Source organism: Hymenobacter citatus (genome assembly GCF_014333615.1).
In the GTDB taxonomy this organism is placed as follows: domain Bacteria; phylum Bacteroidota; class Bacteroidia; order Cytophagales; family Hymenobacteraceae; genus Hymenobacter; species Hymenobacter citatus.
The window spans coordinates 1-57,671 of sequence record NZ_JACSCY010000018.1 but is presented as its reverse complement, the minus strand read 5'-3'; the positions used below and the strand labels follow the sequence as shown (position 1 = coordinate 57,671).

44 protein-coding genes (1 of these 44 running past the window's edge) are annotated in these 57,671 nt (G+C 60.2%); 20 read left to right on the top strand and 24 right to left on the bottom strand.

Annotation, left to right across the window (positions count from 1 at the left end; all coding sequences use genetic code 11):
* The 4 genes from H8B15_RS18035 to rhaT form a co-directional block, all read right to left on the bottom strand.
* On the bottom strand, positions 1–1,039 hold the beginning of the coding sequence (locus tag H8B15_RS18035; protein ID WP_216859195.1) for a DUF4450 domain-containing protein. Its footprint begins 2,438 nt before the window's first position; the window shows 1,039 of its 3,477 coding nt (coding positions 1–1,039); it begins with the start codon at positions 1,037–1,039; the stop codon falls past the left edge of the window.
* A 186-nt stretch (positions 1,040–1,225) separates the two neighbouring features.
* Positions 1,226–2,737: a RagB/SusD family nutrient uptake outer membrane protein gene (locus H8B15_RS18030; RefSeq protein ID WP_187321049.1), complete on the bottom strand. Its 1,512-nt coding sequence runs from the start codon at positions 2,735–2,737 to the stop codon at positions 1,226–1,228.
* A gap of 13 nt (positions 2,738–2,750) precedes the next feature.
* Positions 2,751–5,954, bottom strand: coding sequence for a SusC/RagA family TonB-linked outer membrane protein (locus H8B15_RS18025; protein WP_187321048.1), 3,204 nt, complete (start codon positions 5,952–5,954; stop codon positions 2,751–2,753).
* Positions 5,955–6,245: 291 nt separating this feature from the next.
* Positions 6,246–7,283 (bottom strand): L-rhamnose/proton symporter RhaT, encoded by a 1,038-nt coding sequence (gene rhaT / locus H8B15_RS18020; RefSeq protein ID WP_187321047.1) that lies wholly within the window; start codon positions 7,281–7,283, stop codon positions 6,246–6,248.
* 234 nt (positions 7,284–7,517) lie between these two features.
* Between rhaT and H8B15_RS18015 the strand changes: the two genes are divergently transcribed.
* The 7 genes from H8B15_RS18015 (at position 7,518) to H8B15_RS17985 (ending at position 17,125) form a co-directional block, all read left to right on the top strand.
* Positions 7,518–9,617, top strand: coding sequence for a bifunctional aldolase/short-chain dehydrogenase (locus H8B15_RS18015; RefSeq protein WP_187321046.1), 2,100 nt, complete (start codon positions 7,518–7,520; stop codon positions 9,615–9,617).
* Positions 9,618–9,906: 289 nt separating this feature from the next.
* On the top strand, positions 9,907–10,950 hold the full coding sequence (locus H8B15_RS18010; RefSeq protein WP_246455672.1) for a GntR family transcriptional regulator: 1,044 nt from the start codon (positions 9,907–9,909) through the stop codon (positions 10,948–10,950).
* Positions 10,951–11,430: 480 nt separating this feature from the next.
* A complete protein-coding gene (locus tag H8B15_RS18005; protein ID WP_187321045.1) occupies positions 11,431–12,711 on the top strand; it encodes a sugar isomerase in 1,281 nt (426 codons plus the stop codon).
* Between the two features lie 2 nt (positions 12,712–12,713).
* Positions 12,714–14,042, top strand: coding sequence for an FGGY-family carbohydrate kinase (locus tag H8B15_RS18000; RefSeq protein ID WP_187321044.1), 1,329 nt, complete (start codon positions 12,714–12,716; stop codon positions 14,040–14,042).
* Between the two features lie 121 nt (positions 14,043–14,163).
* Positions 14,164–14,904 carry a (Fe-S)-binding protein gene (locus H8B15_RS17995; RefSeq protein WP_187321043.1) on the top strand — a complete coding sequence of 247 codons (741 nt, stop codon included), beginning with the start codon at positions 14,164–14,166 and terminating at the stop codon, positions 14,902–14,904.
* 160 nt (positions 14,905–15,064) lie between these two features.
* Complete coding sequence (locus H8B15_RS17990; RefSeq protein WP_187321042.1) at positions 15,065–16,435, top strand: LUD domain-containing protein; 1,371 nt, start codon at positions 15,065–15,067, stop codon at positions 16,433–16,435.
* A gap of 120 nt (positions 16,436–16,555) precedes the next feature.
* Positions 16,556–17,125: a LutC/YkgG family protein gene (locus H8B15_RS17985; RefSeq protein ID WP_187321041.1), complete on the top strand. Its 570-nt coding sequence runs from the start codon at positions 16,556–16,558 to the stop codon at positions 17,123–17,125.
* A 219-nt stretch (positions 17,126–17,344) separates the two neighbouring features.
* Here H8B15_RS17985 and H8B15_RS17980 read toward each other — a convergent pair whose 3' ends face one another.
* The 9 genes from H8B15_RS17980 to H8B15_RS17940 all read right to left on the bottom strand — a co-directional run bounded on the left by H8B15_RS17980 (position 17,345) and on the right by H8B15_RS17940 (position 29,612).
* Positions 17,345–18,109 carry an SDR family NAD(P)-dependent oxidoreductase gene (locus H8B15_RS17980; protein WP_187321040.1) on the bottom strand — a complete coding sequence of 255 codons (765 nt, stop codon included), beginning with the start codon at positions 18,107–18,109 and terminating at the stop codon, positions 17,345–17,347.
* Positions 18,110–18,118: 9 nt separating this feature from the next.
* Positions 18,119–19,531 carry a glycoside hydrolase family 28 protein gene (locus H8B15_RS17975; protein ID WP_187321039.1) on the bottom strand — a complete coding sequence of 471 codons (1,413 nt, stop codon included), beginning with the start codon at positions 19,529–19,531 and terminating at the stop codon, positions 18,119–18,121.
* A 351-nt stretch (positions 19,532–19,882) separates the two neighbouring features.
* Complete coding sequence (locus tag H8B15_RS17970; RefSeq protein WP_187321038.1) at positions 19,883–20,200, bottom strand: L-rhamnose mutarotase; 318 nt, start codon at positions 20,198–20,200, stop codon at positions 19,883–19,885.
* 72 nt (positions 20,201–20,272) lie between these two features.
* Positions 20,273–21,349 (bottom strand): glycoside hydrolase family protein, encoded by a 1,077-nt coding sequence (locus H8B15_RS17965; protein WP_187321037.1) that lies wholly within the window; start codon positions 21,347–21,349, stop codon positions 20,273–20,275.
* A gap of 23 nt (positions 21,350–21,372) precedes the next feature.
* Positions 21,373–24,216: a glycosyl hydrolase gene (locus H8B15_RS17960; protein WP_187321036.1), complete on the bottom strand. Its 2,844-nt coding sequence runs from the start codon at positions 24,214–24,216 to the stop codon at positions 21,373–21,375.
* 128 nt (positions 24,217–24,344) lie between these two features.
* Positions 24,345–25,469 (bottom strand): glycoside hydrolase family 88/105 protein, encoded by a 1,125-nt coding sequence (locus H8B15_RS17955; RefSeq protein WP_187321035.1) that lies wholly within the window; start codon positions 25,467–25,469, stop codon positions 24,345–24,347.
* 47 nt (positions 25,470–25,516) lie between these two features.
* Positions 25,517–26,746 carry an oligogalacturonate lyase family protein gene (locus tag H8B15_RS17950; protein WP_187321034.1) on the bottom strand — a complete coding sequence of 410 codons (1,230 nt, stop codon included), beginning with the start codon at positions 26,744–26,746 and terminating at the stop codon, positions 25,517–25,519.
* Positions 26,747–27,106: 360 nt separating this feature from the next.
* The gene (gene cypC, locus H8B15_RS17945) at positions 27,107–28,438 is read right to left on the bottom strand and encodes a CYP152 family fatty-acid peroxygenase CypC (RefSeq protein ID WP_187321033.1); all 1,332 of its coding nucleotides are present in this window, start codon (positions 28,436–28,438) and stop codon (positions 27,107–27,109) included.
* Positions 28,439–28,631: 193 nt separating this feature from the next.
* Complete coding sequence (locus tag H8B15_RS17940) at positions 28,632–29,612, bottom strand: aldo/keto reductase (protein WP_187321032.1); 981 nt, start codon at positions 29,610–29,612, stop codon at positions 28,632–28,634.
* A gap of 102 nt (positions 29,613–29,714) precedes the next feature.
* Between H8B15_RS17940 and H8B15_RS17935 the strand changes: the two genes are divergently transcribed.
* Together H8B15_RS17935 and H8B15_RS17930 are read left to right on the top strand one after the other, a co-directional pair.
* Positions 29,715–30,164 carry a GNAT family N-acetyltransferase gene (locus tag H8B15_RS17935; protein ID WP_187321031.1) on the top strand — a complete coding sequence of 150 codons (450 nt, stop codon included), beginning with the start codon at positions 29,715–29,717 and terminating at the stop codon, positions 30,162–30,164.
* Between the two features lie 16 nt (positions 30,165–30,180).
* Entirely contained in the window at positions 30,181–30,534 is a 354-nt protein-coding gene (locus tag H8B15_RS17930) for a hypothetical protein (RefSeq protein ID WP_187321030.1), read from the top strand.
* 197 nt (positions 30,535–30,731) lie between these two features.
* On the opposite strand, the gene H8B15_RS17925 is transcribed toward H8B15_RS17930, so the two are convergent.
* The 5 genes from H8B15_RS17925 to H8B15_RS17905 form a co-directional block, all read right to left on the bottom strand.
* Positions 30,732–31,160: an EamA family transporter gene (locus H8B15_RS17925; protein WP_187321029.1), complete on the bottom strand. Its 429-nt coding sequence runs from the start codon at positions 31,158–31,160 to the stop codon at positions 30,732–30,734.
* A gap of 260 nt (positions 31,161–31,420) precedes the next feature.
* Positions 31,421–32,545, bottom strand: a complete 1,125-nt coding sequence (gene leuB, locus H8B15_RS17920) for a 3-isopropylmalate dehydrogenase (RefSeq protein WP_187321028.1) — start codon at positions 32,543–32,545, stop codon at positions 31,421–31,423.
* Positions 32,533–33,129 (bottom strand): 3-isopropylmalate dehydratase small subunit, encoded by a 597-nt coding sequence (leuD, locus tag H8B15_RS17915; RefSeq protein WP_187321027.1) that lies wholly within the window; start codon positions 33,127–33,129, stop codon positions 32,533–32,535. The genes leuB and leuD overlap by 13 nt, the downstream gene beginning before the upstream one ends.
* A gap of 266 nt (positions 33,130–33,395) precedes the next feature.
* Complete coding sequence (gene leuC, locus H8B15_RS17910; protein ID WP_187321026.1) at positions 33,396–34,802, bottom strand: 3-isopropylmalate dehydratase large subunit; 1,407 nt, start codon at positions 34,800–34,802, stop codon at positions 33,396–33,398.
* Between the two features lie 164 nt (positions 34,803–34,966).
* A complete protein-coding gene (locus H8B15_RS17905) occupies positions 34,967–36,133 on the bottom strand; it encodes a 2-isopropylmalate synthase (protein ID WP_187321025.1) in 1,167 nt (388 codons plus the stop codon).
* 155 nt (positions 36,134–36,288) lie between these two features.
* On the opposite strand from H8B15_RS17905, the gene H8B15_RS17900 reads away from it, so the two are divergent.
* Positions 36,289–37,833 carry a hypothetical protein gene (locus H8B15_RS17900; protein WP_187321024.1) on the top strand — a complete coding sequence of 515 codons (1,545 nt, stop codon included), beginning with the start codon at positions 36,289–36,291 and terminating at the stop codon, positions 37,831–37,833.
* A gap of 53 nt (positions 37,834–37,886) precedes the next feature.
* Here the strand turns inward: H8B15_RS17900 and H8B15_RS17895 are convergent, their stop codons facing one another.
* Together H8B15_RS17895 and H8B15_RS17890 are read right to left on the bottom strand one after the other, a co-directional pair.
* Complete coding sequence (locus tag H8B15_RS17895; RefSeq protein WP_187321023.1) at positions 37,887–38,273, bottom strand: hypothetical protein; 387 nt, start codon at positions 38,271–38,273, stop codon at positions 37,887–37,889.
* 382 nt (positions 38,274–38,655) lie between these two features.
* Positions 38,656–40,326, bottom strand: a complete 1,671-nt coding sequence (locus tag H8B15_RS17890) for a M28 family metallopeptidase (RefSeq protein WP_187321022.1) — start codon at positions 40,324–40,326, stop codon at positions 38,656–38,658.
* Positions 40,327–40,726: 400 nt separating this feature from the next.
* Between H8B15_RS17890 and H8B15_RS17885 the strand changes: the two genes are divergently transcribed.
* From H8B15_RS17885 to H8B15_RS17855, 7 genes are all read left to right on the top strand, one after another.
* Positions 40,727–41,869 carry a Gfo/Idh/MocA family protein gene (locus H8B15_RS17885; RefSeq protein ID WP_187321021.1) on the top strand — a complete coding sequence of 381 codons (1,143 nt, stop codon included), beginning with the start codon at positions 40,727–40,729 and terminating at the stop codon, positions 41,867–41,869.
* Positions 41,870–42,010: 141 nt separating this feature from the next.
* Positions 42,011–43,288, top strand: coding sequence for a PAS domain-containing protein (locus tag H8B15_RS17880; protein ID WP_187321020.1), 1,278 nt, complete (start codon positions 42,011–42,013; stop codon positions 43,286–43,288).
* A 74-nt stretch (positions 43,289–43,362) separates the two neighbouring features.
* The gene (locus tag H8B15_RS17875) at positions 43,363–43,725 is read left to right on the top strand and encodes a hypothetical protein (protein WP_187321019.1); all 363 of its coding nucleotides are present in this window, start codon (positions 43,363–43,365) and stop codon (positions 43,723–43,725) included.
* Between the two features lie 110 nt (positions 43,726–43,835).
* Entirely contained in the window at positions 43,836–45,434 is a 1,599-nt protein-coding gene (locus H8B15_RS17870; protein WP_246455653.1) for a M28 family peptidase, read from the top strand.
* 254 nt (positions 45,435–45,688) lie between these two features.
* Positions 45,689–46,564 carry a DNA/RNA non-specific endonuclease gene (locus H8B15_RS17865; protein WP_246455651.1) on the top strand — a complete coding sequence of 292 codons (876 nt, stop codon included), beginning with the start codon at positions 45,689–45,691 and terminating at the stop codon, positions 46,562–46,564.
* Positions 46,565–46,800: 236 nt separating this feature from the next.
* Positions 46,801–47,475 (top strand): response regulator transcription factor, encoded by a 675-nt coding sequence (locus tag H8B15_RS17860; RefSeq protein WP_187321017.1) that lies wholly within the window; start codon positions 46,801–46,803, stop codon positions 47,473–47,475.
* A complete protein-coding gene (locus H8B15_RS17855; protein ID WP_187321016.1) occupies positions 47,475–48,860 on the top strand; it encodes a sensor histidine kinase in 1,386 nt (461 codons plus the stop codon). Before H8B15_RS17860 ends, H8B15_RS17855 begins: the two co-directional genes overlap by 1 nt.
* Before the next feature lie 70 nt (positions 48,861–48,930).
* Here the strand turns inward: H8B15_RS17855 and H8B15_RS17850 are convergent, their stop codons facing one another.
* The 4 genes from H8B15_RS17850 to H8B15_RS17835 form a co-directional block, all read right to left on the bottom strand.
* Positions 48,931–49,434, bottom strand: coding sequence for a GNAT family N-acetyltransferase (locus H8B15_RS17850; RefSeq protein WP_187321015.1), 504 nt, complete (start codon positions 49,432–49,434; stop codon positions 48,931–48,933).
* Between the two features lie 156 nt (positions 49,435–49,590).
* Positions 49,591–50,364, bottom strand: a complete 774-nt coding sequence (locus tag H8B15_RS17845; RefSeq protein WP_187321014.1) for a metallophosphoesterase family protein — start codon at positions 50,362–50,364, stop codon at positions 49,591–49,593.
* A gap of 70 nt (positions 50,365–50,434) precedes the next feature.
* Positions 50,435–50,902 carry a DUF6428 family protein gene (locus tag H8B15_RS17840; RefSeq protein ID WP_187321013.1) on the bottom strand — a complete coding sequence of 156 codons (468 nt, stop codon included), beginning with the start codon at positions 50,900–50,902 and terminating at the stop codon, positions 50,435–50,437.
* Between the two features lie 110 nt (positions 50,903–51,012).
* Positions 51,013–51,369 (bottom strand): ArsR/SmtB family transcription factor, encoded by a 357-nt coding sequence (locus H8B15_RS17835; protein ID WP_187321012.1) that lies wholly within the window; start codon positions 51,367–51,369, stop codon positions 51,013–51,015.
* 205 nt (positions 51,370–51,574) lie between these two features.
* Here H8B15_RS17835 and H8B15_RS17830 point away from each other — a divergent pair, with 205 nt between their 5' ends.
* The 3 genes from H8B15_RS17830 to H8B15_RS17820 all read left to right on the top strand — a co-directional run bounded on the left by H8B15_RS17830 (position 51,575) and on the right by H8B15_RS17820 (position 57,579).
* The gene (locus tag H8B15_RS17830) at positions 51,575–53,017 is read left to right on the top strand and encodes a TolC family protein (protein ID WP_187321011.1); all 1,443 of its coding nucleotides are present in this window, start codon (positions 51,575–51,577) and stop codon (positions 53,015–53,017) included.
* Positions 53,018–53,160: 143 nt separating this feature from the next.
* On the top strand, positions 53,161–56,424 hold the full coding sequence (locus tag H8B15_RS17825) for an efflux RND transporter permease subunit (RefSeq protein WP_187321010.1): 3,264 nt from the start codon (positions 53,161–53,163) through the stop codon (positions 56,422–56,424).
* A gap of 48 nt (positions 56,425–56,472) precedes the next feature.
* Positions 56,473–57,579, top strand: coding sequence for an efflux RND transporter periplasmic adaptor subunit (locus H8B15_RS17820; protein ID WP_187321009.1), 1,107 nt, complete (start codon positions 56,473–56,475; stop codon positions 57,577–57,579).
* The last annotated feature ends 92 nt before the right edge of the window (positions 57,580–57,671 follow it).

Here is a 57,671-nt window from a genome sequence, read left to right as displayed (position 1 = left end):
GGCGCATGCGCCACGCCACCGAGCCGTGCAGGTAGGTAGGCGACTCCCAAATGGCATCGGCGGCAATACCAAGTGCCCCGCCCAGCGTGTTGATGTATGGGTCGGGCGTGCTGACGTGCACGCGACCAGCCAGCGCGGCGCGGGCAGTTTCAGCTTTGGCCCAGGCCTGCGGCAGCTCGGCGTAGCGTAGCGGCACGGCCGTTTCGGCCTTTTGCACCGCGAAGTACAGCGCTTTGGCAGTAGCTGGTATGGCTCCAACTAATACAGGAGCGCTAGGTGGTAGAAGACCACCTAATGTTGGAATATTGGATTCATAAGAATTCCATAGCTGCTGGGGCGTGGCCTGCTGGGTGGCATCGGCAATGTGGGTACGGGAGGTAGGCGGCACGATGCCCAGCAGGCTCTTGCGCCGCTCGGGGGTAGGGCGCTGGCCGTTGGGTGGGGTATGGGACAGCTCGTAGCGGGTGGTTTCGTCGGGCTTGGGCTCGGCACCGTAGTAGAGCGCGAAAGTGTTGGCTTTCAGCTGAAACGTGTTGCCCTGGCAGTATTCAGGCTTGAGGTAGAAGCTGGATTCGGGGTCGGCGCCGATGTCGCCGTCGCGGCTGAATTTCTTGCCGGTAGCGCCCCCGAAGGCCCATAGCAGCTGCACGCTGGTTGGCGCGGCGCCTTCCAGTTGGGCTTCTATTAATACGCCTTCGGCATCACTCATGGCCAGTACATGCAGGTGCAGCGTGCTGGTGCCCAGCAGCGGGTCCCGGATGTCGTAGAGCATGGTGCCGGGGCGGTAGCGCGCCGTAACATCACTCTCGATCAGCCACTTGCTCTGCCCATCGGCCCCGAGCAGGCCAAACTTCAGGTTGCCGCCCATGCCGGGCAGGTAGAGCGCAAACTCGGGCAGGTCGCCGGCCTCTACCCGAAACGCCGTATTGGTGCCGTACAAAGCACGCGTGAAGCGGTGCGTGCCGTTGCGAATCACGAAATCCTGCCCCTCGGGGTGGTAGCGCAGGGTGCGGGGCTGGTTGTGCCACAGCGCGGGCACAGTAGCAGGGGTAGGGCTTTGACCAACTGCTAGATGCGCGAGCAACAGCAACCCTACTCCCTGACAGCGGAATAGTCTTCTTATAAACCAGCGTTTTGCTTGCCTCATGCGATACTCCATACAACGGCTCGGCCTGCGCGTTTTCAGTCACCCGAAAACGTGCAGGCTGAGTTTGGCGTGTTACGACTAGTAGCCAGGATTCTGCTCATACAGATACCCGGAAGCGGCCAGCTCACTCTGCGGCACCGGATAGATTAAGTCGTTAGCCACAATGGGTTTGCGAATACGGTTGCGCGTGTCTTCCGAGTTGATCCAGGCGTTCATCACCGTAAGCGCCAAGCCTGAGCGCACTAAGTCGTGCCAGCGAAGGCCTTCGCCTACAAACTCGCGACGGCGCTCCTCCATCAATTGGGCCAGCGTTACGTTGGCGATGGGCGTTGTCAGCCCAGCGCGGGTACGCACCTGATTCACAATGTCATCCACTTCTTTCTGCGTGCCGCCCCCACCACGCAGGATGGCTTCGGCCTTCAACAGCAGAATATCTGTGTAGCGCATCACAATGAAATTGATGGGCCAATCGGCGCGAGTGGTGCCGCGCAGGGCACCGTTGATGTACTTTTTGAACGCAGCCCGCTGCTCCGTAACGCCACCGCCGGTGTAGCCTACCTGCAACGAGACGGCCTTGCGTACGTCGCCGGTAGCGTAAGTTTTCAGCAGGTTATCCGAGGCGGCCCGCAACTCGTCGCCGGTGCCAAAGGTGGTGCCTACCCCAATGGAAGCGAAGTAGTTGTTGTTTACCAGAATAGAGGGGTAGGTGGCGCCCAGCCCTACCCCACCGCTGATGTACTGCACATCAAACACAACCTCTTTGTTGTTCTCGTTGGTGTAGGAGAAGATATTGGCGTAGGCGTTGGCACCAGTCAGGAACTGGTATTGGCCGCTTGCAATTACTTCATTCAATAGCGTAAGCGCGGCGGCGTAGTCGTTGGTGCCCAGGCCAGGACCGGCAATGCCATAGGTAGGGCCCGAGCGGGTGAGGTAGACCAGGGCCAGCATACCCTTGGCGGCACCGCTGGTGGCGCGGCCTACATCAACGCCCGTGTAGGAAACGGGCAGAGCGGCAGCAGCGGCCTGCAAATCGGCAATAATCAGGTCGTATACCTGCGCTACCGGCGCGCGCGGAATCTGCACTACCTCATTGGGCTCCAGCGGCTTATCAATCAACGGAACCGGCCCAAAATAGCGCACCAGATCAAAGTAGTACAGTGCCCGCAGAAACCGGGCTTGCGCCTCCATACGGGTTCGTGCGTCGGCAGCCAGTACACTACCGTTTTGCTCCAGCTGGCTTAAGAGCACGTTGGCCCGGAAGATGCCGTTGTAGTCCGAGCCCCAGGTAGCGTCGGGGTACTCGTTGGAAGCAATGGCAATGGAAAAGTTATTGACGGGCTCCCAGGTACGCAGGCCTTGCGCGCTCACGCCGTAGATATTGTCGGAGCGGGTTTCGGAGAGCGTCAGCTGGCGGTCGGGGTAGTTGCGCAGGCCGCTGTACACGGCGTTTAGGGCCTGGGTGAAATCATCGGCCGAGCGGTAGAAGGTAGGCACCGAACCGCTGGAAATAGGGGCCTGCTCCAGCTCATCCTCACAGCTGCTCAGCGCCAGCGCACCGGCCAAGGCCAGTAGAATACGAATATTTTTCATGGGTAGGAATGATCTAGAAAGTAACATTCAGGCCTAGCGTAGCCGATTTGGTGAGGGGTAGTCCGCCGTAGTCGGTGCCCACCGCGAAGTCGCTGCCGGAGTTGGAGTTCACGGCATCCACGTTGTAGCCGCCGCGGTAGGTATCGTGCCCAAAGTAGTTTTCCAAAGACACAAACACGCGGGCGCCCTGCATCACGTTCTTGCTGATAATGTTACCCAGGTTATAGCCCAGCGTGATGTTGCGAATGCGATAATAGTTGGAAGAATACAGCCAGGAGGTGCTTTTCAGGGGCGAGAAGTTGGTAACGGCTTTGCCCCGCTCGCCCGCGCCGGGGTCGTCTACCGAGCGCCACCGGTCGCGCTGCAAACCCAGTGTATTTTGTATCACGCCCATACCGCTGTTGTCGATGGCCCGGCCGATGAGCGAGTAGAGGCTGCCGCCGTTCTGCCCCTGCACCAGCACGCTCAAATCAAACCCTTTGTAGTTGAAGGTGTTGGTAATACCCCAGGTGTATTTGGGGCTGGGCTGCCCCGCAATGATGCGGTCTTTCTCGTTGATGACCCCGTCGCCGTTGGCATCCAGGTATTTGGGGTCGCCTACCGTCTGTCCCTGAATAATGGGCACGCCGCTATCCACGTCGCCTTGGGTAAGAATACCCGTTTGCTTGATCACATAGATAGAATAGATAGGCTGCCCCACTTGCAGCAGTACGCTGGAGGCACCGTAGGGCGAGGCCACTTCAATGGTAGCATCGCCGGGCCCCAGGTGCTTCACCTCATTCCGGTTATGGCTGAAATTGATGGAGGTATTCCACTGGAACGCGTGGATCAGGTTGCGCGTGTTCAGCTCCACTTCCCAGCCGCGGTTCTGTACCTCGCCTATGTTCACAAGCTGAGAAGAATAGCCGGATGCGCTGGGGCGCGGCACGTTCAGCAACAGGTCGCTGCTGGTTTTGGTGTAGTAATCAAACGAGCCAAAAATGCGGTTTTTCAGGAAGCCAAAGTCTACCCCCACGTCCACGGTGCGCGACTTCTCCCACTTCAGGGTGTTGTTGGCGGCTACGTTGGGTGCTTGCCCGGTGGCAACTGCGCTGCCAAAGGTGTAGTTGTAGATGCCCAGGGTAGCAATGCTGCTGTAGTCGCCAATGCCGTTGTTGCCCGACAGGCCGTAGCTGCCGCGCAGCTTCAGCTCACTCACGGGCGTAATATTGCGCATAAACTCCTCCTGCGAAATGCGCCAGCCCACCGAGCCAGCCGGGAAAATGCCCCACTGGTTAGCGCTGCCGAAGCGCGAGGAACCATCGCGGCGCACGCTGGCCGTGGCCAGATACTTGCCCTGGTAGGAGTACTGCACCCGCCCGAAGTAAGACAGCAGCACGTTCTGGGTTTCGGTGGTGCCGTTGTCGCTGGTGCCGCTGATGTTGGTGGCGCCGTTAAGCGTGGTCACGGCGCTGTTCACGAAGCCGCCCGAGGAGCGCAGGCGGTCGGCTTCGGTTTTGAAGAAGTTATAGGAATAGCCCACTAGCGCCGACAAGTCGTGCTTCTCGGCAATTACCTTGCTGTAGCCCAGCGTGTTTTCGTTTACGAAGGCCTGCTTGCGGTAGCCGCTGAACGTGCCCGTGGCCCCACTGCCCACCAAGCGCGAGTTAGGAATGTATGACTTGGCCCGCGAATCGGTATTGTCGAGGTTTAGGGTAGAACGCAGGCGCAACCCCGGAATGATTTCGTACTCTCCGTAAATCGTGCTTAGCGTGCGAAACTGGGTGGTGCTTTGCTGGCGGTTGCGCAGTTCCCCTACCGGACTAATGCCAGAGCCCGCCCAGGCATACCGGTCGTTGTCGCCGTAGTTGGTGAGCAGCCCGGCCGAGCTTTCGGCCACGGGCACCATGGTGATAAACTTTTGCGTCAGGTTGTCTTTGCCCTCCACCCCAGGGTCGCGCGACACAGAGTAGGTAGGCGTGATGTTGAGGCCAAATCGCACTTTGTCAGTGGCTTTAATATCGACGTTGGCGCGCGCCGAATAGCGCTTGTAGTCTACGCCCAGCACAATGCCCTGCTGGTTGGTGTAGTTGCCCGACACGTAGTAATTCACATTGTTGGTGGCACCGCTGGCCGACACTTGGTAGTTCTGCACCTTGCCCGTCCGGAACACCTCGTCCTGCCAATCGATGTAGTCGAGGCCGGGGTGGCCAGGCTGAAACCACCGGTCGTCGGTTATGTAGCGGTTGTCTATGGCACCAGGGGCCAGGCCCAGAATCTGGCGGCGCTGGTCGTTGGTTTGGTCGGCGGTGCGGCCCGCGCCCGAGCGCACCCAGGTGGTATTGATGATTTCGGTGGCTCGCTCCACCCACTCCTCAGCCGAGAGCAAATCCAGCTTTTTGGCCTGCTGCGAAATACCCGCGTAGGTATTGAAGCTGATCTGTGGCTTACCAGTTTTGCCGCGTTTGGTGGTCACAATTACTACCCCGTTAGCCGCCCGCGAGCCATAAATGGCCGCCGCTGCCGCATCCTTCAGCACCTCAATCGACTGAATATCATTGGGGTTGATATTATCAAGCGGGCTACCCGTAGCATAGTTGCCGTTGCTGTTAGGCGAGGCTGCCTCCAGTGGAAAACCATCAATGACATACAGCGGCTGGTTGTTGGCCGTGATGGAGCCATTGCCGCGTACCTGAATGCTGAAGCCGCGGCCCGGCAGGCCGGTATTTTGTTGTACCTGCACACCCGCCAGCTGCCCCACCAGCGCCTGATCGACGCGGGTGATGGGGCGTTCCTCCAGCTTGCTGGCGTCGAGGGTAGCAATAGCGCCCGTCACGTCGGCTTTTTTCTGGGTGCCGTAGCCTACCACCACAACTTCCTCCAGGCTCTTGGTATCCTCAGTCATTTTGATAGTCAGCGCCCGCGGCCCTTCAAACCTATGCTCCTGCGTCTGGTAGCCGATAAAGCTGAACACCAGCGTACCCGCCGCTTCGGGCACCGCCAAGCTGAAGTTGCCACTGGCATCGGTGGTGGCGCCGTTGGTAGTGCCCTTTAGCACCACCGTTACACCCGGTATGCCCTCCCCATTCTGCGACACTACTCTGCCGGTGAGCTGCCATTCGGCCACCAGCACGTTGCCGGGCCGGGCCTGTAGCGTTGGTATCATGGGCCCCGCCATCAGGCACAGAGGCAGACACAGAAGCAGCCGCGAGTGCCGCCAGTTGTAAAATCGTTTCATACAGGGTAGGTGATAGAGCGTTAGATGCTGTGCAGCCAAAGCCTATTGCTTTGGTGAGACGAACTTAGCCCGGCCGTTTGCCCAAACCCTCCTGTTGCGTACTGTACCGCAAACGTTTTTTGTGGAAATAGCCTACCCACATCCACACCCCTTCCCAACCGCAAGCCTTATCAACACCGCACAAGGGATAATACTCTTGTTATCATATAGGTATAGAAAAACCATGCGGGCAGCAGAGCCATTAGAAGCTCTGCTGCCCGCATGGTACCGCACTACAGGAAACGTTTTCGATTAGGCCGCCAGATAATTCCCAATCCCTACCACTACCGTCGAAAATACGACCAGCAGAATCCCCACCGAAATAGTCCGCAACGTAGCCGAGGAAGCCCCTTTCCACTCGTGCAGCACTAGGCCCCACATGCTGCTGAAGGCAATAATAAAGGCCATGTGCAGCGTCCAGCCCGAAAAGCGGTACTCGCCCATCTGGCTGTCGCCCATGCCGTAGAAGAAGAACTGGAAATACCACGTAAAGCCCGCCAGCGCGCAGAAAATGATGTTGCGCACAATGGGCGCCGACACGCGGGTGTAGTCGGTATAGGTCTTGTTCTTGATGTTGAGGTAGATGGTCCAGATGGCGTTGGTGGTAAGGCCACCCAGCAGGATAATCACCAGAATGGCATTGTTGACGTAGAGCGGGTTGGCGCCGTTTTGCGCCGCCAGCTCGGCAATGGGTTGCCCGGCGGTGAGGCCAAACGACATGCAGGCGCTCATCACCCCCGAAAACACGGCCACGCCCAGCCCTTTGCGCAGGTCGAATTCGGCCACGCCGGCTTGCTTTTCGGCAGTGGTCTGGCTGCGCTCTTTCATGATGCCGGCCCGGCCGCACAGCAGGATGCCCGCCACGCAAATACCCAACCCCAGCAGCACGTAGCGCCCCGAGGTGGTGGCGAACAACGTGCCCAGCGTGCCCTCCCAGATGGGCGGCACCAGCGTACCAAACACCGCGCACAGCCCCAGCGTAACGGCCATACCCAACGACAACCCCAAATAGCGCATGGCCAGCCCAAACGTGAGGCCGCCCAGCCCCCACAATAACCCCCAGATGTAGGTCCAGACCACGGTGCTGGTCTCGGCCTGGCCCAGCACGCCCCACAGGTTGGGCACCGTGAGGTAGCCCAGCAAGATGGGCGCCAGCAGCCACGAAAACAGCCCGCCCACCAGCCAGTAGCTTTCCCAGGCCCAGCCGTTCACCTTCTTATAGGGTAGGTAGAAGCTGCCGGAGGCGAAGCCGCCCAGCGCGTGCAGAATAACTCCGAGAAAGACACTCATATACTAGATCGAAGGTTGGTGGGTATCGTCAAAGCTGCTGTTATCCTACCGCCAAACCCTCCTGTGCTCTCCTGACCCACCCCTACCCTGCCGGGCAGCCGTGGTTGTTGCGTTACGGGCCGGTTAATTTTCGGGAAGGCAGGAGAGTGCAGGAGGTTGGCGCCGGGTAAGTAGCTTTCTTTTGTTGGTGTATTACCCCAACCAGACTCCGGTATCCGCCGGCCGTTTCAACTTATGGAAAAAACGTTAACCTTTCAGCACGTCAGCTACTTGTGGGACGAAGCGAAGGCGCTGGAGCTTGCCGGCGACGAAGTAGCGCTTTTCATCTACCGCAGCAACCTGCTCGGCGCCGACCTGCGCCTGACCAACTACGCCGGCGGCAATACCAGCTGCAAAATCACCGAAACCGACCCCGTGACCGGCCAGCCCGTGGAGGTGATGTGGGTGAAGGGCTCGGGCGGCGACATTGGCACGCTCACCAAAGCCGGCTGCGCCAACCTCTACGTAGAGAAGCTGCACCAGCTCAAGCACCGCTACCGCGGCCTGGCGTTTGAAGACGAGATGGTGGCCCTGTTCAACCACTGCCTGTTCGACCCCAAGTGCGCCGCGCCCAGCATCGACACGCCCCTGCACGGCCTCCTACCCTTCAAGCACATCGACCACCTCCACCCCGATGCCCTCATTGCCATTGCCGCCAGCAAAGACGGCGAGCAGATTATGAAGGAAATCTGGGGCGACACGATGGCCTGGCTGCCCTGGCAGCGGCCGGGCTTCGATCTGGGCTTGCAGTTGGAAAAAGTGGTGCAGGACAATCCCGGCGTGCGCGGCGTGATTCTGGGCGGCCACGGCCTGTTTACGTGGGGCGATACGTCGTATGCTTCCTACCTCAACACGCTGGAAGTGATTGAGCAGGCCGCTACCTACCTCGAAGCCAACTACGGTAAGAAGCGCCCCGTGTTTGGCGGTGCTCAGCGCGAAAGCCTCTCGCCCGAGGAGCGCCGCGCCCAGGCCGCCAAGCTCATGCCTACCCTGCGCGGCCTGGCCTCGCAGCAGCGCCGCATGCTGGGCCACTTCACCGACGACGCCCGCGTGCTGGAATTCGTGAACTCCCACGACCTGCCGCGCCTGGCTCGCCTGGGCACCTCCTGCCCCGACCACTTCCTGCGCACCAAAATCCGCCCCCTGGTACTCGACCCCGAGCAGGTAGGCCAGGACGATGTGCAGGCCTACCTAGAAAAGGAGTTCGACGCCTACCGCCAGGACTACACCGCCTACTACGAGCGCAGCAAGCACGACAACTCCCCCGCCCTGCGCGACCCCAACCCGGTAGTGATTTTGCTGCCCGGTGTGGGCATGTTTAGCTTTGCCAAAGACAAGCAGACCGCCCGCGTGGCCGCCGAGTTCTACACCAACGCCATCAACGTGATGAAGGGCGCTGAGGCCGTGAGCGAATACCAGGGCCTACCTGAGCAAGAGGCGTTTGATATTGAGTACTGGCTCTTGGAAGAAGCCAAGCTCCAACGCATGCCCAAGCCCAAGTCGCTCTCTGGGCAGGTGGCCTACGTAACGGGCGGTACCGGCGGCATTGGCAAGGCCATCTGCGAAGTGCTGCTGCAAAACGGCGCCTGCGTGGTAGCCGTAGACCGCGACCGACTGGAAGAAACCCAAACCGAGCTGCGCAAGCGCTACGGCAAAGACAACGCCCTCACCGCCGCCATCAACGTGACCGATGCCGAGACCATAGCCGAGTCGCTGCGGCAGAGCGTGTTGCAGTTTGGTGGGGTAGACATTGTGGTGAACTGCGCCGGCCTGAGCATCAGCAAGCCCCTGGCCGACACCACCCAGGCCGACTGGGACATTCTGAACGACGTGCTGGTGAAAGGACAGTTTTTGGTCAGCCAGGCCGCCGTGGAGATTCTGCGCCAGCAGAAGCTGGGCGGCAGCATCGTGAACATTGCCAGCAAAAACGGCCTGGTAGCCGGCCCCAACAACGTGGCCTACGGCACGGCCAAAGCCGCCCAGCAGCACATGACGCGCCTGCTGGCCGCCGAGCTGGGCCCGGACCGCATCCGCGTGAATACCGTAAACCCCGACGCGGTGCTGCGCGGCAGCAAAATCTGGGAAGGCGACTGGGCCGCCGGCCGGGCCAAGGCCTACGGCGTATCGGTGGAGGAGCTGCCGGCGCACTACGCAAAGCGCACGCTGCTGGGCGAAGAAGTGCTAGCTGAGGACATTGCCAAGGCCGTGCTGGTGTTCGTGGACGACCAACTGGCCAAATCAACCGGCAACATCCTGAACGTGGATGGCGGCGTGGCCATGGCTTTCGTGCGCTAACTTTTGATTTTTATATTTTATATTCTTTGTCATGTGACCGGATTGGCGAGCCAATCCGGTCTATTTTTTATACAGTCTATTCCCTCCCAATAAGCGCGTAGTTTTTATGGGAACGTTCCCGAAAACGTTTGCAGTATTTTATTAGCGAATACACTACGCATCATTTCGAAAACCTTGTAGCTTATGCGTCTGCCAGTGTCTGCCTTGTTTCCGCTCTATCTGTGCCCCCTGGTTTTATCCAATCATTGGGCCTATTTTCTACCCACTAAAACCGCTGGCTCATCTGCTTATGGCTACCCTGCTTTCTCCCACCCAAAGCATGTATAAGCTACAGTTTAAGCCCTTTGATAAAACGCCGAAATACAAGCAGATTGTGCAGTCGGTTATTGCCGATATTGAGCGCGGCAAGCTCCACAAGGGCGACCAGCTACCCAGCATCAGCGAGCTAAGCGCTGAGTATTATCTAGCCCGCGACACCGTGGAAAAAGCCTACCGCGAGTTGCGCGAGCGGGGCTTCTGCACCTCGGTGCAAGGCAAAGGCTACTACGTGCAGGCGCCCGACAACAACAAGCTCAAGATTTTGCTGGTGCTCAACAAGCTCAGCTCCTATAAGAAAATCGTGTACTACGCCTTCTTGCAGGCCCTGGGCGAGCATGCCACTGTCGATTTGCAGATTCACCACTACAGCGCTTCTATCTTCCAGGAAATCATGGAGAAGAACGCGGGCAAGTACAACCACTACGTAGTGATGCCCCACTTCACCCAGGATCTGGGCAAGGCCGACTACAAGAGCATTCTGAACGCCATTCCGCCCGAGGAGCTGGTACTGTTGGACAAGGAAATGCCCGAGCTGAAGCACCAACCGCTGACGGTGTACCAGGATTTCGACAAGGACATCTTCACCGCTCTGGAGGGCACCAACGACCTGCTGGAAAAGTATCAGCGCCTGGTGCTCATCCTACCCAGCGTGGGCAACAACTACCCCATGGAAATTGCCTGGGGCTTCCGCAGCTTCTGCATCAACTACAAAAAGGAGTTTGCGGTGAAGGAAAGCGCCATTCCGGAGGTGATGGAGCCCGGCACGGCTTACGTGGTAGTGGAAACCACCGACCTGGCCGAGCTGATCAAGAAAGTACGGCAGACGCACTACCTGCTGGGCCGCGAAATCGGGATTCTGTCGTTCAATTCCAGCACCCTGAAGGAGCTGTTGGGCATCACCGTCATCACCACCGACTTTGAGGCCATGGGCCGCACCGCCGCCGAGCTGCTGCTAGACAAGCAGCGCGTGAAGGTGAAGAATCCGTTTTATACGATTCGGCGCGGGTCGCTGTAACCTCTATGATACTCAGATAAGGCTGCTGAGGCTATTTAAGTTAGTTGGAACGATGTAGAGACGCATACTTGCGTCTCGTCGTTGAACATCTGTCGGCCGCATCGTTCAACGACGAGACGCAAGCATGCGTCTCTACATCGTTCCAACGGCTCACCGATATAACTTAAACACAGCTTTTAAGCAGCCGGTAGCCGTCTTTAGTTATACCCAAACGGGTATAAAAACGGTCAATCTACCACGCAGTATACTCGTTCGGGTATACTGCATAATACTTCGGCTGCGCAACTGACAGGCGTTTTTTTCGAAACGTAATGAAGCGATAACAGGCCATTTAATCCTGCCCATACAGGAGAGTTCAGAACAGTTTGCGGCGGTAGAAAAGGTAAGTTGCTTCTCTAAAAAACTATGTCTCACCATTAGGTGCGTGCCACTGCCAGAAGGCTGTCAAGCCCCCTACCCCACCCTGCCCCAGACGCCGCTATGCTTTCCGACCAACAACTCCACGACTTCAACCGGTCGCACCTTTCCGACCACGAGTTTCGCTACCAGTACCTCACCGACCTCCTGAACCGCCGGGGTACCGACGTGGCGGGGGTAGTGCAGAAACTGGTTGATTTTCAGGTGGCTATTCCGAGCTGGGCTTTGGGCACGGGCGGCACGCGCTTCGGGCGCTACCCGCGGGGCGGCGAGCCGCGCAGCCTGGAAGAAAAAATTGCCGACGTAGCGCTGCTAAATCAGCTTAACGGCTCGTCTAACTCCATTTCGCTGCACATTCCGTGGGATATTCCGCAGGACGTGCCCGCCGTGCAGCAGCAGCTGCAAGAGGTAGGCCTGACGATTGATTCGATGAACTCGAACACGTTTCAGGACCAAAAAGAGCAGCCCCACTCCTACAAATTCGGCTCCCTGAGCAGCACCGAAGCCGCTGTGCGCCAGCAGGCTATCGACCACAACATTGCGTGCGTGGAGTACGGCCAGCAGCTGGGCGCCAAGGTGCACACTGTGTGGCTGGCCGATGGCTCCAACTTTCCCGGTCAGCAGCACCTGCGCCGCGCCTACCAGCGCACGGCCGAGTCGCTGGCCAGCATCTACGAGGCCATGCCCTCCGACATGACCCTGCTGATTGAGTACAAGCCCTACGAGCCGCACTTCTACTCCATGGTGATTCCCGATTGGGGCACGTCGTACTCGCTATGTCAGTATTTGGGCAAGCAGGCGCAGGTGCTCGTAGACCTGGGCCACCACTTGCCCAATACCAATATCGAGCAGATTGTGGGGCGCTTGTTGCACTTCGGCCGCCTGGGAGGCTTCCACTTCAACGGCTCCATGTACGGCGACGACGACCTGACCACGGGCAGCATCAAGCCCTATCAGCTCTTCCTGATTTTCAATGAGCTGGTAGACGGTGCCCAGGACGAGGCCGTGACCAACCCGGCCGTGGCCTACATGATTGATGCCAGCCACAACACCAAAGACCCGCTCGAAGACCTCTTGCAATCGGTAGAAAGCATCCTGGGCGCCTACGCCAAAGCCCTGCTGGTAGACCGCGCCGCCTTGCAGGAAGCGCAGGAAACCAACGACGTGGTGCGGGCCGAGGAAATCCTGCGCGACGCTTTCCTGACCGACGTGCGCCCCCTGGTGCAGGAGGCCTACCGCCAGAGCGGCGGCGTCCTCAGCCCGGTGGCGGCTTACCGCGCCGCGCAGGTGCGCGAGCAGCTCATTCAGCAACGCGGCAAACTCAGCCTCTCGACCGGCCTGTAAGCATGAAAAAACCAATTTACGCCGTGTTCGACGTTGGCAAGACCAACAAGAAAGTTATCCTGTTTGATGAGGCGCGCCAGATCATCGACGAGCACCAGCAAGTGTGCCTGGAAACCGTGGATGAAGACGGTTTTGCCTGCGAAACCCTGAGCCGCCTCTCGCAGTGGGTGCTGGACCGCTGGCAGGCCCTGCGCCAGAACACGCACTACAACCTGAAGGGCGTGAACTTCACCTCCTACGGGGCCAGCTTTGTGCACCTGGGCGCCAATGGGCAGCCGGTGTTGCCGCTCTACAACTACCTCAAGCCCCTACCCGCCCCGGTGCAGGAGGCCTTCTACGCTGAACTGGAGCAACTCCCTACCGAGTTTGCCACCGAAACCTGCTCGCCGCAGATGGGCATGCTGAACTCGGGCATGCAGCTCTACTGGCTGAAGCACACGCAGCCCGAGCAATTTAGCCGCATCCGCACGTCCCTGCATTTGCCACAATATCTCTCCTACCTCATTACTGGCGAGGCCTTTAGCGACTATACTTCCGTGGGCTGCCATACGGGCCTGTGGGATTTCAAGCTGGGGCGCTACCACGATTGGGTGTACCGCGAGGGCATCGACGACAAGCTGGCGCCCCTCACCCGCGACTCCATTGCCTCGGTGGTAGATGGCATCCTGGTAGGGGTAGGCCTGCACGACAGCTCGGCCGCCCTGCTGCCCTACATGCAGGAGAATGAGAAGCCGTTTCTGCTGATATCTACGGGCACGTGGGCTGTCACGCTCAACCCCTTCAACCGCGAGCCACTCACGCCCGAGCTGCTGCGCCGCGACTGCCTCAGCTACCTTTCGCCTAAGGGCGATATGACCAAAGCATCGCGCGTGTTTTTCGGGCGCGAGCACGACTTCCAGGTGCAGCGCATTGCCGATTATTTCCATGTGAAGCCCGATTTCTACCACTCGCTGATGGTGGCGCGGCCCTACGATGCGGCCTCGGCCAGCTTCCGGCCGTGGTGCATGAAGGGCACCGGTCCTTACCCCGACCAGCCGGTTGCGGAGTGGGACCTAAGCAGCTTCAGCACCGCCGCCGATGCCTACCAGCATCTCATGCACGGGCTGATGACCATCCTCACCGAATCCATTAACTTGGTGCGGCAAGACGAGAAACTGATTTACGTGGACGGCGGTTTTGCGCGCAACCCGCTGTTCATGCAGCTGCTCGGCCAGAGTTTTCCAGATGCCAAAATCCGGACGCTGGAAGTGCCGCAAGCCACCGCCCTGGGCGCCCTCATTCATTTGGAACAGGGCGAAGCCTGGAAGAAAACGCAGCTGTTGTTCAGCTGAACAGCATAGATTCGTTGTCATGCTGAGCTTGCCGAAGCATCTCGCGTGCTGACGTTGGACATAATCTATCGTCAGCACGCGAGATGCTTCGGCAAGCTCAGCATGACGTTCAGAGTAACTCATGAAAGTAGCCCTTTTTATTCCCTGTTACGTCGATCAGTTTTATCCGCAGGTAGGCATTGCCACCCTACAATTGCTGGAAAAACTGGGCGTGCAGGCCGATTTTCCCAAGCAACAGACCTGCTGCGGCCAGCCCATGGCCAATAGCGGCTGCGAGCAGGACGCCATTCCGGTGTACTACAACTTTGTGGATACGTTTGATGGGTATGAGTACGTGGTCGGGCCGGCTGGTAGCTGCGTCTACCACGTCCGCAAGCACTTCGACATCATCGAGCAGACGCCGGCCGTGCAGCACGTGCGCGCCAACACCTACGAGCTGTTCGATTTTATCCTGAACATTCTCGGCATCAGCGAAATACCGGGTTCTTTTCCGCATAAGGTAGGGCTGCACCTGAGCTGCCACGGCCAGCGCGGCCTGCACCAGGCCAACGAATCGGAGATGACGCCCGTGCGCGACGGGCAGCTGAAGCGGCTGCTCAGCGGTATGCAGGGCCTGGAGCTGACCGAGCTGGACCGCAACGACGAGTGCTGCGGCTTCGGCGGCACGTTCTGCGTGAGCGAAGCCGGCATTTCGGCCCGCATGGGCCAAGACCGCGTGGCCGACCACGTCCGCAACGGCACCCGCGTGCTCACCGGCGGCGACATGTCGTGCCTGATGCACCTGGAGGGCATTGTGCGCCGCGCCAAGTTGCCCATCAAAGTGATGCACGCGGCCGAAATCCTAAACGGCGCCATTCTGTGAGTCGCCCGCCCGGTCCGACGGCTCAGCTGTCCGACCGGTACCGTTGCTGACATCTGCGCCATTTGGGTAGGCGTCGGCACGAAGCCTGTTCAACGATACCGGCCGGACGCTACCGGCGTCGGACCGGAGCAGTTTACCATTCGCTAGTCATTACCCACCTGTGAGTCATTCCAAACGTTCTGATATCTTCCTGCTCGACACTGAGCGCACCACCTGGCACGACGCCACCCTGTGGTTTGTGCGCCAGAAGCGCGACAAGGCCGTGTACGCCACGCCCGAGTTTCAGGAGCTGCGCCAGCTGGCTTCCGATATTAAGGACCACACCCTCAGCCGGCTGGACTTCTACCTGCAACAGTTCGAGGAAAACGCCCGCCGCAACGGCGTGCAAGTGCACTGGGCCGCCGACGCGCACGAGCACAACCAGATTGTGCTCGGCCTGTTGCAGCAGCACGGCGCCACCCGCGTGGTCAAGAGCAAGTCCATGCTGACGGAGGAATGCCACCTCAACCCCTACCTCATCAAGCACGGGGTAGACGTGATAGACACCGACCTGGGCGAGCGGATTATCCAGTTGCGCGACGAGGCGCCGAGCCACGTGGTGCTGCCCGCCATTCACCTCAAAAAAGAGGATGTCGGCGACACGTTTCACCTGCACTTGGGCACCGAAAAAGGCAACAACGACCCGCAGCAGCTCACCGAAACCGCCCGCCAGCACCTGCGCGAGAAGTTTCTGGTAAGCGAAGTCGCCATTTCGGGCGTGAACTTCGCGGTGGCCGAAACCGGCTCGGTGGTGGTGTGCACCAACGAGGGCAACGCCGACCTGGGCGTGAACCTGGCCAAGGTACACATTGCCTGCATGGGCATGGAAAAGCTGATTCCGCGCCTCTCCGACCTGAGCGTGTTCACGCGCATCCTCACACGCTCGGCCACCGGCCAGCCCATCACCACCTACACGTCGCACTTCAGCAAACCCGCCGAGGGCAAGGAGCTGCACGTGGTGATTGTGGACAACGGGCGCACCAAGCAGCTCGGCCGCCCCGATTTCCGCAACTCCCTGAAGTGCATCCGGTGCGGGGCCTGCATGAACACCTGTCCGGTGTACCGCCGCAGCGGCGGCCACTCCTACGATTTCACCATTCCGGGGCCGATTGGCGCGATTCTGTCGCCCAACATCGACATGCGCAAGCACGCCTCCCTACCCTTCGCCAGCACGCTATGCGGCTCCTGCACCGACGTGTGCCCGGTGAAAATCGACATTCATACCCAGTTGTATAAGTGGCGGCAGGTGCTGGGACAAGAGGGCGAAATTCCGGCCAGCAAGAAGTGGAGCATGCGCCTGCTCAGCCGCGTGCTGGCCAAGCCCGCCATGTATGGTTTGGGCGGCAAAGTGGCCCGCCAGGGTCTGCGTTTCCTACCCCACGGCCTCACCCACGGCAAGGGCTACAACCCCTGGGCCATTGCCCGCGAGCTACCCGAGCCGCCCAAACAAAGCTTCCGCGAGTGGTACGCCCAGCAAATGGTGAAATTGTGAGGAGTGAGATGGTGAGTTTGACGTTCTAATATGCAACCTGCGCGGTCAGAACATTAAATTAATCATCTCACCCCTCACAATTTCAATACTCACAATTTCACAACTTCACAATTTCACCTCTTGTCCTCTTCCCGCGAGAAAATACTAGCCGCCGTGCGGGCCAACCAGCCCGATGAGTTGCCGCTGCCTACCGTGCCGTCGTTTGAGGGCGATGATTCGGTGGAGAAGTTTACCAGTATTGTGCAGGGCATTGGCGGCACGGTGGTGGAGGTAACCGATGCCGCCCGGCTGCCCGAAGTGATTCACCAGCTGTTTCCGGCCGATTACCGCATTGCCTCTCCCCTGCTGCCGGAAGCCAACGTGCCCGTAGACGCGCAAACGCCCATCGAGGTGCTGGCCGCCGTGGACCTGGCCGTGCTGCAAGGCGAGTTCGGCGTGGCCGAAAACGGGTCTATTTGGGTGCCCGAGGCCAACATGCTACACCGCGCCCTGCCCATGATTACCCAGCACCTGGCCCTGGTGCTGGACCGGCGCAACCTGGTAGCCACCATGCACCAGGCCTATGCCCGCCTGCCCTCGGTGGGTGGCTACGGCACGTTCCTGGCCGGCCCGTCCAAAACGGCCGATATCGAGCAGTCGTTGGTGATTGGGGCGCACGGGGCGCGTAGTATGGTGGTGTTGCTGGTATAAATAGCAGAACGGGGTAGCGGCACTTTGTGGTCTCGCTACCCCGCCCTCCCTAGCGAAGACGCTCCTTTATAAGTTGTTTTCATCAACTAGTGAACGGTGTAGAGACGCAACCTTGCGTCTCGTCGTTGAACGATTTCGCCCAAACGGCGCGGCCGACGAGACGCAAGGTTGCGTCTCTACACCGTTCCGGCAGCCTTTTCAGCTGACGCAAACAATTTTTTAATTGTTCAGCTTAATGAAGCCGCCGTCCAGCGGGTAGTCGCAGCCGGTTACGAAGCCGGCTTCGTCGGAGCAGAGGTAGAGGGCCAGGGCGGCTACCTCCTCGGGCTTGCCCATGCGGCCGATGGGCTGGCTTTTCGACAGCTTCTCGAAGATTTCCTCCTCGCGGCCAGCGTAGTTTTTGGCAATAAAGCCATCCACGAAGGGCGTGTGCACGCGGGCCGGCGAGATGCTGTTGCACCGGATACCGGCGTCTAGGTAGTCGCGGGCCACGGAGAGCGTCATGGCGAAGATGGCGCCCTTGCTCATGGAGTAAGCAAACCGGTCGGAGATGCCCACCACGGCGGCGATGGAAGCCAGATTCAGAATGGCCCCGCCGCCCTGCGCTTTCATCAAGGGTAGGGCAGCGTATAGGCAATTGTAAGCGCCTTTCACGTTCACCTGATACACGCGCTCGAAGTCGGCCTCGGCGGTGTTTTCCACGTTGCCTACGTGCGCAATGCCGGCGTTATTCACCAGAATATCAATCTTACCGATTTCCTGAAACACCCGTACTACCTCCGCCTGCTGGCTGATATTGAGGTGATGGGCCTGGGCCTGGCCGCCAGCCTGCGTAATGGTGTCTACGGTTTGCCGGGCGGCTTCTTCATTCAATTCAATGATGTGCACCGTGGCACCTTGCTTGGCAAATAATTGAGACATGGCCTGCCCAATACCACTACCGCCGCCCGTAATGACGGCGCTTTTTCCTTGTAAGCTAAACATGAAATCCTCTTAAAATGTCATGCCCGTGCTGTTTTGCACGGCCACGGGCTCCTGATCTTCGGCCGTAATATCGAGGTTTTTGATATGCCAGCCCTTGGCGAAGTCAATTTTGCCGGCCGTTTCGGTGGTGATGGTCACGTTTTCCAGCGTGAAATTCTCCAGCACCGACGCCGCCAGCCCTTCGGCCGAAATAGCCTCTTTAGCACCGGTAGCGCGCAGGTTGCTGATGCGCACGTTGCGGAAGTGCGGGGTGCCACGCTCGGGCTCCACCTTAGCCAGCATCTTCTTCCAGTGCTCGGGTAGGGTAGCCTCGGTGTAGCCGGCGGGCAGCGAGGAGTAGCTGTAGGCCGGGTTCCAGTTCATGGTCATGATGATGGGCACGCGCACGGCGTCCATCGTAATATCCTCTACGATAATATCTTCCACCACGCCCCCGCGGTTGGTGGCCGATTTCAGCCGGATGCCATACTTGGTGCCCTTGGCCGAGAGGTTGCGGGCCAGCACGTGCCGGATACCGCCCGACGTCTCGGAGCCACACGTCACCAGCCCGTCGCCGGCCCCGGCCACGCAGTCCCGAATCACCACGTACTCGGTGGGGCGATTCACGCGCAGGCCGTCCCAGTCGCGGCCGGCCTTCAGGCAGAAGTTGTCGTCGTTGCAGTCGATGTCGCAGTTCTGCACCAGCACGTGGGAGCTGGAGTCGATATCGATGCCGTCGGTGCTGGGGCCGTGGCCGCCGATGTTGTTGCGCACCACCAGGCCGTCGGCCGTTACGTGGTTGGAGTACAGAATGTGCACCGTCCAGAAACCGGCGCGCTGCAAGGTGATGCCCTTCAGGGTGACGTTGGATGAGTTGGACACCAGCAATGTGCGCGGACGCTTGGCATCGTAATCTATAATCCAGCGCAGGCCTTTGGCGTCGTATTCTTTGCGCATGGCCCAGTACTTATCCCAAAAGGGCTTGCCCTGCCCATCTACGGTGCCCTGGCCGGTGATGGCCACGTTCTGCTGATCCAGAATATTGATGAGGGCAGCGGGCCACACCATTTCTACCCCCGCAATGCGTGAGGGCATGTCGGGGTAGTCTTTCAGGTCCTGGCTACCGAGCAGCGTTACGCCCTTGGGGATGTTCAGCGTCACACCTTTTTTCAGGAAAATAGAGCCCGTGAGGTACTCGCCCGGCGCAAACGTGACCACGCCGCCTTTCTTAGCCGCCGCGTCGATGGCCTTTTGAATAGCCTGTGTGTTGAGGGTTTTGCCATCGGCCACGGCGCCGTATTTCGTTACCAGGAAAGTGGTTTTGGCCGTGGGCTGCGTTTTGGCGCCTACCTCCTGCACCCAGGCAGGGTCAGTGGCGGGAGCCGATGAGGGAGCAGGCTGCCAGGCCAGCAGCGGCAGCAGCAACGAGAGCAGCAGTTTCATACGGGTGGGGAGTTGGGAAGCGAGAGAATAGGCAGGCAACAAAGCGCATGGCTGGGAAAGTAGCACGACGGATTCCCACGGCCGCAGCACCGGCATCCAGCCACGCCTTTGTTTGTAAAGTAGCCTACTTCAAAGCTGCATCTTTTCTCTGGCCCTACCCTCCCGCACTCTCCTGTTACTTAAGAGACTTGTTCCCAAATTAAAATCTACGCGAAAACGTCTGTCATGCTGAGCTTGTCGAAGCATCTCGTGTGCTGATGAAAGATAGTATCCAACATCAGCACGCGAGATGCTTCGACAAGCTCAGCATGACAGACGTTTTTTTCGATTCTTAATTGTTCAGGAATAAGTCTAAGATGTAAGCCGAAATACACACGGCAGGGGCGTTACTGCGGGCGAGTTGTCGGGGTTGGTTTCCATCAGATCGGCCATGTAGGCCCACCATTTCTGCATGATGGGTAGACCGGGCAGGGCGTCGGTGGTGTGGCTGGGTAGGCGCCGCTGCACGGCAAACAGCAGCCCGCTTTCCCGGTGCAGATAGATGGCGTAGTCACGGACACCGGCCGCCACAAGTGCCTCCGACAGTTCGGGCCAGATGGCATCGTGGCGGCGCTGGTATTCGGCTTCCACGCCGGGCTTCAGCTGCATCGTAAAGGCTATTTCTTCCATGTAGGGTAGTGGGTGAGGATGCAGTAGAAAGTGGCTACGCAGCTATTCCGCAACGTAGTTCAGGTAGGGTTGTCAAGTGATTTTGAACACAAATCCCGAGGCCGTCATGTGCTGGCCGCCCTGTGAGGCGCAAAACATGTACTCGGGCTTGCCGTTGCGCAGCAGCAGCTGGGGGCGCTCCAGGCGGCCGTAGCGCTTGAGTTTGGGCGGCGCGGGCGGCTCCTGCACGCCGTAGTCGCGCAGGGGTAGGAAGGCAATTTTGGGGTAGGTCCAGGCCTTGCCGTCTTTCGATTCGAGGTAGAGGCCCACCTCATGGCTGTACACGCCCATGTCGCGGGCCAGCAGGTTGAAGCGGCTGTGCTGGTGCCACACAAAGGCATCCTCAAACTGCTTGTTGTGCCCCTGCCCCGAAAAGTCGATAACGGGGTTGCCGACGTATTTCACGTAGGGGCCGTGCAGCTGGTCGGCCACGGCCAAGCCGTACTTGCGGTTGCCTCGGATGGTAGGGTCCGTCGAGGTTTCGTACTCCGCCGTGTTCCACGATTTGTAGTAGAGCCAGTATTTCCCCTCGTACTGCACGAAGGCCGGGTTGGTGGTGCAGTGGTCGTCCCAGGCGCCGGCGGGGCCGGGCAGCAGCAGGGGCTCATCGGGGCGGGTCCAGGGGCCGGCGAGGGTAGGCGCGGTAGCCAGCCCGATGCGCTTGGTGTTGGTTTTGCCGTTGCTGTTGCCCATGAAAAACAGGCAATACTGCCCATCCACGTAGTGAATGGCGGGGTTGTGACAGGTGGTGGCATCCCAAAAGCCGGGGCCACGCGGGGACAGAACGGTTTCCTGATACACAAACGGCCCCGCGGGCGAGTCGGCCACGGCGCGGGCTATTTCCGACCCGTTGATCCAGCCGCTCATACCTTTTTTGGCCTCCCAGCGCGAGAAAAAGACGTGCACCTTGCCATCGGGGCCGTAAATCGGGCTGTTGCACCACACGTAGTAGCCCTCCATTTCCAGCGCTCTACTCATGGGCTTTAGGTGCTTGCTGAACCTGGCGAAAGCACTTTTGGGGTAGGTAGGCGCGTCGAGCAGCCGGCCGGCAAACGCCCGCGCCAGCGGCGCGAGGGCAAGCGTGGTCAGGAAGTGGCGGCGGGTTGGCATGGGCTGTTTGTTCTGGCGTGAGGTTACGGTGCCTGGTTTGACACCGGCGTGAGCGTGACCGGGCCGAGCAGACCCGAAGGCTGGGGCTGCCAGCCGGCCGTGGTGAACAGGCCATTGGGGCCGCGGTTTTCCTTGAGCTTGGCGGGGAAGTTGGTGTTGTAGAAAATGCGGTACTGCTGGCCGGCCTGGTCCATACCGATGATACGGTTGGCCATGCCATTGCTGACGTTGACGGTGAGCGTGTTGCTGATCCGGAGCTTTGCCTTCGGAATAAATACTTGATAAACAGGGCCTAAAAGAGTACCCAGCGGCTCCCCGTTGAGCTGCACGCTGGCGCTTTCCCCTACCCTACCCAAATCGAGCAGCCAGCCATCGGCGGCAGCAGCCGGAGCAGCAAACGTGGCCGTGTAGGCCGCCGTGCCCGAAAACTGCCGGCCGGCCTCGCCGCCGAAATCCGTCCAGGACGTTAGCTGACTGAGCCGTTGCGAAGCAGGCAGTGTAGGGCCGCCCGCCGTGAAGCGCACCTGCCAGGGCCCCGCCAGCGGCTGGGCCGGACCAGTGGGCCGGGGGTAGGCGTAGGTCGGGCCGGTGAGGGCATTGGTGCTGGTTTCTAGAATGCACGACTCGCCGGGGGCCAATTGCACGTATACTTCGGCCCCGTTTGGTGTGGCGTTGCGTACGGCAGCCAGGCCCAGCTGCTCGGTCATGGGGTTGTAGAGGGCCGCGGTTTGGGCGGCGGTGTGCAGCGGCACCCAGCCCGCCACGGCCTTCTCGCCCCAGTTCGTCACGAAGTAATAGTGCCCGGTGGCGTGGCGGCGGCGTACAAATTCCAGGCCCTGGTCCACCATGGTTTCGCGGCGCACGCCGACGGCCGTTAGGAGCTGGTCTACATCGGTGCCTACCAGCACCGTGCCTTTACCGAGGGTAGCGCGCTGCCCGCCGCCAGACGCAGCCTGTAGCTTCAACGTTTTCAGTTGCTTTTGAAACGCTTTGCGGCGCTTTTTGAGGTCGTGGAGGCCGTTTACATCGGTAGGCAGTTGGCCCTGGAACACTACCGTGGCGCCCTCGTGGGCCAGGTGCAGGAGCTGGGCCAGCGTGGCTTCGGGCATGGTGTGGGCTGCGGGCACCAGGATGGTTTGGTAGGTGGTGCCGCCGGTTTGCAGGGCGCGGCCGGCCGTTTTCACGCCCAGCAATTGCTTATCGGAAATGAAATCGAAGCCGTAGCCACGTTTCAGCAGCTCCTCGCCCGTGGCCCCTACCGGCATGCCTTTGAAGCCGTGCTCGATGCCGTCGAAGTGCTGGAGCAGCACCTTGCCGGGGCGCTGGTAGGCGTCGTAGATGGGCAGGTACACCAGCACGTCGTTGGCGGCTTGGCCGGCTTGCAGGAAGCTCTGGCAGTGCGCAGCGTAGCGGTTCAGCTGCCCGAAATCGGGCCAGAAGGAGTTGTTGGGGTTGAAGTGCACGGCCGCGTAAAACATCCAACCGGGCCACGCGGCGGCCTGGGGCGAGTAGTTGGTGCCGTGGTAGAAGATGTGGTTGACGCCGCCGAGCAGCATCCGGTCCACGGCCTTTTTCACGTCGGAGAGCTTCGACAGAAAGTGGTCGTTTTCCCAGGTAGCGGTTTCGGCCGAGGTGAGCGGTTTGCCCGCCACGTGCGCCGCCGAGGAGGCAAACTTGATGCGCAGCAGGTCTTCGCCCTCCGTCTCCGGAATGTCGGTGGCGGCGTAGAGGTCGAGGATGTTGGCCGGCGAGCCGTGCGCCTGGTTGCGAATCAGCGCGTTGTGGGTTTTGGCCCAATCGTGCCAGGTTTGGGTGTAGTTTTCGAGCAGCAGCTCCGACACGGTTTCGCGGAAGTCGCTGAGCACGCGCCGGTGCTGGTCGTTGTCGGCCTCCTGGCTGAACAGGGCCGGCAGGTGCTGACGCAGGTCGTAGCCGCGGCGCTTTTCAAACTCCTGAAACATGCGCGGCGTCCAGTTGGCCTCGCCCTGCGCGTCGTCTACCTCGTAGGAATCGTTGAAGAAAGCGCGCAAGTAGCTGATATCCTTTTCCTTAAAGGCAGCGTCGAAGGGTTTGAGGTAGTCTTCGGTGGCTTGTTTGGAGAAGTGGTCTACCACGTCGCCCTCCCCGCCGGGGCCGGCGCGCTCCACCTGCTTGCCGTGCCAGCCCTCGAATACGGCGTAGAGCGTCCAGGCGCTGCCGGTTGGTGCGGTCCAGTTCAGCTGACCATCGGCACCTACCTTGCTGGTGAGGTCTAGCACCTTGCCATTGGCCCCGTAGGCCATGAGCGCCTGCAAGGGTAGCGGCCGCTCGAAGCGCACCTGGTCGAAGGCATGCAGCTGCAAATCGGGGTTTTTCGCCACGGGTTGGGCCATTTGCTTGAGGTCCATGGGCTGGCCCACGGCGCGCATAATGGGCTTCTGCACGTAGCGCACCGGCTCGGCAAGCTGCCCGCCGCCGGGCACGGTATAGGTCTGGCAGACCACATATTTGCAGGCGTCGTCGGGTGTCACCCACGGCCCGCCAAACGGCCACCCTGAGGCCTGCGCCATATCAATACCCAACCCCAGGCGCTTGGCCTCGCGCAATGTGTACGTCAGTCGGTCTGCCCACTGCGGCGACAGAAAGTCGATGAATTGTTTTTCTGCACCCTTCACCCCATAAATGGTGGTGATTTCCATGCCGCCCAACCCCGCCTGTTGGTACTGCGTGAGCAGGCGCGTGAGGTCCTGCTCGTTCACGGCGCTTCCTTCCCACCACCAGCGCGTCCAGGGCTTGTGCTGCTGCGTGATGTCAGGCCACTTTGGGGCTTGGGCCTGTACTTGGTGCAGCGCAGCGACAGTTAGTAATGCGAGAAGAGACTTTTTCATGAATAGTTGATGTGCACAACGGTTTTAGCCCGCAGAAGACGCAGAGGGTTACGCAGAGGACGCAGTGCGCGGAACCACCTCTGCGCCCTCTGCGCAACCCTCTGCGTCTTCTGCGGGCTAAACTCGCCTTATTTCATCTTATAAATCTCACTACCCGCCAGCAGGAAGCAGCCCAGGCCATAGTCCTCGAAATCGGGGGTGCTAGTGTAGCTCACGGGCTGGCCATCTTTGGGCTCCTTGCCGGTGCCCTGCACAAACCCGAGCTTGCCATCGGGGTGCACCGCCTCCTTGCTCATGGCGTTCCAGGCTTTGGCAATGATAGGGCGGTACTTCTGCTCATCGAGCAGGCCGTGGTTGATGCCCCACGCCATGCCGTAGATAAACAGCGACGTGCCCGACACCTCCTTGCCGCCGAAGTGAGTAGGGTCGTGTAGGCTCACGTTCCAGTAGCCATCGGGGCGCTGCAAGGGGGGTAGGGCCTGCATCATATTCAGGTACATCTGCTCGTACTCTTGGCGGTGGGGGGCGTCTTTAGGTAGGATGTCGAGCACGCGCACCATAGCTGCTACCACCCAGCCGTTGCCGCGGCTCCAGTAGCAATCTTCGCCGTTGGGCTCTGTGTAGGGCGGCACAAAGTCCTTGTCGCGCCACCAAAGCTGGTCTTGGGGGTTGTAGAGGCCGTGGCCGCCGTGCTGGGTTTTGGAGTAGTTGTAGATGCGATACATCTTGCCGTAGTAGGCGGTATCCTGGGTCATCACACCCAGCTTGGCATACACAGGCATAGCCATTTGCAGGGCATCAATCCACCACCAATCATCCACGCCAGGACTCTGCACCATCCGGTCGATGCTGGCCTTGATATCGCGCAGGCGCTCGGGCTGCGGGTCAATTTCGTAGAGGGCCAGGTAGGTTTGGCCGGCGCACTGGTTGTCGGCGTTGCGGGTTTCTACCCCACGGTTCAAGCCCCACTGGTGCTGCTGGCCCCAGTCCACGGCGTAGTCGTAGTAGCGTTTTTGCTTGTCGATATCATGCAGCGCCATCAGGCCCTCGTAGTACACGGCGCGGGTCCAGATGTGGCTGGGGCGGGCTTTGTTGGTCACGATTTCCTTGCCGGTGTCGGGCCACTTCTGCATGAAGTAGTCGTTGGCGCGGGTCATCGTCTTGAGAATGGCCTTTTTCTTAGGCAGCTTCTGCGCCTGGGTAGGAAGCGTAAGCAGGGCCAGCAACGCGGCCGTGAGGATGGATTTGAGCATTAGGCTAGGCAAGAAGCGGTTGGGATGTGTAGGGCGTGAGTGATTCATCAGGAGCTGACTTTGGCGATTTCCACGGCGTACACCTGGCTCTCGCCCTCGAAATTAGCCCGAAAGACCAGCCACTTGCCGTCGGGCGTGAAGTGCACGTTGGGCTCCAGCTTGTAGTCGTGTTTGGCGAGGTTCACCAGCTTTTCGGCATCGAACTTGTCGCCGTTGGGACGGAATAAGTAGATCCAGTGGCCGTTGGGCGAGTGGGCCACGGAGGTAGGGTAGCCGCCGTCGCCGGCAAACACTTTCTGGTCGGGCGAGCTGGTGTAGTGCACCGACCACTCGTCGCGGGTTAGCTGGTAGCGTTTTTCCTGACCGGTTTTCAGGTTGGTGCCCGTCACGAAAAAGGTGGCGCCGCGTGGCAGCTGGTGGTCAAACCAGATGGTATTGCCGTCGGGCGCAAACCACTCGTGGCCGAAAATCTCGCGGTCCATAGTGCGTTTGTGCACCAGTTTCACCTGCTTGCGCTGCGTGTCAATGGTCCAGATGCGGTCTACCAGCTCCCAGGGGCCTTCGTGGCAGAACATGAGCAGGCGCGGATTGGTGGGCGAAAACTGCACGTGGTTCAGCCAGGCCGAGTCGGTGAAGAGCTTGTTGAGCTTACCACCCTGGGTGCTCACCGTGAAGAGCGTGCGCGGCAGCTTCGCTTCGTAAATGCGCCGAAAGTAGTCCTTCTTCTCCGGGAACTGCCGCGAAATTTCCTTTTCTGCATCGCTGGCCCAGGCGCCGCCGAGCTGAGTTTCATCGGCGTTGAGGGTGGTGATGCTGGCCCGAAAATCCTTCGCAAACACGTATACTAAGCGCGTCTTGCGGGTGTCTACGCGGGTGGCGTATACTGAGTCGCCGGTCTGGTAATATACCTCGCCGCGCTTGGGCGCCACAATCTCGCCGCTCACCTGCTTGAAGTAGCGCGTGAGAGGCGTCACCTGCCGGGTTTTCAGATCAAGCACGCGCAATTGCTTGCCCTGGGCATCGGTGTGGTAGAACACCATGCGCGGCCCACCGCCCTTGAGCGCCGGCAGAAACGGGTTGTTATGAAAATAGAAACTCTGATTGCTCCCATCGCGGGGTGTGAGGCGCACCACGCGGTGCCCGGTGTCCTGGTCTACCCACTCGGCGGGCATGGGCGTTTGGGCGCCGGTAGCAAGCCGGGTCTGGGCCAGCGCACTCGATGCCATCAGCATCGACACCCCCAGGGCCAAGACAGGCAAGAAGCAATTCGTTTTCATGGGCGGGAAGGTAGGGCGGAACAGCGGTGAGGTGAAACGCAGTCGGCCTTAGTCAAAATGACCGTGACTTCCAGCGCCTACGCAAGAAAACCGCTGCCGAGGGCTGCACCTTCCTGTACTGTTCGGTCCCAGGCAAGATGCCGCCTCACGCTGCCTACCCCACAAAAAAGCGCCGCCTGCACAAAGGCAGGCGGCGCGTGAAAAAGGACTCATTTGCTCCGCCGTAGCCGCGTAGCAGTGCAAGAAACCTTGACGTTTCTTGCACTGCTACGCGGCGCGGGTATTTTGGAAGAGACCCTGCTACAAACCTAAAACCGCTACGCAGCTTGCGACACCCTGCTTCTTTCAGGAAAACTTCTGTTACTGATGAAAGGGACAACCGGCCGTTGCGGCTGCGGCCGCAACTGTTGGAGCGGTGGCAATGGGCGCTACGGCAGCCGTTGTGGCGGTGGCGCGCACGTTGCGGATGATGAAGCCGCTTTCGGGTAGGGTTGGCATCCGGGTCATATCAATGCTTAGGTCTTGCTCGGGCACTTCATAGGTCATGCTGGTAGCCAGCAGCACGGCGGTGGTTTTCAGGGCTTCGATGGTGAGCCACTCGCCGGCGCAGCGGTGGTTGTGGGCGTAGTCGCCGCCGCCCTGCGGAATGAAGTTGAACGGGCTGCCGTTCCAGTCGCGGAACCGCTCGGGGCGGAACAGGTGCGGGTGCTCCCACTGGCGCTCGTCGTGGTTGATGCCGTGCACGTCGAGCAGCGTGAGCGTACCCTTGCGGAAACGGTAGCCGTGCCACACAAAATCGGCGCGCACGCGGGCACCCAGCAGCGGCGTGAAGGGGTAGAAACGGCGTATTTCCTGAGCAAACCACTCGGGGTACTGAGCCGGGCCGGTGCGCAGCAGCTCAACGCAGCGCGGGTGCTCGTGCAAAGCCAGCGCCTCAAACACCACGAAGCGCCCAATGGCCACAATGGGCCGTATCAGATTCAACAGCTCCACGCTGGCCACGTGCGTCGACAGCAGCTTGCCGTCCAACTCCCGGTGCCAGGAAATGGCATGCAGCGCCTTGCCTTCCACGGCGTATTGCTTGCCAGCGCGCACGTTGTCAACCATTTTGCCTACCCACCGCTCGGCGCGGTGGCGGGCCAGCTTGCCCTTGGCGTGGCGCGGCCCTACCCCACCAAAGGCGTCAATCATGGCGCTCAGGTCGCGGGTCAGGGGCTTGATGTCTTTCTCCTCGAAAGGCACGCCGGCCCAAGCGCACGCGGCCCGGCACAGCACTTCCTCCACCTCTGGAAACAGCTCTACCTGCTCCAGTTGCTCCCACCGGCGCAGGTAGGCACGCCAAGTCTCGGCCACCAGCGTGCTGTACTGGTGCAGGCTATTGGGAGTCATTAGCTTCATAAACAGCACTTTGCGGTGCTGGTGCGCGGTATCATCCAGCGTTTGCACGCCGCCCTGACCCATGAGGGTCGTGAGGATGCGCCGGGGTAGGGCGCCCTCGCGCTGGAAGTGCTCCTGATTGTAGAACAAGGCCGCGCCTTCCTCACCGCTCAGGCACACGGCCTTCTCGCCCATCAGGCGCATCTGAAAAATATTGGAGTGGTAGCGTTTGCGCCGCTGGGGCAGAAAGTGGTACCCCTCGCGTAGTAGACTCAAGGTGCTGTCGAGGGCTTTGTCTTTCGGAATAGCAGTCATTAGCTGATTGGTTGTAGTAGGTAGGTAGAACGGACTGTAATGCTAGTAGGCAGTCATTTCGACCAGCGGGAGAAATCTCGCGTGCTGATGGTAGAGAAGAATTACTATCAAGCGAGATTTCTCCCGCTGGTCGAAATGACGGTCTGACGGAGCACGTGAGATGCTTCGACTCCGCTCAGCATGACAAATGGTCTTACGAAAAGCCCAGCACCGGATGCGGCTGGTAGGGCTCTTCCAGCCGCTTGATTTCATCGGCCGAGAGCTGCACATTCACGGCCGCAATAGCGTCATCGAGGTGACCGGGCTTGCTGGCGCCCACGATGGGCGCGGTGATGACCGACTTCGACAACACCCAGGCCAGCGCAATTTGCGCGGCGGGCAGACCGCGCTCCTCGGCAATTTCCGTTACGCGGTTGGCTACGGCAAAGTCATCGTCGCGGCCATACAGGCTTTTGCCAAAGGCGTCGGTTTTGGCGCGCTCCGTTTCGTTGCGCTCCTTGCCGCGGCCGCCCGTGAGCAGCCCCCGCGCCAGCGGCGACCAGGGAATCACGCCAATCTTCTGATCCTCACACAGCGGCAACATCTCGCGCTCTTCCTCGCGGTACACCAGGTTGTAGTGCGGCTGCATGCTCACAAAGCGCGTCCAGCCGTGCAAATCGGCCAGGTAGAGCGCCTGCGCAAACTGCCAGGCGTACATGCTGCTGGCCCCAATGTAGCGCGCCTTGCCGGCCTTCACCACGTCGTGCAGGGCCTCCAGGGTTTCCTCAATGGGCGTGTTGTAGTCCCAGCGGTGAATCTGGTAGAGGTCCACGTAGTCGGTACCGAGGCGCTTTAGGCTGGCATCAATGGCACTCATGATGTGCTTGCGCGAGAGGCCCTTATCGTTCGGGCCTGGGCCCATGGGGTTGAACACTTTGGTGGCCAATACCACCTCATCGCGCTTGGCAAAGTCGCGCAGGGCGCGGCCTACCACTTCCTCGCTGGCCCCGTCGGCATACACATCGGCGGTGTCGAAGAAGTTGATGCCTTTTTCCAGCGCTTGCTTGATGAAGGGGCGGCTCTGCTCTTCTTCCAGCGCCCAGGGCCAACGCTCGGTCGGCTTACCGTAGGTCATGGTGCCGAGGCAGATGCGGGAGACGTGCAGGCCGGTGTTGCCCAGTCGGATATAGTCCATAGATGTAGTCGTAAGGGTGAGGCTGCCCAAGTGGGCAACGCAATTGTTTCCCCTACTACGGCAATCTTTGCGCCTTCGATTAGACCTTCTCCCCACTTTCCCATGAAGCTGAACTGGACTCTCAAGCCCTACCCCGCCCTCTCCCTCGACGAGCTATACGCCCTGCTCCAACTCCGCAGCGAGGTGTTTGTGGTGGAGCAAACCTGTGCTTTTCAGGATATTGACGGTCAAGACCAAACGGCTCTGCACCTACTGGGCCACACCGAAACCGGCGAGCTGGCCGCCTACACCCGCCTGTTCGACGCGGGCGAATGTTACGAGCAAGCCAGCATTGGGCGCGTGGTGGTGTCGCCCGCCTACCGGCGCTACGGCCTGGGTAGGGAGCTCATGCGCGAATCTATCAACGCGTGCGATCAAGCCTTTGGGCCGCAACCCATTAAAATTGGCGCGCAGCTGTATCTGAAAGCGTTTTACGAGAGCTTCGGCTTTGTGCAACAGGGCAACGTGTATTTGGAGGACGGGATTGAGCACATTTATATGTTTCGGCCGTAACCACAATCCGTTTTCTATGTCCGCAGCGCTTTTTCCGAAAGCTGTTTCAGTTGGCGTATACAGCTTTCCGGGCTTCCTGCACCTTATAGCTGCTGTGCTGGCCTTGCTGCTGGGACCTTGCGTGCTGCTCTTGGGCCGGTGGGGTACCCGTGTGCACAAGGGCTTGGGCTACGCCTACCTCAGCAGCATGGCAGTGATGCTACTGACCGCCTTTGGTGTATATCGTGTATACCATGCGTTCGGTATTTTTCACTACGCCGCACTGCTTACGACAGCCACTTTGCTGGTTGGCATGGTGCCCGTGCTCATCAAACGGCCAGCGCCTTCGTGGCTTACGTGGGGCACTACTACGGCATGTATTGGTCGGTAATGGAGCTATACGTGGGCTTGGTGGCCGAAATACTCTCGCACCAAGCTCACCTCTCTTTTCCGGAAGTAGCTAGCTGGTCTGTGGCGTTGATATTTTTGCCTAGCGGTGCTGTTTTTTGGTGGTATCACCGGCAATGGCAAGCACGGCTGCAACGCTTTCGTCCCCTTCCAACCTAAGCAACGCCTGCTTTCCCTACCCTACTTCGGGTCGCTGGAGTACGCAATGAAAATAGCGCCGGCCCCCATCAGCGTGGCACCTACAATCAGTTGCCAGTTTACCTTTTCCTTCAGAAAAAAAACGGCCAGAATAACTGAGAATACCAGCGAAACCTTGTCGAACGAACTGGTACGGGAGGCTTCGCCCATTTTCAGGGCCTGAAACGAGAACAGCGACGACATGCAGGTGATAACGCCCGCCGCCACCAGAAACATCCAAGAGCGCCGGTCAATACGCTCCAGCTCGCTCACATGCCCCTGAAAAAACACCACGCTCCAAGCCACTATCACAATCAGCACCGACTGAATAGCAAAGCCTACGCTCGACTCGATATTTTTAATTCCGATTTTCGACAACGTGACAACTGCCGCCGCCGATACGGCAGCCAGCAAAGAAAATACAATCCACATAAGGCTATTGAGGAGATACCACCCGCGAGGTTGCAGGCAGTCAGCACATTTTCACCACGATACGTGAGATGAGCGTGCAGTGGTAACTTGTTTTGTCGGAAATGAGTTTTCTTCTGCTCAAACAAGGTGAAAGTATCGCCCGCCGGTCCGACGCCTCCGGCGTCCGACCGGCGGGCGAGTTGCCCTACCCCTGATAAACCAAAAGTCCGCCGGCAGCGGGCCGGCGGACTTTCATCAACTGCAATAGGGCGTGAGCGACGTTAGATAATGGTACTCATGCCCACAGCAATGTTTTCCTTATACATCTGGCAGTCAATACCACCGGCTACCTGGTAGGCAATAAAGTTGCCTACCTGCTCGGTGCTGCACGGTGTAAGGGCATTCAGCTCCGGCGTCAGGATGTTGCTGTCGAGGGCGGCTTGTACGGCGGCTTTCACCGCGTCGGCTTCTTCCTGCAACCCGAAGTGTTCTAGCAGCATCGCACCCGACAGAATCGTGGCAATGGGGTTGGCAATGCCCCTACCCTTGGCCTGGGGGTAGGACCCGTGAATAGGCTCGAACAGGGCCACCTGGTCGCCCACCGAAGCGGAGGGTAGCAGACCCAGCGAACCGGCAATCACGGAAGCTTCGTCGGAGATGATGTCGCCGAACATGTTCTCGGTCAGAATCACATCGAACTGCTTGGGGTTCAGAATCACCTGCATAGCGGCGTTGTCGACGAACAGGTAGTCGACGCGCACCTCGGGGTACTGCGGGGCAATCTGCTGCACCACTTCGCGCCACAAGCGCGAGGTTTCCAGCACATTGGCCTTGTCGACCAGCGTGAGCTTGCGGCGGCGCGTTTCGGCGGCCTGGAAGGCGCGGTGGGCAATGCGCTCAATCTCCTCGCGGGAGTACGTGCAGTGGTCGTAGGCGCCCTGGCCGTCGTCGGTACGGCCCTTGTCGCCGAAATAGATACCGCCGGTCAGCTCCCGGAAAATCAGCATATCGGTGCCGCTGATGCGCTCCGGCTTTAGGGGTGAGTGCGCCAGCAGGGCGTCGTAGGCCGTTACGGGGCGGATGTTGGCGTACAGGCCCAGCGACTTGCGCAGGCGCAGCAGGCCCTGTTCGGGGCGCACTTTGGCCGAGGGGTCGTTGTCGTATTTCGGGTCGCCGATGGCGCCCAGCAGCACGGCATCGGCCGCGAAGCAGGCATCCAGGGTTTGCTGGGGCAGCGGGTCGCCGGTGGCGTCGATGGCGCAGGCGCCCATCAGCTGCTGATCGAAGGTGAACTGATGGCCGAAGCGCTCGGCTACAGCTTCCAGCACCTTGATGGCCTCGCGGCACACTTCCGGCCCGATACCATCACCGGCCAGCACGGCTATTTTCTTCTTTAATACGTCCATGGTCGGGAGGTTTCATAGGCCGCAATGGCCTCTTTTTGGCTTACTAAGAAATCAATGTCGTCGTACCCGTTCAGCAGGCACTCTTTTTTGTAGGCGTCGATGGCAAACGGAATGCTTTCTTCCCACACGGGCACGCTCAGGGTCTGCGCGGGCAGATCTACCACCAACTCGGTCTGCGGGTCCTGCTCTATCTGCGCCAGCAGGCGTTGCAGCACCTCCTCCGATACTTGCAGGGGTAGCAACCCATTGTTCAGCGCGTTGCCCCGAAAAATATCAGCAAAGTAGCTGGAAACAACCACCTTAAAGCCCGCATCAAAAATGGCCCAGGCGGCGTGCTCCCGGCTGGAACCACACCCAAAGTTCTGACCTGCCACCAAAATCCGGCCAGAAAAGCGCGGGTTGTTGAGTACGAAGTCGGGCTTGGGCTGACCATCGGCCGCGTAGCGCCAGTCGCGAAATAGGTTTTCACCGAAGCCCTCGCGGGTGGTGGCTTTCAGAAAGCGTGCTGGTATGATCTGGTCGGTGTCTACGTTTTCGTTGGGTAGGGGCACCGCGGTGGAACGTAGGATCTGGAATTTTTCCATGATATGAAGTCGTGCAACGATTCGCCTCACCCCCTAGCCCCCTCTCCTCAGGGAGAGGGGGGACTAGTTTTTAGTTTTTTAGCTCCCCTCCTCAGATGAGGAGGGGATGTTTTCGCGTAGCGAAAACTGGGGTGGTTGACTCGTTGCTGATGTTGTTTAGTTGCTGACGATAAACGAGGTAGGGGTGATTAGCAGTAAATCGTTCAACGATTTTTACCACCCCGCCCTTCGGGCACCCCTCCTTAAAAAAGGAGGGGAACTAGCTTCTAGCCTGCTAGCTCTAGCTCATTGTATGCAGGCACGGCGCTGATTTTGCCTTCCACCGCCGCAATAGCCGCTACCAGCGGCGAGGCCAGCAGCGTGCGGGCGCCGGGGCCCTGGCGGCCTTCAAAGTTGCGGTTGGAGGTAGACACGCAGTAGGCGCCAGCTGGAATCTTGTCCTCGTTCATGGCCAGGCAGGCGCTGCATCCTGGCTCGCGCAGGGTGAAGCCGGCGTCGGCTAGGATTCTATCCAAACCTTCTTCCTTGGCTTGCTTTTCTACCTGCTTGGAGCCGGGCACGATGATGGCCTCCACGTGAGGTGCCTTGTGCTTACCCTGTACGTAGGCCGCCACGGTGCGTAAGTCCTCGATGCGGGAGTTGGTGCAGCTCCCAATAAACACGTAGTCAATGGGTTTGCCCAGCAGCGACTCGCCCGGCGTCAGGCCCATGTACTCCAGCGACTTGCTAAAACCGGCGGCCTCGCTCGGCACCACGTCCAGCGGAATGGTGCCGCCCAGCGGGATGCCCATGCCGGGGTTGGTGCCGTAGGTAATCATGGGCGTGATGTGGGCGGCGTCGAAGTGGTGCTCGGCTTCAAACTCGGCCCCTTCCTCGGAGTAGAGCGTTTGCCAGTAGGCCACGGCCTGCTCCCACTGCTCGCCCTGGGGCGCGTAGGGGCGGCCTTGCAGGTAGTCGAAGGTGGTTTGGTCGGGGGCAATCATGCCGCCGCGGGCGCCCATTTCGATGCTCATGTTGCAGACCGTCATGCGGCCTTCCATGCTCAGGCTGCGCACGGCGCTGCCGGCATACTCCACAAAGTAGCCCGTGCCGCCGCCGGTACCCAGCTGCGCAATCACGTAGAGAATCAGGTCTTTGGCGCCTACCCCGGGCCGCAGGTCGCCGTCCACGGAGATACGCATGCGCTTGGGCCGGTCGATGAGCAGGCACTGCGAGGCCATCACCTGCGCCACCTGGCTGGTACCAATGCCAAAGGCAATAGCGCCAAACGCGCCGTGGGTGGAGGTATGGCTGTCGCCGCACACGATGGTCATGCCTGGCTGCGTGAGGCCCAGCTCCGGCCCGATGACGTGCACGATGCCCTGGCGCTCGTGGCCCAGGCCGTATAGCTCCACGCCATACTTAGCGCAGTTTTCGGTCAGCTTATCCACCTGCGAGCGGCTGAGGGGCTCCTGAATGGGCAGGTGCTGGTTGAGGGTAGGCACGTTGTGGTCGGCGGTGGCGATGATCTGCTGCTGCCGGAAAAGTGGCAGCCCGCGCGCCTCGATTTCGTCGAAAGCCTGCGGGCTGGTTACTTCGTGAATCAGGTGACGGTCGATGTAAAACACCGACAAATCGCCCACGGTCTTGACAACGTGGGCCTCCCAGATTTTATCAAATAAGGACTTGGGCATGGGGTGGGGTGGAATCTGACTTTTAGACCGTCATGCTGAGCCTGTCGAAGCATCTCGCGTGCTGATGAAAGATAGTATTCAACATCAGCACGCGAGATGCTTCGACAAGCTCAGCATGACGGGCTGCTTTGCTCTGCTTTATTTCTTACTTCACTTCAAAAACTCTACTCAACGGCCACCAACTTCTCCTGCTCTACCAGCGCGTGCAAATCGTGGTCCTGCACTTCTTTTTGGCAGTCGGCCAGCACCAGGAACGAGGCGTAGGCTTTGTTGAGCGACTGGCCGCCGAAGGCGTAACCGAGCTTCTGCAAACGGTAAGCCAGCGCGGCCCGGCCCGAGCGGGCCGTGAGCACAATGGCCGAATCGGGGGCGCCTACCTCCTGCGGGTCGATGATTTCGTAGGTAGCGCGGTGCTTAATCACACCGTCTTGGTGAATGCCGCTGCTATGCGCAAAGGCGTTGGCGCCCACAATGGCCTTGTTGGCCTGCACCGGCATCTGCATCAAGTGCGATACCAGGGCCGAGGTTTCGGTGAGCAGCTTGGTGTTTACGCCGGTGGTCAGGCCCAGGTCGCCGTGCTGGCGCAGTACCATCACCACTTCTTCCAGGGCCGTGTTGCCGGCCCGCTCCCCTACCCCGTTGATGGTGCACTCAATCTGCCGGGCACCGTGGATAACGCCCGCAATGGAGTTGGCGGTAGCCATGCCCAAGTCGTTGTGGCAGTGGGTAGAGAGCGTCACGTTTTCGATACCGCGCACGTTATCAGCCAGATACTTGATCTTGGCGCCGTACTCGGAGGGTAGGCAGTAGCCGGTGGTGTCGGGGATGTTGAGGACGGTGGCGCCGGCCTTAATCACGGCCTCGCACACGCGGGCCAGGAATTCGTTGTCGGTGCGGCCGGCGTCTTCGGCGTAGAACTCCACGTCTTCCACGAAGGATTTGGCCAGCTTCACGGCGGCCACGGCGCGTTGCACTACGTCTTCCTGCGTGGTGCGCAGCTTGTGCAGCACGTGCAGCTCAGAAGTGCCAATGCCGGTATGGATGCGGGGGTAGCGGGCGTTGCGCAGGGCATCGGCGGCCACGCGAATATCGTTTTCCACAGCGCGGGTGAGGCCGCACACGGTAGCAGTGCGGGTTTGGGCGGCAATGGCCTCCACGGCGGCAAAGTCGCCGGGGCTCGACACCGGAAAACCCGCCTCAATCACATCCACGCCGAGTAGTTCCAGCTGCCGGGCAATCACAAGTTTCTCTTCCTTGTTTAGCTTGCAGCCCGGCACTTGCTCGCCGTCGCGCAGCGTGGTATCAAATATCTGGATGTTGTGCGCTCCCATAGTAGATGCGAAAATTGTAAGCAGATTTCAGTTTACTAACTACGGCGAGAATGTCGGGCTTTGGAAAAAGGCTTTCGAAATTGTTACTATTTCTAATGCCTTGAACATTTCCAAAAACATTTGATTACCATACTATTACCTTCCGCATTCTTACAATGCCAAACGAAGCAGGCGAATCGGTATTTCAGCTCATCAAGTCGCTGACCCGTTCCGAAAAACGCCATTTCCGCCTGTCGGCCGACCGGCCCGGCGCGACCGAAGAACTAAAGTTCCTACAGCTTTTCGACGCCCTCGACCAGCTCCCGCACTACGACGAAGAACGCATTCTGGCGCTGGCGCCGGCCATCAAAAAGGCCCAGCTCGCCAACCTCAAGGCCAATCTTTACCGGCAATTATTGTCTGATTTGCGCCTTTATCACGCCGGCCAAAACGTGGATATTCAGCTGCACGAGCAGCTGGGCTACGCCCGCGTGCTCTACAACAAGGGCTTCTACCAGCAAAGCCTGAAAATGCTGGACAAGGTGAAGAACACGGCCACCCAGCAGCAGCTTTCGCACATTGCCCTGCTGGCCCTGGATTTCGAGAAGCTGATTGAATCCCAGTTCATTACGCGCAGCCTGGAGGGTAGGGCCGAGGAGCTGGCGAGCGAGTCGGCGGGCACGGCGGGGCAGGTGAGCCAGCTACACGCGCTGTCGAACGCGGCCTTGCAGATGTATGGGCTCTACCTGAAAACCGGCCACGCCCGCAACCAGCAGGACTACGAGCAGGTAACGGCGTTTTTCCGGGCTACCCTCCCGCCTACCAACGTGCAGCAAAGCGGCTTTTTTGAGCAGCTGTACTACTACCAGGCGCACGTGTGGTACTACACCATTGTGCAGGACTTCACGGCCGGCTACCGCTACGCCCACAAGTGGGTGGAGCTGTTTGAGCAGACGCCGGACATGAAAAACCAGCAGACCATGCTCTATATCAAGGGCTTGCATAATCTGTTGGCGTATCTATTCAATACCTTATACTATAGCCGCTTCCGGGAGGTGCTGGCTACCCTGAAGGCGTTTGCCAACGACCCCAACCGCCGCTCTACCCCCAACATTGAGTCGCTGCTGTTTCAGTACATCGCCACCAACGAAATCAACCTGCACTTTCTGGAAGGACGCTTCACCGAAGGATTGGAACTGATTCCAGGCTTGCTGGGGCAGCTAGAAGAGTACCGTCTCCAACTCGACGTGCACCGCCGGCTGGTATTCTACTACAAGATTGCCAGCCTCTACTTCGGCAGCGGCGACAACGAGAAGGCCATCGAGTACCTCACCAAAATCATTCAGTTCAAAGAAGTGAGCCTGCGCGAGGATATCCAGTGCTTTGCCCGCATCCTGAACCTGATAGCCCACTACGAAGCCGGCCAGGACGAGGCCCTAGACTACCAGATCAAGTCGGTGTACCGTTTCCTGGGCAAGATGAACGAGCAGCAGCAGATGCAGGTAGCCATCTTCCGCTTCCTGCGCACCGTAGGCGACCTCACACCCGGCGAGCTAAAAGGCGCGTTCACCAACCTCAAAAACCAGCTCATCGCCATTGCCGTGAACCCGCTGGAACGCCGGCCCTTCCTGTATTTGGATATTATTTCCTGGCTAGAAAGTAAGATTGAAAACGTGCCCGTGCAGGAGATTATGCAGCGGAAGTTTCGGGCGATGAAGTGAGGTTGTGAATTGTCTACGCTTTCGCTCGACTGTGCTGAGCGAGGGCGTAATTATTAAAGATTATCTATTATATCCTTTTTAAACATTCTATTCTCTCTTCGTTCTGCTGGTTTCATATCAAAAAAAGTTTTCCATCTAGAATTCATATTGACTGGCAGATACAGAACACCCGCTAGACAAAAGGAGCAGGCATTTATCACTTCTTTTTTATTACTGGAAATAGTATCAAGTGAACAAGTCATAGACATTACAGAATAAATTCTTGTTTGATCACGGCTTTTGAAGTGCCAGTAATACGTGATGTGTGGATTCGCAGCTTGATTCACAAAGTATTCCTTTTCTACCTGCCTTTTGGTCTGTTCATCTACATCATTCCCTAAAGACGATAAGTACTTTCCATTCTTTATAATTTCTGGATTAGCACGTGCAATTGATAGCATTGTCGTGAAGTCTACCCTGTTCTCAGAATAATTTTCCCAAAGCACGGCAAAAGCCTCATGGATAGGTTTGGTTGATACTTTTGCATTGTCGTAACAGGATAAATAAAAAGGGGCATTTATTAGTTTACATGAAGCTAAACTAGCCCCTATGAGTATGTAAAGAATATAGGTTACATAGATTCTTTACATTCGCAGGAATTTATTTATTAAAATCTATAATGTCCGATGATAGCGCGGGGCTATGCCCCGTGCCGATTATGCGCAGGCCTCTGGCCTACTATTGTCCGCGCCATCAGGGACGTTCGGGTAAGTCGTTCTGACGGGTAGGCCAGAGGCCTACGCATAGTCGGCACGGGGCACAGCCCCGCGCCATTACTGCACCCTACCGCTTTACTGCTTTAAACTCCGACCCCTCTTTCCATTGCGGGAACGTGGTTTCGCTGGCGAGTTTCTTGCCTACCTCAAAATACAGCTGCGCGTCCTGGGCGATGCCGGACAAGTCCCAGTTGGGGTCGAACTGGTCGGCGGGCTTGTGGTAGTAGTTGGTGGTGTACTCCTGGCGTTTTTGGGCGATGTAGTCTTTGCCGTGGGCGCGGCTTTCGTAGCCACCACTGGCGTAGAGCGAGGGCACACCTACATGGGCAAAGCTGAAGTGGTCGGAGCGGTAGAACATGCCGGTTTCGGGCTGCTGGTCGGGTAGGATGTAGCGGCCCTGCGCCTGGGCGGCGGCGCGGGCGTATTCCTCCAGCTCTGATTGGCCGTAGCCGATAACCGTCAGGTCCTTCATCTTGCCGAAGGGCCAGAGCATGTCCATGTTCAGGTCGGCCACGGTTTTGCTGAGCGGAAACGGCGGGTGATGGGCGTAGTAGGCCGAGCCCAGCAGGCCCTGCTCCTCGCCGGTTACGGCCAGAAACACGATGCTGCGGGCGGGCTTCTGCGGGGCCTCGGTGAAGGCCTTGGCAATGCTGAGCAGAGCGGCCAAGCCGGTGCCGTCGTCCACGGCGCCGTTGTAGATGGAGTCGTTGGCAATGGCTTTGCCTACCCCAAAATGGTCCCAGTGGGCCGAGTAGATGATGAACTCATCGGGGCGGGTGGTGCCGGGCAGCACGGCCAGCACGTTTTTGCTGGTCTGGCGGCGCAGCTGGTTTTGCAGGCTAGTGCTGAAGGTAAGCCCGCCCATCGGCCGGGCGCGAAAGCCCTTGGTGTTGGCGGCGGTGTATAGCTGGTCGTAGTTTTGGCCAGCGGCCGTGAACAGGCGCTTGGCCGCGTCCAGTGTCAGCCAGCCTTCGATGGCGCACTTGCTGGCGCCTTTATCGTCGGTTTGGGGGCGCAGCTTGGGGCCTACCGCCCCGCTCAGCACCACCGACCAGGGGTAGGCGGCCGGCTTGGTGTCGTGCACGATGAGCAGGCCGGCGGCGCCGTGGCGGGCAGCTTCCTCGTATTTGTAGGTCCAGCGGCCGTAGTAGGTCATGGCCTTGCCCTTGAAAAAGGTGGTGTCGTTTTCGGCGTTACCGGGGTCGTTCACGAGCACTACCACGGTTTTGCCTTTCACGTCGAGGCCGGCGTAGTCGTCCCAGCCGTACTCGGGCGCCACCACGCCGTAGCCGGCAAACACCAGCGGCGAGTTCTGCACCGATACCGTGGGCTGCTCACGTTGGCTGAACACCACGTAATCATCCTTATAGTTCAGCGTCAGCTTTTTGCCGTTGCCGGCCACCTGAGCCGTGGGCGCAGGTTTCACGCTGATTTCGACCATGGGCACGGGCTGGAAGTAGCTGCCCGATGGGGCCGGCTTCAAGCCCAGCGCCTTGAACTGCGCGGCCAGGTAGGCGGTGGCCTTGTCCTCACCTTGCGTGAAGGGCTTGCGGCCCAGCATTTCATCCGACGACACTTCTTGCAGGTAGCCACCGATGATGGCGGCCGTGATGCTGTCGGTGCCCGCGGCGGCGGTGTTTTCGGTAGTGGCGGTGCCGGTGGTGGTAGTGGGCTGGCTGTTGCAGGCGGCCAGCAGGGCCAGCGCGGGTAGCAGGCAGGAAGGGTAGAGAAATTTCATATTGAAAGAGCAGAATGAGGTTCGCAATAGTAAGCAAAGAACGTGGGCTGGCCTACCGATGCAGCTCCGCAGTAGGCTCGTTGAGCTATAACCTTCCCGCCGCGAAGACAGTACGTATGCACACAAGTTGCAGAGCGCCAAGCTTTGTGCCGTGCCCGAAACGAGACACACTACCTTATGTTGCGTGGTGGTACAACTCGCGGGAGGGCGCGTGCCGGTCCGAACGAGCTTCGTGCTGATGACTGCTTACGCGTTGACCACGTGGCGCGGGCGTCAGCAAGCGGCAACCGGTCGGACGCCTCCGGCGTCGGACCGGCACGCATCCAGCGGGTAGGGATTACTCAACCAAACTACCTCAGCAACTTGTGCTTCTACTCTACCTCATTATTCCTTTCCGCCGATGAAAACCACTGACTTTGTTACCCGCCGCCGCCAGTTTGTGCAACGCCTTTCGCTGGGCCTGGGCGCTACGTTGCTAGGCCTACCCCTGTTTTCGGAAGCCCGGCCGCAGGGGCGCAAGCTGGGTATTGCGCTGGTGGGGCTGGGCGGTTATAGCAAAGGGCAGCTGGCGCCGGCCTTGCAGGAAACCAAGAACTGCTACCTGGCCGGCATTGTCACGGGCTCGCCGGAGAAGGTGCCCGAGTGGCGACAGAAGTACAACATCCCGGAGAAAAACGTCTACTCCTACGAGACGTTCGACCAGATCAAAGACAACCCGGCCATTGATATTATATACGTGGTGCTGCCTAACGCCCTGCACGCCGAGTACGTGGTGCGGGCGGCCAAGGCGGGCAAGCACGTCATCTGCGAGAAGCCCATGGCCACCTCCGCCGCCGACTGCCGCCGCATGATTGAGGCCTGCCGCACGGCCGGCAAAAAGCTCAGCATCGGCTACCGCCTGCACTTCGAGCCGCACAACCTGGAAATGATGCGCCTGGGCCAGCAGAAGGTGTTTGGGCCGGTGAAAAAGCTGGAATCGGACAACGGCTTTACGATGGGTAAGAACGAGCGGCCGTGGCGTATTCAGAAGAAGCTCTCGGGCGGCGGCCCGCTGATGGACATGGGCATTTACTCGGTGCAGGGCGTGATTTACACCAAGGGCGCGCTGCCAGTGTCCGTCACGGCCAACTACCCTAAGAAGACGCGCCCCGAGCAGTTCAACGAGGTGGAGGAATCCATCAACTGGCAGTTCAAGTTTGCCGACGGCTCTACCGCCGACTGCCGCACCAGCTATACCGAAAGCATGAGCCGCCTGCGCGCCGAGGCCGCCAACGGCTGGTTTGAGTTGCAACCCGCTTTCGGCTACGGTGGCTTAAAGGGCGACACCAGCAAGGGCAAGATGGACAAGCAGAACATCAACCAGCAGGCCCGGCAGATGGATGACTTTGCCACCTGCATCCTGCAAAACAAACCCACCCGCGTGCCCGGCGAAATGGGCCTGCGCGACGTGCAGTTGCTGGAAGCCATCTACCGCGCCGCCGACACCGGCAAAGCCGTGTCAACCAAAGACATAGCGCAGGCACTGGACCATGTAGGCAAGTAATGATCGGCGCCTGTGGCCAGTGGCGGGTGCGGAGTGACCTTGTGCGGGGCGGCTAAGCGCGGGACGCTTCGCGAGATAGGTGTATCTTTCCCGCGAGTACTGCGTATCCGCGCTGTACCCGTCACTTTGCGCTTCAGCTTCATGCCTACTCCCGCCCTGCCCATCGACTACCAGAAGCTCTTTCACGCACTGCCCGACAATTTTATGTTGATGGCCCCAGACGAGGAAGCCACCGTGCTGGACAACACCGACAGCCACGAAGCGGTGTCGTTGAAGAAGCGGAATCAGGTAGTAGGCAAGCCGTTGTTTGACGCCTACCCGGCGGCTAGCCAGAACGAGGCCTCCATCCTGGCCGACTCGCTTGCCCATGTGCGTGAGCACCGCGCCCCGCACACCATGCCTCTGATTCGGTACGACCTGGAGCGGCCCGCCGAGCAGGGTGGCGGCTTTGAGGAGCGCTACTGGCAGGCCACGCACTACCCCATTCTGGACGAGCAGGGTAGCCTGCAGTACGTGCTGCAAAAAACCGAGGACGTGACGGAGGCTCACCAAACGGCCCTGCGCAACCAACAGATGCAGCAAGAGTTAGCCGAGCAACAAGAGCGCATGCGCTTCATCCTGGAGGCCTTGCCGGTGATGATCTGGACCACCCGGCCCGATGGCATCCCGGAACACTTCAACGCCCGTTGGCTGGAGTTTACGGGCACCACGCAGCCAGACCTGGAGGGCCAGAGCTGGCTGAAGCTGCTGCACCCCGACGACGCCCCGCGCGTGGCGCAACAGTGGCAGCAAGTGGTAGACAAGCCGGCACCGTTCCAGATTGAATACCGCCTGCGTCGGCACGACGGGCAGTATCGCTGGCTGCTGGTGCAGGCCCTACCCCGCTTCACGCCCGAAGGCGAGGTGAGCATGTGGCTTGGCTGCGGCATTGATATTCAGGCCCAGAAGCAGATGGTGGAAGAACTCCTGGTGACCAATGAGCAGCAGGCTACCCTTTCCGATCAGGCGTATCAGGCGTATCAACTGGCGGAAAGTCAGCGCAAAACCCTCAACAACCTGCTGATGAAGGCGCCAGCTGTTATCTGCATTTTGCGGGGCGCCGAACACCGGTATGAGTTTGTGAACCCCGAATACCAACGCCTGTTTCCGAACCGGCAGCTGGTGGGCAAAACCGTGCTGGAAGCCCTACCCGAGCTGGCTGACCAGGGCATTCAGCAACTGTTGGATCAGGTGTATGAAACCGGTGTGCCGTTCGTTGGCAACGAAATCGAGATATTGCTGGCCCAGGGGGGCACCGATGCGCTTCGCACGCATTACTTTAACTTCACGTATCAGCTCTTTGAAGAAAACGGACAGAAAGCAGGCATCACCGTCTTTGCTTTCGACGTGACGGATTTGGTGGACGCTCGCAAGCAGTAAGTCCCCGCGGCTCAGCTACCACTCTTCGCTACATCCCGTTATCTCGGTAGCGTTTTTGCTACCTTTCTTTTGGCATGGATATAAATACGCTGGATTTTCAACAGGCGCGCATCAAACTGGTGCTCTTCAAATCGCGCTTACGCTCCGTGCTCTACGGCGTGCGCGAACCCGAAGACAGCCTGTTTGTGCTGCGCGAAAATCCGTTGGGACAGTGGCTGTACACCGTGGTGAAGCCAAAGTACAGCGACTTTCCGGAGGTGCGCGCCATCGAGCAGCAGATGCAGACGATGCTGGATACCGGCCGCGACCTGGTGCGCCAGTACCAGCGCGACCAGATTGAGCAGGCCCGTACCGGCCTGGAAAAAGTGGAGCAATTTGCTGCCCAAATTGAAACGCTCCTGCTTCAACTAGAGCAAAACACGCGCTCCGCGGCTTAAGCACCCCGACCTTTTTTCGCATATTGCGCGCCCCGGATCAGGTGATTCGGGGCTTTTTATGGTGCATAATGCGGCTTCGTTCGGTTTGTCTTCTTTTTAGTTCTTTGCTGATGGTGCCGGCGGTTTCGGCGCAGTCTCTTACTCCTGCCAAGCCAGTGGTGCGGGCCATGCAGGCGGTGAAACCCACCGACATCAAAAAGCACATCTGGTACTTGGCCGATGATAAGCTGCGCGGCCGCCAGCCCGGCACCCCCGGCTACCAGCTGGCCGTCGACTACGTGGTAGGGCAGTTGAAGGAGCTGGGCATGCAGCCCGCCGGCGACAACGGCACCTACACCCAAACCGTGCGCCTGCGCCGGGCTACTACCCTACCCGGCGCCACCCTCAGCATCGACGGCCGCTCCCTCACCTACGGCCCCGATTTCACGCTCAATCCCAATCCTGGCGCGCCTGATAATACTGTAGGGGCCCCGTTGGCCTTTGCCGGCTACGGCATCAGCGCCCCCGAGCTGGGCTACGACGACTACGCCGGCCTTGATGTGCAGGGTAAGGTAGTGGTGGTAGTGCGCGGTGCCCCCGGCAGCTTCCCCAGCACTGTGGCTTCGGCCAGCCAGGATTTGTTGGTGGTGATGCAAACGGCCTTGCAGCACGGCGCCGTGGGCGTGCTGGTGGGCAGCACCAATCCCAAGGCGCCTACCCCCTCGCCTACTGTAAAGCGCCAGACTTATAACGTGTTGGACGCGCAGGGCCAGGTGGCCAACTCGCGCACGTCTTTGAAAGGTATGCAGGTGGTCGGCAACCTGAGCACGCCTGCTTTCCAGCGGTTGCTGGTGGCCTCGCAGCTGGATACCACGCAGGTACTGCCGGCTTTGCGGAGCGGCAAACCAGCCTCCAACGCACTTGCGGGCACGTTGCAGGCCAAGTACCAGTCGGGCTACCAGGATTTTGAGAGCTACAACGTGGTAGCCAAGCTGCCCGGCACCGATGCGCAGCTACGCGACCAGTACGTGGTGCACAGCGCCCATCTCGACCACCTGGGGGTAGGCGTGCCCGTGCGCGGCGACTCCATCTACAACGGCGCCCACGACAATGCCTCGGGTGTGGCCTCGGTGCTGGAAATTGCCAAGATCTACAGCAAGCTGAAGGGCCAGGACCGCCCCAAACGCTCGGTGCTGTTTGTGCTGCAAACCGGCGAGGAATTGGGACTGCTGGGCTCCGCGTACTTCGCCAGCCACCCCACCGTGCCGAAGGAAAATATCGTGGCCGACATCAACACCGACATGCCCACGATTATTGCGCCGCTGCTGTCGGTGGTGGCGCTGGGGGCGCAGCACTCCTCGCTGATGACGCCCGTGGAACGGGCTACGAAGTATATGGGCATTAGTCTGGAGCAGGACCCTGAGCCGGAGCAAAACCGCTTTATCCGCTCTGATCAGTACAGCTTCGTGATGCAGGGCATTCCGGCTTTGCACATCAAATACGGCAACAAAACCGCCGACGGCCGCAACAACCTCAGCGAGCAAGTGCAGGTGTGGCGCGCCGCCACCTACCACAAGCCCCAGGACGACACCACCGGCACCTTCGACTTTGAGGCCGGCCGCAAGTACGCCCAGCTCAACTTCCTCATTGGCTACCAGGTAGCCCAAAATCCGCAACGCCCCACCTGGAACCCGGGCGACTTTTTTGGGACGCGGTTTGGGAGGAAATGAGGGCAGGGAGCCTCAGAAATTGGTGTAGAGACGCATACTTGCGTCTCGTCGGCCGCGCCGCTTGGACGTCAACTGTTTAACGACAAGATATAAGGTAACTGCTGATCAGCGCCTGCTCGTTGATGCCCGGACGGCGCTTGTTCAACGCCGAGACGCAACTATGCGTCTCTACACCATTCCAGCTAACTCAAGCAGGTTTGCCGGCACTACGGGCAGCGGCGCAGGTTCCGCGGGCCAGCGCGTAGCTTTGCGTCATGATGTTTCTATCCTCCTGCACTACCCTCCCCCTCCGCCGGACGCTACGCTTCTTGCTGCTGGCCGGCTTGGTGAGTGCTAGCGCCTGCACCGATGCGCCCGACCCCACCGCCCCTACCCGCGACGACAACCTGGCCCTGGGCAACCCCAGCGGCGCCACCACCGACGAGAATCAGCCCACCAACTACCTGCTCAGCAAGCCGCAATTTGCGCTCAGCTACCACCGCGACCGGGGCATTCCGAACTGGGTATCGTGGCACCTGAGCGGGGCGTGGCTGGGCACGGCCCCGCGCCAGGATAACTTCCGCACCGACGCGGCCCTACCCCGCGGCTGGTACCAGGTCACGACCAGCAGCTACACCGGCTCGGGCTTCGATAGGGGCCACAACTGTCCCTCCGCCGACCGCACCCGCACCTCGGACGACAACGCGGCTACCTTCCTGATGACCAACATCATGCCCCAGGCACCCGATAACAACCAGCGCACCTGGGTAGGCCTGGAAAACTACTGCCGCACGCTGGTCGACCAGGGCAACGAGTTGTACATCATCTGCGGGAGCTACGGCCGCGGCGGCACCGGCAGCAACGGTTACGCCACCACCCTCGACCAGGGCCGCGTGACCGTGCCCGCCCGCTGCTGGAAGGTGGTAGTGGTGCTGCCCGTAGGCACCGACGACGCCCGCCGCGTCTCGGCCGATACCCGCGTCATTGCTATCAACACGCCCAATCGCAACGATCTGAACCCGGACTGGGCCACCTACCGCACCTCCGTGGATGCCATTGAGCAAGCCACGGGGCTGGATTTGCTCTCGGCCGTTTCTACCGCCGTGCAGACTACTCTGGAGGCGCGGGTAGACGATGGCCCGACGCAGTAAAATCACTCTTCCGCACGTGGCCAGCCGCCGTGCCAGCGCTGTTTGGCTGGTGGCCATTGGAGCACCTACCCACACTGCTGCCACTGGAATTTCGGTATCTTGACTTTGGCTGCACTATTTCCCACAAGCCACCAACGCCGCAGGGTAGCGGCGGGTTTGCCCCACGCAACGGTGGTTTCAGCCGTAGCTATATATCAAAGTTCTTCTTCCGCCCACCCGAAAAACCTTTCTGTCCGTTGAGAATTCTCCTCGTTGAAGATGAAGTAAGTCTGGCCTCGTTTATCCGCAAAGGCATTGAAAGCGAAAATTATGAGCTGGAAGTGGCCTACGATGGTCTGATGGGCCAACGCTTATTCGACCAGCAGCCCTACGACGTGGTGATTCTGGACGTGAACCTGCCGCACATCAACGGGTTTGAGCTGTGCCGCTACATCAAGCAGCACTCGCCGCGCCAGGCGGTGCTGATGCTCACAGCCCTGGATGGCATGCAGGACAAGGAAAGCGGCTTCGGAGCCGGCGCCGACGACTACCTGGTGAAGCCCTTTGTGTTTCGGGAGTTGCTGCTGCGCATCCGGGCGCTGGCCCGCCGCAGCGTGTCCTACGCCGGCCAGCACGCCCTGCTACAGGTAGCCGACCTGGAAATGGACGTGGACGCCCGCGTGGTGCGCCGGGCCGGGCAGCGCATCGAGCTGACCACCCGTGAGTATGCCCTGCTGGAATTTCTGATGGTGAACAAGGGCAAAACCGTGAGCCGGGTGGAAATTGCCGAGAAAGTGTGGGACTTGCACTTCGACACCAACACCAACGTGATTGATGTGTACATCAACTATTTGCGCAAGAAAATCGACAAGAACTTTGGGCAGAAGCTGCTGCACACGGTGGTAGGCATGGGCTATTTGATGCAGGGCTGATGGCGGCGCGGCTCCAGATCAAGCACAAGCTGCTGCTGTGGTTTAGTGGCCTGGTAGGGCTGATTCTGTTGGCTTTCTCTGCCTACGTATACCTGAGCTACGTCGATTTTCGGCAGGAGTCGTTTGCTGCCCGCCTCACACGCAAGGCTGCCGTGGCCCACCAAGTGCTCGGCGACACGATTATCAGCAACGTGCTGGCGTCCCTACCCGAGCAGGCCGAGTACCTCTACGCCCCCGATAATACGCCGCTCTACAGCAGCCTGCACGGGCAGGACTTTCAGCCTACCCCGTCGTTTCTGGCGCAGGTACGGCAGGAAAAGGAGCACGCCTTTTCGTTCAGCAGCCCTGGTCATCAATATCCCAAAGACGGCGTGGCCATCACCTACCACCTCCCCGACACACCCGGCGAGTATGTGGCCATTGTAACGGCCTACGACAGCAACGGCTACACCCGCCAGTACAGCCTGCTCAACTCCCTGCTCTACGGCAACCTGATGGCCGTGGTGGTGGTAGCCGGGCTAGGGCTGCTCTTTGCCAGCCGGGCGCTGGCCCCACTCACTTTTCTGATTCGGCAGCTGCGGGCGCCCGGCTCGCAACAATCGGCGTTTCGCCTGCGGGCTGCTAACCCGCACGATGAGGTAGGCGTGCTGGCCGCGGCCTTCAACGACCTGCTGACGCGGCAGGAAGCTCTGGCGGCCAGTCAGCAGGCATTTATTGCGCAGGCCTCGCACGAGCTGCGCACGCCCCTTACCACCATCAAGGGCTGGCTGGAAACCTCCCTGGACTACGACTCCGACGTGCCGAGCCTGAAAGAAAGTATCAGCCACGCCGCCCAGGAGCTGGACAAGCTCACGGAGCTGACCAACGGCCTGCTGCACCTGGCGCGCCTCGGCGGCCTTGCCCCTACCCTCGACCGCCAGCCACTGGAGGTGATGGACCTTCTGCTGGATGTGGTGGATACCGTGCAGCACCAACGCCCCCAGCAGCGCCTGTCGCTGGACGTGGGCGAGGGCGTGGAGCGGCAGCAGGTGCCGCCTACCGTACTCGGCAACCGCCACCTGCTGCGCACGGCGCTAGTGAATCTGGTAGACAATGCCTGCAAATACTCGGCGGAGCAGCCCGTGGCCCTGCGCCTGGAAATGAACACCGACCAGGGCATCAGATTATTCATTGAGGACCAAGGCATTGGTATTGCACCGGCCGAGCTGCAACGTGTTTTTCAGCCGCTGATTCGGGGAAGCAATGTGGAGCGCATTGGCGGCTTTGGCATTGGCCTGACGCTGGCGCACGAGATTTTGCAGCTGCACCAGGGCATGCTGCGGCTGCTGCCGCGGCCAGGAGGCGGCACCATTGCTGAGGTCAGCCTACCTCTAGCTTCTCTATAAATTTCTCGCAGTGCTCAGGTAATTATACACTGCGTCAACACTACGGAACACTGCGAGAAACCCGTTTTGCTTATTGAGCTTCGCCACTTCCTACCCTAGCGCTGCGCCGTTCCAGCTGCACGGTGTTGCGCCACACGCCGTGGTGCTGGCCTATCCGTTCGCGGTAGCCGACGATACGAAAACCGGCCTGCGTGTGCAGGGCGATGCTGGCCGCGTTTTCGGGGAAAGTGCCGGCTTGCAGCGTCCAGATGCCGTGGCTTTCCGAGTCGGCAATCAGTGCCTGAAGCAGCTGCCGCCCTACCCCGCGGCCGCGGGCATCAGCGGATACATACACGCTGAGCTCGGCCACGCCCCCATACACGCACCGGCTCGACACCGGCGATAGGGCCGCCCAGCCGCACACCGTGCCGCCGTCATCAACCGCCACCAACCGGCTGTGCGTTAAATGGGCCTGGTCCCAGGTGGCCCATTCAGGCGCCTGCGTTTCAAAGGTGGCGTTGCCGGTGGCAATGCCGGCTTCGTAGATGGCCCGCACGGCGGGCCAGTGCGCTTCGGTGAGGGGTAGAATCATCATGGGGGAGAATAAGTAGAAGTTCTTTGAGTTAACTATGAACGTGTAGAGACGCATACTTGCGCCTCGTCGTATGCGTCACAAAACCCCATTTCGTTCAACGGTGAGACGCAAGTATGCGTCTCTACATCTTTCCAACGGCCTAACACAAATAGCTTCTTAATAGGCCCTGCGCAGCATATCGGCGTACTCGTTGGGCAGCGGCGAGGCCTCTACGGCGCGGGCGGCTTTTTCCACATCATATTCTACCCGCACCAGTTCCGAGCGCACCCCGGCGGGGTCCGTCAGCGTGGTTTGCGTATCTAGGTGCAGCAGCTGGTAGGCGGCGCGCGGGTCGCCGTCTTTGGGCTTGCCCACCGAGCCAATGTTCAGGGCGTGGCGGTAGCGCGTTTCGCCCTCGTGCTGGTAGGCGAAGGTGCGGTAGTAGGGCTTGTGGGTGTGGCCGAACAGCAGCACGTCGGCCTGGGCGTCTTGCAGCACCCGCAGGAAGCTGGCCTCGGGCCGGTCTTCAAACAGGTACTCATTAATTTTACGCGGCGAGCCGTGCACCATCAGCAGGCTCAGCGTGCAGGGCTCCTCCTGAAAATCGAGGCGCATGTGCTTGGGTAGCAGGCGCAGGTAGCGCCGCTCCGCTTCCCCTATTACTTGGTTGGTGTAGGCAATACTTTGCGCGCCCAATGCCTTATCAGCATCGGTTTTGTAGGCGCAGCCGCATTGGTCGCTCGCCAGCCCGATACCCTGGTCGTAGTTGCCGGCCAGGGTAGGAATACCGCGGCGGCGCACCTCGCGCACCACCTCGTTGGGCCAGGGCGCGTAGCCCACTAGGTCGCCCAGACAGAAGATCATGTCGGGGTGGCGCTGGTCGATATCGGCCAGCACGGCCTCCAGCGCCGGCAGGTTGCCGTGCACGTCGGAGAAAAAGGCGATGATCATCGGAGAAGAAAGAGTGGGAGGAAAAACGAACCGGCGCGGCCAGGAAGGGCCGCGCCGTGGGGCCACGTCATTAGCAGCACCCGCCGCCCGGCGTGCAGGCGGCACCTGCTATCTGCAACTGGGGTAGGGCAAACGGTTGGGCGTCGGGAATGCCGCAGGCATCTTGTGCCAGGCAGGCCGTTTGCTTGGGCGTGAGCACGAAATCGTTGCCTTCTCGCGTCAGGCCGAACTTGCCGATGGTCGCCTGCTGGTACTCCACCTCAATATCGAGGTCCTTGGTGCCCAGGATGCGTTGCGACATCTCCAGGATATGCAGAAATTTCTGTGGGGCCAGCCGGTGGTCGTAGTCGCCGGCCTCCCAGAGCTGGAAATTGGCCACGGTTTCCTGGCGCTCCATGCCACCACAGTCAATAAAATGCTTGCTGACCAGACCCACTTCCGTCACGTGGAAATGCGCGGGCAAGTACTCGCCCGAGGGTAGGCGAAAATTAACAGCTTCTACTTCGGCAAGGGCCTGCTTGATTTCGGAAATTTTCATGGCGTTGCGTTGTTGATAATAAAATGAAAAGGTGAGGCTGTTTAGAATGTCAGCCTGCACGTCATGTTGAGCAAGACTGGCGGCTTTCTAAACAACGTCGGTGGGTGAGCCTAGCACGCGCAGGCATCGTCGCCTGGCCCGCAGACCGCGCCACCACGGGTAGCCTCGTCGAAAAAGGCCGTAAACTGCTGCTGCACCTGCCGTAGCAGCTCCGTGTTGAGGCAGTAGCACACCGTGAGGCCGTCGATTTCGCCGCGAATCAAATCCAGCGCTTTCAGCTCTTGCAGGTGCTGCGACACCGTGGTGCGCGAGAGTGGCAGCTCGGCCGCAATATCACCGCTGATGCAGGTCTGTTTGCTGGCCAGAAACTGAATGATGGCCACCCGCGCCGGGTGGGCCAGCGCCTTGGCTACGCGGGCTAGCAGCTGCTGCTCTGGGGTGAAGGAGGTAGTTTTAGCGTAGGTCATGAGGGTAGGGCGCGAAGTATGTCATAAATATACAACTTATCATGACGTATGTTTACGACATACGTTTTAACGAATATATTGTCAGGCTATACAAGGGCTTTTGGTGAGCAGCATCGGGGTAGACGCTGCTCTTAGGGGGGTTCTAATAACTTCTAATCCATCACTAACATCAGTCTAATACCGCCGCTATAGCTTTACTGACATCATGTTAGCAAAGCTTCCCTTTTCGCGTATCCTAGTGGCTGGCCGCTGCCGCCTGCTGGTGATGGCCGCCAGTCTGCTGGGCGTTGCCGGCATGGCCCAGCCCACCGCCGCACAGTCTTCGGGGCCGCTTACCCTAACGCAGGCGCTGGAGCTGGCCCGCACCAACTACCCGGCGCTGCGGGCGCGGCAGGCCGCCGTGGCCGCCGCCGCCGCCGATGTGCGGACAAACCGGGCCAACTTCCTACCCCAGATTACGGCCCAGGTGCAGGCCGCGCACGGCACCGCCAACCAAGTGCGCGGCGCCGTGCTGCCGGGCGGTGCCCTGGGCATTGCCGGGGTACGGCCCGATTTCAGCAGCCAAACCACCTGGACCAGCCAGGGCGGCCTGGTGGTGGAGTGGCCGGTGCTCACCTTCGGGCGATTCCGCGCTACAATTGAGCGCGCCAACGCCGCCACCAACCAAGCCCAGGCCGACTACGAGCAGGAGCTGTTTGCACACCAGGTGCGCGTGGCCGATGCCTTTATGCTGGCCCTGGTGGCCCAGAAGTCGGTGGCGTTGCAGCGGGCCAACCTGCAACGGGCGCTGTCGTTGCAGCGGGTGATTCGGGCTGGCGCGCTGTCAGGTATCCGGCCGGGTATCGATAGCTCAACCACGAATGCCGAGTACTCGCGGGCGCAATTGCAATTTCTGACCAGCCAGCAGCAGGCCTTGCAGCAGCGCGTGCAGCTAGCCAGCCTGCTGGGCACGCCCATGCAGATACTCCAGCTCGACTCGATGGAGTTCTACACCAAGCTGCCCAACATTGCCCCGGCCGTGTACTCCGATACGGCGCGGCTGCCGCCCATTTTGCGCGCCGCCCAGCAGCGCGTACGGGCCAGAGAGGCCCAGCGTACCCTGCTGCTCACCAACAAGCGCCCTACCCTGTCGCTGGTGGGGGCTACGTGGGGGCGCGGCTCGGGCATCGGCAACCGCACCGGCCCCGACGGCACCTACCCCATTGATGCGTCGCTGGGGGCGGGCCTACCCTTCAAGGCCTACAACTACGTGCTGGGCGGGGCGTTGTCGTGGAACATCACCGAAATATGGCGCACCAATTACGCCACCACCGCCCAGCAGCAGCGCGTGAAGCAGGCCCAGGCCGAGTACAACCAGCAAGTGCTGCTGCTGCAAACCGAGCGGCAAAACGCGGTGCTACAACTGGAATTGGCCAACCAAACGGCCCAGGAGGCCCCGCAGCAGCTCGACGCCGCCCGCCGCGCCTACGTGCAAGCCAAAGCCCGTTACGACGCCGGCCTCGACAACTTGGTAGTGCTCACCCAGGCCGCCCTCACCCTCAACCGCGCCGAAACCGACCAAGCCCTGGCCGTGAACAACCTCTGGCGCGCCCTGCTCCTGCGCGCCGCCACCAACGGCGACCTGCGCGTGCTGCTGGAGCAGCTGTGAGATGGTGAAATAGTGAGATAGTGAGTTTGACGTGCCGGTGGCGCGATTTGCGCAAATGGCGCAGATAGAACATCAACTCACCATCTCACCACTCACTAACTACTCACCATCTCACCATCTCACTATTTCACCACCTCACCCCCATGATAAAAGCTGCCTTAGCCAAACCGATTGCCGTGATAGTGGCGCTGCTGGGCATCCTCGTGTTTGCGGGGTTGGCCCTGGGGCGCATCCCCATTGATATTTTCCCGCGCCTCAACCTGCCTACCATCTACATCGCGCAGCCCTACGGGGGCATGACGCCCGCGCAGATGGAGGGCTTTATCTCGACGCGCTACCAGAACCAGATGCTGTACGTGTCGGGCATCAAGGATGTGGAGGTGAAGAACATCCAGGGCTTGTGCCTGATTAAGTGCACGTTCTACGAAGACACCAACATGGCTCAGGCCGCCGGCGAGGTGGCCAGCCAGGTAAACCGCGTGGTGAATTACCTGCCGCCGGGCTCGGTGCCGCCTACGGTGGTGCGCTTTGATGCCTCCAGCCTGCCGGTGGGACAGCTGGTGTTCAGCAGCCGCTCGGCCACGCTGGGGCAGATGCAAGACTTGGCTTCTACGCGCATCCGGCCGTTGTTTTCGCAGATTCCGGGGGCGTCGGCGCCGTCGCCGTTTGGGGGCAACGAGCGCACCATCGTGATTCGGGTGAACCCCGAGCGTATGAAAAGCTACGAGCTGACGCCCGACGAAATTGTGGAGGCCGTGGTGAAAAACAACAAGATTTCGCCGGCCGGCTCGGTGGGCATTGGCGACTACATGATTATGACGCCCAGCAACTCGGTGATGGACAAGGTAGGCGACTTCCTGAACATTCCGCTGCGGCAAGGGGTAGGGCCTACGGTGTTCATCCGCGACATTGCCACCGTGGAAGACGCCACCGACGTGCCCGTGGGCTACGCCCTCATCAACGGCAAACGCTCGGTGTACATCCCCGTCACCAAATCGGCCGACGCCTCTACCATGAGCGTGGTGACCGCCCTGAAAGCCAAGCTGCCGGAAATGCAGAGCCTGCTGCCCGACAACATTCGCCTGAGCTACGAGTTCGATCAGTCGGTGTACGTGGAGCAGGCCGTGCACAGCCTGCTGGTGGAGGGCGGCATTGGGGCCCTGCTCACGGGCCTGGTGGTGCTGCTGTTCCTGGGCGACTTCCGCAGCTCCGTTATCGTGATTCTGACCATTCCGTTTTCGCTGCTGGCGGCCGTGCTCATGCTCCAGCTCACGGGCCAGACACTCAACATTATGACGCTGAGCGGCCTGGCCTTGGCCATTGGCATTCTGGTCGACCAGGCCACGGTGGTGATTGAGAACATTCACCAGCACCTGGAAATGGGCAAGCCCAAGGCGCGGGCCATTCTGGATGCGTCGCAGGAGGTGTCGTTTCCGCTGCTGCTCATCACGCTTAGCATTCTGGCCGTGTTTGCGCCGGCGTTTCTGATGACGGGCGTGCCGCGCGGCATGTTTATCCCGTTGTCGCTGGCGGTGGGCTTTTCCATTATCGTGTCTTACCTGTTGTCGCAGGTGTTTGTGCCGGTGGTGGCCAACTGGTGGCTGAAAGACCACCCCCACGAGGCCGCTCCGGAACACAAACCCGGCCTACCCGCCGCCGCCCCCGACCCCGCCCACCACGAGGCCGGCCAACCCGAGAAAGTCACTGGTTTTGAGCGCGTGAAGGTGCGCTACCTGCGCTTGCTCGACGGCCTGCTGGCCCACCGCGCCCTTACCCTCGCCGTGTATGGCGTGGCCTGCGCGGCGCTGATTGGGTGGGGTTTCACCACCATTGGGCAGGATATGATGCCCCAAATCACGCACTCGCGGCAATTTCAGCTGCGCATTCTGGCGCCCCAGGGCATGCGGATTGAGCGCACCGAACAGCGCACCAAGGAGGTGATTCAGCTGATTGAGCAGATTGTGGGGCCGAAAAACGTGGGCATCACCTCGGCCTTTGTGGGCATGACGCCCTCCAGCTACGGCACCAGCGCCCTGTACGTGTTCAACGCCGGCCCCAACGAGGCCGACTTGCAGGTGAACCTGGCCGACAGCTACGAGGTGGCGTCGCTGGATGCGCTGAAAGACCAGATTCGGGCGGCCGTGCGCGAGCACCTGCCCGACGTCGACATCACCTTCGAGCCCATCAGCCTCACCGATAAAATTATGAGTCAGGGCGCCCAAACGCCCGTGGAGATTCTGGTAGGCGGCAAGGAGCTGAGCGAGGGCGAGCAGTATGCCGAGAAGCTGGTGCGTCGCCTGAAGAAGGTGCCGTTCCTGCGCGACGTGCGCATCAACCAGCCCCTCAGCTACCCTACCATGCAGGTGGAGATTGACCGGGAGCGGGCGGCCCAATTCGGCCTTACGCCCGACCAGATTGCCCGCTCGCTGGTGGCCGCTACTTCCAGTAGCCGCTTCACGGCCAAAAACCTGTGGCTCGACCGCAGCAAGGGCTTTGCCTACCAGGTGCAGGTGCAGATGGAAGCCCAGCAGATGCGTTCCAAGGCCGACATGCAGAACATTCCGCTGGTGCCCGGCCAGCTGCGCCCTACCCTGGCCGACGTGGCCACCCTGCGCCCCGCCACCCAGCCCGGCGAGTACGACCGCATCGGCCCGCGCCGCATCGTAACGGTGTCGGCCAACATCAACCAGCAGGACCTGGGCACGGCCACCCGCGCCGTGCAGGCCGCCATCGACGAGGTAGGCGACCCACCCAAGGGCTCGGTGGTGGAGCTGCGCGGCCTCTCTCGGCTGCTCCAGGAAACCATGAGCAGCCTGCAAACCGGCCTGGGCCTGGCCGTGGTAGTCATTTTCCTGCTGCTGGCGGCCAATTACCAGTCGTTTAAAGTAGCAGGGGTAGTACTTGTGACGGTGCCGGCCGTGCTGGCCGGGGCGCTGCTGCTCCTGCTGGCCACGGGCCAGACCCTGAACCTGCAATCCTACATGGGCCTGATTATGTCGGTGGGGGTGTCGGTGGCAAATGCGGTGCTGGTGGTGACCAATGCCGAGGGCCTGCGCCTGCGCTACCGCGACGCCGTATCGGCCGCCCGCGACGCCGGGGGCGCCCGCCTGCGCCCTATCCTGATGACCTCCATTGCCATGGTATTCGGGATGATTCCGATGGCCTCGGGGCTGGGCGACGGGGGCGAACAGACTGCGCCGCTGGGCCGCGCCGTGATTGGCGGCCTGCTGGCCTCTACCGTGGCGGCCTTGTTTATCCTGCCCGTAGCCTTCGCCGCCGTGCAGCGCAAAACGTCCTTCACCTCCGTCTCCCTCGACCCCGACGACCCGGCCAGCAGCACCTACGACGCCGCCGAAGCCGACACGCCCGCGTCGCGCCCGGCCCTGGCCGAGCCCGTGCACGCTTAGGCCGCTGTCGGCCTTCTCCATCCCCGTATTTCCTACTGCCTCATCCTCATGACAATTGCCCGTTCTTTTCTGACACTCTGTCTGGCTACCGGCCTGCTCGGCAGCTGCTCCCACGCCGACACCAAGGAGGTAGTGACCGAGGAGCCGGCCGCCGACCTACCCTACGACGCGGTGCAGGTGACGGCCGCACAGCCTACCCGCTCCCTCAGCCTACCCGGCGAGCTGGACAGCTATTACCAAACCGACATCTACCCGCGCGTGAGCAGCTACCTCAAGCGCCTGCACGCCGACATTGGCGACGCCGTGCGGCCGGGGCAGCTGCTGGCCGAGCTGGAAGCGCCCGAGCTAACAGCTGCCCTCAGTGAGGCCCTGTCGCAGCTGAAGGCCTCGCAGGCCAGCTACAGCTCCAGCCGCGCCGCCTACCACCGCTTGCTGGTCACGAGTCGCACGGCCGGCGCCGTGTCGCCCCTGAATCTGGAGCAGGCGCACGCCAAGGCCTTGTCGGACAGCTTGTTGGTAACGGCTGGGCGGGCGCACTACGAGGCGGCCAGCCAGATGGCCGGCTACCTGCGCATAACGGCGCCGTTTGCGGGCGTGGTTACGGAGCGTAACCTGGCGCCCGGCGCGTTTGTGGGGCCGGGCGGGCAAACCAACCTGCCTATCTTTAAAATCCGGCAGCTCAGCCGCCTGCGCCTGCGCCTGGCCGTGCCCGAGGCCTACGTGGGCAGCATCCACGTGCACGACACGGTGCGCTTCATGGTGCGCACGTTCCCGAGCGAAACCTTCATGGGCACCATCAACCGCGTTGCCAACAGCGTGCGCCCCGAAACCCGCTCCGAGCAAATCGAAATTGACATTCCGAACCCTAAAAACCGGCTGCGGCCGGGCATGTTTGCCACCGCCACCGTGCCCGTAGACGCCGCCAAAAGCAGCTTGTTTGTGCCCCGTTCATCGGTGGTCAGCACGGCCGAGCGTACTTATGTTATCCGGGTAAAAAACAACCGCGCCGAGCTGGTAGACGTGCAAAAAGGCGACGAAACAATGGGCCAGATTCAGGTATTCGGCCCCCTGAAGGTAGGCGACGTAGTTCTGAAAGCCGGCAACGAGGAAATCACCAACGAAGAGCCCCTGCGGGTAGAGCTGGCGGAGAGATAGTGAAATGGTGAAATGGTGAAATGGTGAGTGGTGAGTTTGTGAAGTTGTGAATGGTGAAAAAAGCGTGTGTCATCCTGAGCTTGCGAAGGACC

Coding starts and splice junctions, on each gene's coding strand:
- H8B15_RS17905 (WP_187321025.1), bottom strand. CDS start 36,133: ATGGGAGCGCACAACATCCAGATATTTGATACCACGCTGCGCGACGGC.
- H8B15_RS18005 (WP_187321045.1), top strand. CDS start 11,431: ATGCTTTCCGACCAACAACTCCACGACTTCAACCGGTCGCACCTTTCC.
- H8B15_RS17995 (WP_187321043.1), top strand. CDS start 14,164: ATGAAAGTAGCCCTTTTTATTCCCTGTTACGTCGATCAGTTTTATCCG.
- H8B15_RS17855 (WP_187321016.1), top strand. CDS start 47,475: ATGGCGGCGCGGCTCCAGATCAAGCACAAGCTGCTGCTGTGGTTTAGT.
- leuD (WP_187321027.1), bottom strand. CDS start 33,129: ATGGAAAAATTCCAGATCCTACGTTCCACCGCGGTGCCCCTACCCAAC.
- H8B15_RS17960 (WP_187321036.1), bottom strand. CDS start 24,216: ATGAAAAAGTCTCTTCTCGCATTACTAACTGTCGCTGCGCTGCACCAA.
- H8B15_RS17965 (WP_187321037.1), bottom strand. CDS start 21,349: ATGCCAACCCGCCGCCACTTCCTGACCACGCTTGCCCTCGCGCCGCTG.
- leuB (WP_187321028.1), bottom strand. CDS start 32,545: ATGGACGTATTAAAGAAGAAAATAGCCGTGCTGGCCGGTGATGGTATC.
- H8B15_RS17835 (WP_187321012.1), bottom strand. CDS start 51,369: ATGACCTACGCTAAAACTACCTCCTTCACCCCAGAGCAGCAGCTGCTA.
- H8B15_RS17955 (WP_187321035.1), bottom strand. CDS start 25,469: ATGCTCAAATCCATCCTCACGGCCGCGTTGCTGGCCCTGCTTACGCTT.
- H8B15_RS17890 (WP_187321022.1), bottom strand. CDS start 40,326: ATGAAATTTCTCTACCCTTCCTGCCTGCTACCCGCGCTGGCCCTGCTG.
- H8B15_RS18015 (WP_187321046.1), top strand. CDS start 7,518: ATGGAAAAAACGTTAACCTTTCAGCACGTCAGCTACTTGTGGGACGAA.
- cypC (WP_187321033.1), bottom strand. CDS start 28,438: ATGACTGCTATTCCGAAAGACAAAGCCCTCGACAGCACCTTGAGTCTA.
- H8B15_RS17930 (WP_187321030.1), top strand. CDS start 30,181: ATGTCCGCAGCGCTTTTTCCGAAAGCTGTTTCAGTTGGCGTATACAGC.
- H8B15_RS17820 (WP_187321009.1), top strand. CDS start 56,473: ATGACAATTGCCCGTTCTTTTCTGACACTCTGTCTGGCTACCGGCCTG.
- H8B15_RS17895 (WP_187321023.1), bottom strand. CDS start 38,273: ATGCTATCAATTGCACGTGCTAATCCAGAAATTATAAAGAATGGAAAG.
- H8B15_RS17925 (WP_187321029.1), bottom strand. CDS start 31,160: ATGTGGATTGTATTTTCTTTGCTGGCTGCCGTATCGGCGGCGGCAGTT.
- leuC (WP_187321026.1), bottom strand. CDS start 34,802: ATGCCCAAGTCCTTATTTGATAAAATCTGGGAGGCCCACGTTGTCAAG.
- rhaT (WP_187321047.1), bottom strand. CDS start 7,283: ATGAGTGTCTTTCTCGGAGTTATTCTGCACGCGCTGGGCGGCTTCGCC.
- H8B15_RS17935 (WP_187321031.1), top strand. CDS start 29,715: ATGAAGCTGAACTGGACTCTCAAGCCCTACCCCGCCCTCTCCCTCGAC.
- H8B15_RS17875 (WP_187321019.1), top strand. CDS start 43,363: ATGGATATAAATACGCTGGATTTTCAACAGGCGCGCATCAAACTGGTG.
- H8B15_RS17840 (WP_187321013.1), bottom strand. CDS start 50,902: ATGAAAATTTCCGAAATCAAGCAGGCCCTTGCCGAAGTAGAAGCTGTT.
- H8B15_RS17980 (WP_187321040.1), bottom strand. CDS start 18,109: ATGTTTAGCTTACAAGGAAAAAGCGCCGTCATTACGGGCGGCGGTAGT.
- H8B15_RS18010 (WP_246455672.1), top strand. CDS start 9,907: ATGGCTACCCTGCTTTCTCCCACCCAAAGCATGTATAAGCTACAGTTT.
- H8B15_RS18030 (WP_187321049.1), bottom strand. CDS start 2,737: ATGAAAAATATTCGTATTCTACTGGCCTTGGCCGGTGCGCTGGCGCTG.
- H8B15_RS17975 (WP_187321039.1), bottom strand. CDS start 19,531: ATGAAACTGCTGCTCTCGTTGCTGCTGCCGCTGCTGGCCTGGCAGCCT.
- H8B15_RS18025 (WP_187321048.1), bottom strand. CDS start 5,954: ATGAAACGATTTTACAACTGGCGGCACTCGCGGCTGCTTCTGTGTCTG.
- H8B15_RS17970 (WP_187321038.1), bottom strand. CDS start 20,200: ATGGAAGAAATAGCCTTTACGATGCAGCTGAAGCCCGGCGTGGAAGCC.
- H8B15_RS17870 (WP_246455653.1), top strand. CDS start 43,836: ATGGTGCCGGCGGTTTCGGCGCAGTCTCTTACTCCTGCCAAGCCAGTG.
- H8B15_RS18000 (WP_187321044.1), top strand. CDS start 12,714: ATGAAAAAACCAATTTACGCCGTGTTCGACGTTGGCAAGACCAACAAG.
- H8B15_RS17865 (WP_246455651.1), top strand. CDS start 45,689: ATGATGTTTCTATCCTCCTGCACTACCCTCCCCCTCCGCCGGACGCTA.
- H8B15_RS17950 (WP_187321034.1), bottom strand. CDS start 26,746: ATGAAAACGAATTGCTTCTTGCCTGTCTTGGCCCTGGGGGTGTCGATG.
- H8B15_RS17885 (WP_187321021.1), top strand. CDS start 40,727: ATGAAAACCACTGACTTTGTTACCCGCCGCCGCCAGTTTGTGCAACGC.
- H8B15_RS17900 (WP_187321024.1), top strand. CDS start 36,289: ATGCCAAACGAAGCAGGCGAATCGGTATTTCAGCTCATCAAGTCGCTG.
- H8B15_RS17850 (WP_187321015.1), bottom strand. CDS start 49,434: ATGATGATTCTACCCCTCACCGAAGCGCACTGGCCCGCCGTGCGGGCC.
- H8B15_RS17845 (WP_187321014.1), bottom strand. CDS start 50,364: ATGATCATCGCCTTTTTCTCCGACGTGCACGGCAACCTGCCGGCGCTG.
- H8B15_RS17825 (WP_187321010.1), top strand. CDS start 53,161: ATGATAAAAGCTGCCTTAGCCAAACCGATTGCCGTGATAGTGGCGCTG.
- H8B15_RS17830 (WP_187321011.1), top strand. CDS start 51,575: ATGTTAGCAAAGCTTCCCTTTTCGCGTATCCTAGTGGCTGGCCGCTGC.
- H8B15_RS17940 (WP_187321032.1), bottom strand. CDS start 29,612: ATGGACTATATCCGACTGGGCAACACCGGCCTGCACGTCTCCCGCATC.
- H8B15_RS17880 (WP_187321020.1), top strand. CDS start 42,011: ATGCCTACTCCCGCCCTGCCCATCGACTACCAGAAGCTCTTTCACGCA.